Annotated in this window: 45 protein-coding genes and 2 tRNA genes (1 of these 47 cut by a window edge); 18 read left to right on the plus strand and 29 right to left on the minus strand. The window is 43.1% G+C overall.

The annotated features are described in order from the left end of the window. The 15 genes from ACQKCP_RS09105 to ACQKCP_RS09175 all read right to left on the minus strand — a co-directional run. Positions 1 to 2,075, minus strand: a 2,075-nt coding sequence (locus ACQKCP_RS09105) for an Ig-like domain-containing protein (protein WP_427612099.1), incomplete at its 3' end; no start/stop codon positions are given. 93 nt (positions 2,076 to 2,168) lie between these two features. Further along, positions 2,169 to 3,143 carry an OmpA family protein gene (locus ACQKCP_RS09110; protein ID WP_427612100.1) on the minus strand — a complete coding sequence of 325 codons (975 nt, stop codon included), beginning with the start codon at positions 3,141 to 3,143 and terminating at the stop codon, positions 2,169 to 2,171. A 539-nt stretch (positions 3,144 to 3,682) separates the two neighbouring features. Beyond that, entirely contained in the window at positions 3,683 to 4,096 is a 414-nt protein-coding gene (locus tag ACQKCP_RS09115; protein WP_427612101.1) for a PaaI family thioesterase, read from the minus strand. A gap of 140 nt (positions 4,097 to 4,236) precedes the next feature. Then, positions 4,237 to 4,779: a DUF3124 domain-containing protein gene (locus tag ACQKCP_RS09120; RefSeq protein ID WP_427612102.1), complete on the minus strand. Its 543-nt coding sequence runs from the start codon at positions 4,777 to 4,779 to the stop codon at positions 4,237 to 4,239. A gap of 44 nt (positions 4,780 to 4,823) precedes the next feature. Beyond that, entirely contained in the window at positions 4,824 to 5,525 is a 702-nt protein-coding gene (locus ACQKCP_RS09125; protein ID WP_057761091.1) for a potassium channel family protein, read from the minus strand. Between the two features lie 67 nt (positions 5,526 to 5,592). After that, positions 5,593 to 7,353: a TrkH family potassium uptake protein gene (locus ACQKCP_RS09130; protein ID WP_101206340.1), complete on the minus strand. Its 1,761-nt coding sequence runs from the start codon at positions 7,351 to 7,353 to the stop codon at positions 5,593 to 5,595. A gap of 221 nt (positions 7,354 to 7,574) precedes the next feature. Continuing rightward, positions 7,575 to 8,516 carry a DMT family transporter gene (locus tag ACQKCP_RS09135; protein WP_427612103.1) on the minus strand — a complete coding sequence of 314 codons (942 nt, stop codon included), beginning with the start codon at positions 8,514 to 8,516 and terminating at the stop codon, positions 7,575 to 7,577. A gap of 77 nt (positions 8,517 to 8,593) precedes the next feature. Further along, positions 8,594 to 9,748 (minus strand): flavin monoamine oxidase family protein, encoded by a 1,155-nt coding sequence (locus ACQKCP_RS09140; protein WP_427612104.1) that lies wholly within the window; start codon positions 9,746 to 9,748, stop codon positions 8,594 to 8,596. A 131-nt stretch (positions 9,749 to 9,879) separates the two neighbouring features. Next, on the minus strand, positions 9,880 to 10,302 hold the full coding sequence (locus tag ACQKCP_RS09145; RefSeq protein WP_427612105.1) for a tetratricopeptide repeat protein: 423 nt from the start codon (positions 10,300 to 10,302) through the stop codon (positions 9,880 to 9,882). 432 nt (positions 10,303 to 10,734) lie between these two features. Continuing rightward, a complete protein-coding gene (locus ACQKCP_RS09150) occupies positions 10,735 to 11,223 on the minus strand; it encodes a YgjP-like metallopeptidase domain-containing protein (protein WP_427612106.1) in 489 nt (162 codons plus the stop codon). Positions 11,224 to 11,440: 217 nt separating this feature from the next. Continuing rightward, a complete protein-coding gene (gene betT, locus ACQKCP_RS09155; RefSeq protein WP_427612107.1) occupies positions 11,441 to 13,486 on the minus strand; it encodes a choline BCCT transporter BetT in 2,046 nt (681 codons plus the stop codon). Between the two features lie 292 nt (positions 13,487 to 13,778). Next, positions 13,779 to 15,479, minus strand: a complete 1,701-nt coding sequence (gene betA, locus ACQKCP_RS09160) for a choline dehydrogenase (RefSeq protein ID WP_427612108.1) — start codon at positions 15,477 to 15,479, stop codon at positions 13,779 to 13,781. Positions 15,480 to 15,597: 118 nt separating this feature from the next. After that, positions 15,598 to 17,100: a betaine-aldehyde dehydrogenase gene (betB, locus tag ACQKCP_RS09165; protein WP_427612109.1), complete on the minus strand. Its 1,503-nt coding sequence runs from the start codon at positions 17,098 to 17,100 to the stop codon at positions 15,598 to 15,600. 149 nt (positions 17,101 to 17,249) lie between these two features. Then, the gene (locus tag ACQKCP_RS09170; RefSeq protein ID WP_227684820.1) at positions 17,250 to 17,819 is read right to left on the minus strand and encodes a TetR/AcrR family transcriptional regulator; all 570 of its coding nucleotides are present in this window, start codon (positions 17,817 to 17,819) and stop codon (positions 17,250 to 17,252) included. A 1-nt stretch (position 17,820) separates the two neighbouring features. Then, positions 17,821 to 18,165: a DMT family transporter gene (locus ACQKCP_RS09175; RefSeq protein ID WP_201578701.1), complete on the minus strand. Its 345-nt coding sequence runs from the start codon at positions 18,163 to 18,165 to the stop codon at positions 17,821 to 17,823. Between the two features lie 504 nt (positions 18,166 to 18,669). Here ACQKCP_RS09175 and ACQKCP_RS09180 point away from each other — a divergent pair. The 3 genes from ACQKCP_RS09180 to ACQKCP_RS09190 all read left to right on the plus strand — a co-directional run bounded on the left by ACQKCP_RS09180 (position 18,670) and on the right by ACQKCP_RS09190 (position 20,301). Continuing rightward, positions 18,670 to 18,745, plus strand: a tRNA-Asn gene (locus ACQKCP_RS09180). 190 nt (positions 18,746 to 18,935) lie between these two features. Continuing rightward, entirely contained in the window at positions 18,936 to 19,265 is a 330-nt protein-coding gene (locus ACQKCP_RS09185) for a hypothetical protein (protein ID WP_057761113.1), read from the plus strand. 304 nt (positions 19,266 to 19,569) lie between these two features. Next, entirely contained in the window at positions 19,570 to 20,301 is a 732-nt protein-coding gene (locus tag ACQKCP_RS09190) for a hypothetical protein (RefSeq protein ID WP_427612110.1), read from the plus strand. 111 nt (positions 20,302 to 20,412) lie between these two features. Here ACQKCP_RS09190 and ACQKCP_RS09195 read toward each other — a convergent pair. The 3 genes from ACQKCP_RS09195 to ACQKCP_RS09205 form a co-directional block, all read right to left on the minus strand. Then, positions 20,413 to 20,503: transfer RNA gene (locus tag ACQKCP_RS09195), tRNA-Ser, on the minus strand. A 92-nt stretch (positions 20,504 to 20,595) separates the two neighbouring features. Next, positions 20,596 to 21,744 (minus strand): type I glyceraldehyde-3-phosphate dehydrogenase, encoded by a 1,149-nt coding sequence (locus ACQKCP_RS09200; protein ID WP_427612351.1) that lies wholly within the window; start codon positions 21,742 to 21,744, stop codon positions 20,596 to 20,598. Positions 21,745 to 21,903: 159 nt separating this feature from the next. Continuing rightward, on the minus strand, positions 21,904 to 23,841 hold the full coding sequence (locus ACQKCP_RS09205; protein ID WP_427612111.1) for an AAA family ATPase: 1,938 nt from the start codon (positions 23,839 to 23,841) through the stop codon (positions 21,904 to 21,906). Between the two features lie 326 nt (positions 23,842 to 24,167). On the opposite strand from ACQKCP_RS09205, the gene exaC reads away from it, so the two are divergent. The 8 genes from exaC to ACQKCP_RS09245 all read left to right on the plus strand — a co-directional run bounded on the left by exaC (position 24,168) and on the right by ACQKCP_RS09245 (position 34,384). Next, on the plus strand, positions 24,168 to 25,694 hold the full coding sequence (gene exaC, locus ACQKCP_RS09210; RefSeq protein ID WP_397477582.1) for an acetaldehyde dehydrogenase ExaC: 1,527 nt from the start codon (positions 24,168 to 24,170) through the stop codon (positions 25,692 to 25,694). Positions 25,695 to 25,850: 156 nt separating this feature from the next. After that, complete coding sequence (locus ACQKCP_RS09215) at positions 25,851 to 26,177, plus strand: DUF779 domain-containing protein (RefSeq protein WP_201578704.1); 327 nt, start codon at positions 25,851 to 25,853, stop codon at positions 26,175 to 26,177. A gap of 190 nt (positions 26,178 to 26,367) precedes the next feature. Continuing rightward, positions 26,368 to 27,996: a GMC family oxidoreductase gene (locus tag ACQKCP_RS09220; RefSeq protein WP_427612112.1), complete on the plus strand. Its 1,629-nt coding sequence runs from the start codon at positions 26,368 to 26,370 to the stop codon at positions 27,994 to 27,996. Positions 27,997 to 28,455: 459 nt separating this feature from the next. Further along, on the plus strand, positions 28,456 to 30,096 hold the full coding sequence (locus ACQKCP_RS09225) for an ABC transporter substrate-binding protein (protein WP_427612113.1): 1,641 nt from the start codon (positions 28,456 to 28,458) through the stop codon (positions 30,094 to 30,096). A 186-nt stretch (positions 30,097 to 30,282) separates the two neighbouring features. Continuing rightward, entirely contained in the window at positions 30,283 to 31,299 is a 1,017-nt protein-coding gene (locus ACQKCP_RS09230; protein WP_057761126.1) for an ABC transporter permease, read from the plus strand. Between the two features lie 133 nt (positions 31,300 to 31,432). After that, positions 31,433 to 32,347 (plus strand): ABC transporter permease, encoded by a 915-nt coding sequence (locus ACQKCP_RS09235; protein WP_057761128.1) that lies wholly within the window; start codon positions 31,433 to 31,435, stop codon positions 32,345 to 32,347. Position 32,348: 1 nt separating this feature from the next. Beyond that, on the plus strand, positions 32,349 to 33,416 hold the full coding sequence (locus ACQKCP_RS09240; protein WP_427612114.1) for an ABC transporter ATP-binding protein: 1,068 nt from the start codon (positions 32,349 to 32,351) through the stop codon (positions 33,414 to 33,416). Continuing rightward, complete coding sequence (locus tag ACQKCP_RS09245) at positions 33,413 to 34,384, plus strand: peptide ABC transporter ATP-binding protein (RefSeq protein ID WP_427612115.1); 972 nt, start codon at positions 33,413 to 33,415, stop codon at positions 34,382 to 34,384. The genes ACQKCP_RS09240 and ACQKCP_RS09245 overlap by 4 nt, the downstream gene beginning before the upstream one ends. A gap of 42 nt (positions 34,385 to 34,426) precedes the next feature. Here the strand turns inward: ACQKCP_RS09245 and ACQKCP_RS09250 are convergent, their stop codons facing one another. The 4 genes from ACQKCP_RS09250 to serS all read right to left on the minus strand — a co-directional run bounded on the left by ACQKCP_RS09250 (position 34,427) and on the right by serS (position 39,926). Further along, positions 34,427 to 35,473 carry an NERD domain-containing protein gene (locus ACQKCP_RS09250; protein ID WP_427612116.1) on the minus strand — a complete coding sequence of 349 codons (1,047 nt, stop codon included), beginning with the start codon at positions 35,471 to 35,473 and terminating at the stop codon, positions 34,427 to 34,429. Between the two features lie 60 nt (positions 35,474 to 35,533). Beyond that, positions 35,534 to 36,076, minus strand: a complete 543-nt coding sequence (locus tag ACQKCP_RS09255) for a hypothetical protein (RefSeq protein WP_427612117.1) — start codon at positions 36,074 to 36,076, stop codon at positions 35,534 to 35,536. A 270-nt stretch (positions 36,077 to 36,346) separates the two neighbouring features. Beyond that, the gene (tkt, locus tag ACQKCP_RS09260) at positions 36,347 to 38,344 is read right to left on the minus strand and encodes a transketolase (RefSeq protein ID WP_427612118.1); all 1,998 of its coding nucleotides are present in this window, start codon (positions 38,342 to 38,344) and stop codon (positions 36,347 to 36,349) included. Positions 38,345 to 38,639: 295 nt separating this feature from the next. After that, positions 38,640 to 39,926, minus strand: coding sequence for a serine--tRNA ligase (gene serS / locus ACQKCP_RS09265; protein ID WP_427612119.1), 1,287 nt, complete (start codon positions 39,924 to 39,926; stop codon positions 38,640 to 38,642). 498 nt (positions 39,927 to 40,424) lie between these two features. Between serS and ACQKCP_RS09270 the strand changes: the two genes are divergently transcribed. Both ACQKCP_RS09270 and ACQKCP_RS09275 read left to right on the plus strand, forming a co-directional pair. Then, on the plus strand, positions 40,425 to 41,084 hold the full coding sequence (locus ACQKCP_RS09270; protein WP_101206317.1) for a YcxB family protein: 660 nt from the start codon (positions 40,425 to 40,427) through the stop codon (positions 41,082 to 41,084). A 266-nt stretch (positions 41,085 to 41,350) separates the two neighbouring features. Continuing rightward, positions 41,351 to 41,836 (plus strand): Dps family protein, encoded by a 486-nt coding sequence (locus ACQKCP_RS09275; protein WP_427612120.1) that lies wholly within the window; start codon positions 41,351 to 41,353, stop codon positions 41,834 to 41,836. 118 nt (positions 41,837 to 41,954) lie between these two features. Here the strand turns inward: ACQKCP_RS09275 and ACQKCP_RS09280 are convergent, their stop codons facing one another. From ACQKCP_RS09280 to ACQKCP_RS09290, 3 genes are all read right to left on the minus strand, one after another. After that, positions 41,955 to 42,659, minus strand: coding sequence for a DUF2057 family protein (locus tag ACQKCP_RS09280; RefSeq protein WP_427612121.1), 705 nt, complete (start codon positions 42,657 to 42,659; stop codon positions 41,955 to 41,957). Positions 42,660 to 42,731: 72 nt separating this feature from the next. Further along, complete coding sequence (hda, locus tag ACQKCP_RS09285; protein WP_102093670.1) at positions 42,732 to 43,535, minus strand: DnaA regulatory inactivator Hda; 804 nt, start codon at positions 43,533 to 43,535, stop codon at positions 42,732 to 42,734. Between the two features lie 328 nt (positions 43,536 to 43,863). After that, positions 43,864 to 44,970, minus strand: coding sequence for an AI-2E family transporter (locus ACQKCP_RS09290; RefSeq protein WP_160022555.1), 1,107 nt, complete (start codon positions 44,968 to 44,970; stop codon positions 43,864 to 43,866). A 521-nt stretch (positions 44,971 to 45,491) separates the two neighbouring features. Here ACQKCP_RS09290 and purM point away from each other — a divergent pair. Both purM and purN read left to right on the plus strand, forming a co-directional pair. Next, the gene (gene purM, locus ACQKCP_RS09295) at positions 45,492 to 46,553 is read left to right on the plus strand and encodes a phosphoribosylformylglycinamidine cyclo-ligase (protein ID WP_427612122.1); all 1,062 of its coding nucleotides are present in this window, start codon (positions 45,492 to 45,494) and stop codon (positions 46,551 to 46,553) included. Continuing rightward, entirely contained in the window at positions 46,553 to 47,245 is a 693-nt protein-coding gene (gene purN / locus ACQKCP_RS09300; RefSeq protein WP_427612123.1) for a phosphoribosylglycinamide formyltransferase, read from the plus strand. The genes purM and purN overlap by 1 nt, the downstream gene beginning before the upstream one ends. Before the next feature lie 171 nt (positions 47,246 to 47,416). Here the strand turns inward: purN and ACQKCP_RS09305 are convergent, their stop codons facing one another. Both ACQKCP_RS09305 and ACQKCP_RS09310 read right to left on the minus strand, forming a co-directional pair. Further along, positions 47,417 to 48,790 carry an NAD-dependent succinate-semialdehyde dehydrogenase gene (locus tag ACQKCP_RS09305; RefSeq protein ID WP_427612124.1) on the minus strand — a complete coding sequence of 458 codons (1,374 nt, stop codon included), beginning with the start codon at positions 48,788 to 48,790 and terminating at the stop codon, positions 47,417 to 47,419. A 403-nt stretch (positions 48,791 to 49,193) separates the two neighbouring features. Then, positions 49,194 to 50,183 carry a LysR family transcriptional regulator gene (locus ACQKCP_RS09310; RefSeq protein WP_057761159.1) on the minus strand — a complete coding sequence of 330 codons (990 nt, stop codon included), beginning with the start codon at positions 50,181 to 50,183 and terminating at the stop codon, positions 49,194 to 49,196. Positions 50,184 to 50,881: 698 nt separating this feature from the next. Between ACQKCP_RS09310 and ACQKCP_RS09315 the strand changes: the two genes are divergently transcribed. Together ACQKCP_RS09315 and ACQKCP_RS09320 are read left to right on the plus strand one after the other, a co-directional pair. Beyond that, positions 50,882 to 52,468, plus strand: a complete 1,587-nt coding sequence (locus tag ACQKCP_RS09315) for an isocitrate lyase (RefSeq protein ID WP_101206309.1) — start codon at positions 50,882 to 50,884, stop codon at positions 52,466 to 52,468. 153 nt (positions 52,469 to 52,621) lie between these two features. Continuing rightward, positions 52,622 to 54,232 carry a CYTH domain-containing protein gene (locus ACQKCP_RS09320; RefSeq protein ID WP_427612125.1) on the plus strand — a complete coding sequence of 537 codons (1,611 nt, stop codon included), beginning with the start codon at positions 52,622 to 52,624 and terminating at the stop codon, positions 54,230 to 54,232. Between the two features lie 146 nt (positions 54,233 to 54,378). Here ACQKCP_RS09320 and ACQKCP_RS09325 read toward each other — a convergent pair whose 3' ends face one another. Further along, a complete protein-coding gene (locus ACQKCP_RS09325; RefSeq protein WP_427612126.1) occupies positions 54,379 to 54,894 on the minus strand; it encodes a L,D-transpeptidase family protein in 516 nt (171 codons plus the stop codon). 140 nt (positions 54,895 to 55,034) lie between these two features. Here ACQKCP_RS09325 and ACQKCP_RS09330 point away from each other — a divergent pair, with 140 nt between their 5' ends. Beyond that, entirely contained in the window at positions 55,035 to 56,303 is a 1,269-nt protein-coding gene (locus tag ACQKCP_RS09330; RefSeq protein WP_427612127.1) for a hypothetical protein, read from the plus strand. Positions 56,304 to 56,447: 144 nt separating this feature from the next. Here the strand turns inward: ACQKCP_RS09330 and ACQKCP_RS09335 are convergent, their stop codons facing one another. Continuing rightward, positions 56,448 to 57,671, minus strand: partial view of an argininosuccinate synthase gene (locus ACQKCP_RS09335; protein ID WP_057761167.1) — the 3' portion only. Its footprint extends 15 nt past the window's final position; only the last 1,224 of its 1,239 coding nucleotides appear in the window; its start codon lies beyond the right edge, outside the window — the gene reads right to left on this strand; the stop codon is at positions 56,448 to 56,450.

Here is a 57,671-nt window from a genome sequence, read left to right on the forward strand (position 1 = left end):
ACGTTGTCTTGAGAGATGGTGAACGCTAAAGTGTTGTCGGCTGCGCCTTCGGTGGCTTCAGGTGTGGTGGCGACAATGCTGACCACTGGCTTGTCACCATCGGTGATGCTGCCGTCAGTTGTATCACCATTGTCTTCATCCGAAATCGTACCAGTGGCACTATTGACAGGTCCGACAGTGGCGTTGGTTGGATTGCTGATATTAAGTGTAAGGTCTTCTGATTGCTCGTAAATAGCATCATCAGCCACGTTAATAGTGATGACTGGGGCTGCAGTACTACCTGCTGGTATCTTGACACTAACGCCATTGTCTAAGAAGTCTTGAATGTCAGTTTGGCTGCTCAAAGTTATTTCAGTACCATCTATATCAGTATAAACGATGCTGCTGATATCAGCGGCTTCTATTTTACTGTTACCTGCGTTCAAGGTGACTTCGACAGTGGTATCAAAGTCGCTTAGGTTATTTTGAGAGACGGTGAATTCCAAGGTGTCGTTATCAGTCTCGCCTTCAACAGCTTCCGGTTTCGTTGCTACAATACCGACCACAGGCTTATCACCACCCACTATCGGGTTATTAGGATCAACAGGCGTCGTGCCGTCAGTAGTACCATCATCATAAATGGTAGTATTCACATTATTTGTTGGACCGATGGTCGCTGTACCTGAGGTCACAGCACTTACAGTTACATCGAAGTCTTCAGGTCCTTCAAAAATACTATCATCAACAATTGGAACTGAGAAGTCTACTGAGGTCTGGCCAGCTGGAATAGTTACTGTCTTAGTCACTGGAGCAGTATAGTCTTCGCTACCTTCGGTGCTACCCCCACCAATAGTAACTGTAACTACAGTGTCTTCACTGCTTGGTTTACTAAGGTTGATCGTATATATCGCTTCATTCGGACTACCATTAATAGCAGTTTCGTTCAAACTTTCTGTGCCCGTAATACTTACTATCAACGGGTAGTCAACAGTGATGCTTGCTTCGTCTGATTGTTCACCATTTTTGTCAGAGACCACGTAGTTCACAGGAGTAGGATCATTTATGAAACCATTTTCTGGCGTAAACGTAACTTTACCAGTAGTAGCATCAACGCTCCACTCACCTTCGCCATCAATCACTAAGTTGGTGACTTCGTCGCCTGTGACAGGGTCAATCAGTTTGACGCTGGTTGGATCTAAATCATTTTCAGAGTCGCTGTCATTTGCTACAACGTCAATGGTAACGGGTTGACCTGTTTCACCTTGGGCAGTATCATCTTCAGCAACTGGAGGATTTTGTGGGTAGTCAACAGTGATGCTTGCTTCGTTTGATTTTTCACCGCTTTGGTCAGAAACTATGTAGTTCACAGGAGTAGGATCAGCAGTAAAACCTGTTTCTGGTGTGAAGGTTACTTCACCAGTAGTAGCATCAACGCTCCACTCACCTTCGCCATCAATCACCAAATTGGTAACTTCGTCGCCTGTGACAGGGTCGATCAGCTTGACAGTGGTTGGATCTAAATCATTTTCAGAATCGCTGTCATTTGCTACGACATCAATGGTAACGGATTGACCTGTTTCACCTTGGGCAGTATCATCTTCAGCAACTGGAGGATTGTCCTCAGCAGCGTTACTACTGCTGCTACCTGCGATTAAACCAACTAGCCCAAGACCAGCAGCTGCAGGTATCCACCAAGGTATAGCCGCTGCTATATATTCAGTTCCACCTAATGCCTGACCTTCGACATCTCCTGTCTCTAGCTGCGTGACATAATCGTAAGTCTCGCCAGTATCTGGAACATAGTAATAGTACTCACCATCTTCAGCGATGCCTAGCAATGCGCTGTCTGCTTCGTCGTAGAAGCCTTCTATAATAAGATCACTCTCTTTGCCATCTTCTTCGAACGAGATGTGTAAATCATTTTTTAGACGTTTGGTAATAATATGATTGGGTGCACGACCGATTGCCGCATCATGAAACTCATAATTCACTTTATCCATAGCTTTAATAATGGTAGGTTTACCATCTTTGGTCACCACTTGTACTTGAGCTACAGTTTGAGTCGCATCGTTAGTTTTAACAATAATAGTATTCATATGCTTCTTTACCTTCGATTTTTTAATTCAAATAATATAGATTGATATATATTCATATTAGGCAGGTTTGGTTGCCGCAGAGTAATACCATTATTAGTTACGTACGCGCTCTTCAACCACAGCCACAACGCGGCGATTAAGTTGACGACCGTCTACGGTATCATTGCTTGCTCGTGGTTGCGACTCTCCATAGCCAATAGCACTTATACGATCAGAAGCAATACCAAACTCAGTAATCAGTACTTCTTTCACTGCATTAACTCGGCGCTGCGATAAATCTTGGTTATAGTTATCTTTGCCTCGACTGTCGGTGTGTCCTTCAATGGTCACCACTGTATTTGGGTACTGTCGCATAAACTCTACTAATTCAGTGGCTTTTGAATAGTATTCTGGACGTACTACAGCTTTATCTGTTTCAAATAGTATCTCTAGATCAATTGTCATTTTTTCAGCAACAGGTGTACTTGAGGTTTCCGTAACGATAGGCAGGTTTACCACAGGTGCAACTACAGGTAGCGGACAGTTAGGAACAACACGACTAATTTGGTGAGACTGATAGCGTTTTTTTGAGAGTAGCTGTGATGCACTATTAGCAGTTATCTGCTCTAAGGCACTTTGACCTTTTTCATTCATGTTTACGTGAAAAAAGTAAGTTTGACCACCTACTAAAGTATAATCTTTTGTATTTGCCAATAAATTATTGTCTTTGAAACCTGTTGCATGAGTACTCAACTTATTTATACCGACGCATGACTCAACCGCAGTATAATTACCTTCATGCAGGCTAACTTGGAATCTATTATTTACTGAAATGTTGGCACTTGTTTGTTCAGAGTAACTATCATTTCCTCTAATAAAAACTAAACGTGTTTTATCCGATGCTACCTTATTACTTAGTATGCTATTGATATCGGTATCAACTTGATTGTTCCATGCCACTTTACTGACATGACGACTATCTCCATCATTATCAATACTACTATTGCCAGTCATAGCACAAGCCGTCATTCCAAACAAGAATATCGGTAAGGTAATAGTGCTAATAGTTTTTTTAAGTACACTTTCCATAGTTAATTCCTAACTCATAGTTATCTAAATCATGTGACAATATTCACGTAAACTTTATGTTACCTATTTTTACGTATTTATACTAGGGAGAACAAACCATGTAATCGACCGTTCATCATATTATTTGATGTACATAAGTCAATTATTTATAAGATTAGTATTTGATTTTTAAGCTGGAACCGTGATACATATAGAAGAGTCACATTATTTAAATAAACAATAGTTTCTTACACATCATTAGAAATTCCGAACTAGTAGTACTCAAAAATTACAAAAATACATTTTATCTTATTATTATTTTTAATAAGTCTTATAAATTTTACTACTAGCATAAAGTTAAATGATTGACCAAAGCAAACGGTAGGTATTGGGTAGACTCACGCCAGCTTTTATCAATCTGATTGATTAAACCATTCTAATTAGATGTTAATATTTCGACATGACATACTCAGCCATCAAGCTTTTAAGATATGACATGCGCTATTTTAACGATGCCAAATGCTCGTTACTTAAGAGATAAAACACTATGATAGGAGATTTTAAGTACGCTTAGGCGGCACCGAATACGTGCCAACTACGTGAGCCACAATGTCATCAGAGCCTTCTGAATAAAGAGAGACCTCGCCTACTATCAACGTGCGTCCTACCTTCATCAAAGTACATTCGGCAATAATACGAGCACTTGCTGATGGCTTACGCAAGAAGTTGATGGTCAAACTCGTCGTCACCGTTAACGGGACAATACCGATTCTTCCGAGTATCGCCACATAGATAGCGACATCAGCAACGGCCATCATGACCGGTCCCGAGACTGTGCCACCGGGACGCAGCTCGTTTATGCCAATCTCGTGCGATAAGGTCGCGCCATTTTCATTGACCGCCTCGACGACACATTTGGTTTGTGGAAATTCCAATGCCATAAAGGCGCTGATTTCTTCTTTGGTTGCAGACATCACTCTTCCTTGAATTGAACTGTCCATGTTGATTCGCTTAATACATTTATACGATCATCGCTAGTTAGCAAAGTAGAAACTACTTCCGCCTATGCTACTGCGTGCCTTTAACATTTTAAACCACGTATCGACTATATATATCAATGTATCACGGGTGTGCCTTCTGTACTAAAGGCAAATCCTTTATTGCTAAAATTACCAATCATAACGGCTTCGATAACTGGTTTAACCGTTTCATCTATGCCTTCGACTTCGATAATAAAGTTGGCACCTGAGCCACCTTTGTTCTCTTCCTTTTCGACGATATAATTGAGCGTGGCCATCGCTGGTAGCTCGATGGGTTTGTCTAGATATGACTTTACCAGTGCCCCATCCGTATCGTAATAATCAATTTTATTGATATACAGTGACTTTTTGAGCGTGGTGTTACGTACACTCAGCGTGGCTGATAGCAGCACTTTGCGAGCGTCTCTATCGGTATAGATATCGGAATAAATCGGCACATAAAAGGTTTGCTTGTAACCAAACTGACTGTGATCCACGTCTGAGGTAATCGCCAACTCTTTAATCGGGTCTTTTTGATGTTCGGACAGAAGAACGTTCGGGTCTTGCGCGGACTGATCACAACTTGACAGTAGTGCCATTATGGCAATCAGTAGGACAGATATACTTCGCTTATTCATAATCACTTCCCTATACCTCCTGGTATCACTGCGATGGCAAGCTGCTATTTTATTTTCACACCCACACTACGTAAGAACTGATTGATGTGTTTGTTGGCACCGTAAATCACTAGTACATCGCGCTCTTGCAATACTTGCTCAGGCGTCGCCAAACCTTGAATGCTAGGCTTGCTCTGCGTACGACCAAAACTGTCTTCATAATACTCATAGCGCAACGTACTAAGCAATCGGATATTGAACTTTTGCTCTAACTGTAAGTCGTCAACAGTCTTACCGATCAACACATTTGGAATCTTAATCTCTACCATGCTGAAGTTATCGCTTAATTCAAACGAATCAACAAAATAACGTAGTGACAGACGCTTGGCCCAACGATTGGCCGCCTCTTTTTCAGGGTGAATCAAATCATCTACGCCGATAGCTTGTAGGACTTTTTCGTGTAGTGGATTGATACTACGGCTAATTAAGCGCTTGGCTTTTAACGTCTTAAATAGCGCTGTTGCCATAACATTGGCACCTTGATCTTCACCAATCGCTACAATGACAATATCAGTATCAACGATTGGTAATCCGCTAACCGTATACTCATCCGTGGCATCCATACACAGCGTATGAGAGATCACTTCTTTATACGCTTCAACCCGTTGCATACTACTATCAATAGCAATCACTTCATGCCCTTGACTGGTCAATGCTGACCCCAATGACGCCCCAAAATTCCCTAGCCCTACGATGATGTACTTCATAACTTAAACAACCTTTTTTAATATTTTTTGCTATTTATTAAGAACGACACAGTCTGTTTACGACGGATTAATTAATCGTTATTTCTTCCGTAGGATAGCGATAATTGCGTTGACGCATATTTTTTAGCAGTGCAATAAAAATTGTCAGCATACTGACGCGGCCAACGAACATAATGACCGAAACTACTATTTTACTAAAATCTGATAAGTCTGCTGTCAGGTTTAAACTTAGCCCCACCGTGCTATAAGCTGAGAAGCATTCAAACACTACTTTAATCAAATCAAGCTCTGGCTGATCATAACTGATGAGCGTCACGCCCGTACCGATGACCAGTAGCGACAGCCACATAATAGAAAATGCGCGGCGAACTGAAATCTCCGCAATCTCTCGTTTAAATACCTCTATCTTAGTCTGACCACGAGCTAGGCTTAATGTATTCAATAGCGCAATCGCAAAGGTACTGGTCTTGATACCACCACCTGTCGAGTTGGGTGACGCCCCAATCCACATCAGAAATATCGTCAGCATCACCGTTGGAAACGTCAGCTCACCCATATCAATGACATTAAACCCTGCCGTACGCGGGGTAGCCGCCGTAAAAAAACCTGTTACGAGCTTGCCAAGAAAACTGGTATGGTCAGCGAGCACATTATTGTATTCAAATATCATCACCCCAATCAGACCGACCAACAGTAATGCGCCTGTGGTAATCAAAGTAATGCGGCTATTAATATTCAGTAACCAAGGCTGATAGATATAGCGTTGGTCATGACGATTTATCAGCCGCTGAGCACGATAACGTAAATACCTAAGCACGTTGACCACGATGGTAAAACCCATACCACCGAAGATAAATGTCATCGCCAGAATCAGCTGTAGCGAATAATTAAAACGTAGCGAATCATCGTACAAGCCAGCACTAAAGGTAGAAAACCCAGCATTACAAAAAGCAGAAATCGCATGAAAGACTGAAAAAAACAGCTGCTCAGACCAATCCATATTGGGTATGTCATAAATACTGATATAAATCAGCGCAGCCGCTACCGCCTCGACAGCAAACGTGACATATAAGATAGACTTGAGTGTCGACACCACATCACCCATACCGCGCATATAAGACATCTCGCTGATGCTTGCTTGCGTCTCATAGCTGACACCGCCCTTAAAGAAATAACTAAAATAGGTCACAAAGGTCAAAATACCCAAACCGCCAATTTGTATCAGCCCCATAATAATGACTTGGCCAAAAGTCGTAAAATAGGTGGCAGTATCCACTACGATAAGCCCTGTCACACAAACTGCACTGGTCGCGGTAAAAAGCGCATCAACAAAAGACAGCGGCTGCGTCGTCGCATTGGGCATCATCAATAGCAATGCACCAACCAGCACCACGACTAAAAAGCTTAGAATAAAAAACTGCGCAGGGTGTAGAAAGGTACGATTGAGATTGAAATTATGATCGGAGAGTTCGCGGACGAAGGTGACAAACACCGCTATCTTTATCGCGACAAAGCCATCAACGGCAGCAGATAGGCCCGAACGTACTAAGTCCGTAAAATGCGCGGTCAATAAAATGATAATGGCAATGCTAGTCAGCGCGTCAAAGACGGCGACTTTATTAAGCGTTAATGGCTTTTTGGTATAGATGTAACGACCAGCGGTCACCATAAAACTAAGGAAGATGATGACCAAATAGAAAATATGGAATACTTGTTGGAGCCACGTTGGTAGTGTAAAACCACTATCTAACAAGGCAATCGCCACCCCGATGACACTAATGAGAATCGTAAAATTGTTTAATAATCGATAACGCGTGGCTGCATTCATAGCCTGAGTCCATGACAACGATAACCACGATACTTATACTCCTTTTTTGTCATATCCACAAAAAGTGATTTAAGTTAATCGTAACCAATTATTGAGTCATAGCAGCTATTGATAAGCTAGATACTGATAACCAGGCTGATAATCTGAGCGAGATAAGAAATGCCCATTAGGAAGTAACGGTTTTAATAACTCTATATTTTAATGCTATCGCCTATACACATTTATGAGACTTCTTCTTTTACTTTTGATATTTTTACACCGCCCCACGTCACTAGCACCACGCCAATAGCAATCAAAGTAGCGCCTAAAAATAAACCTTCTGGTGGACTCTCCCCTTGCAAAAAAATAGCGAAGGGTACGCCGACAATAGCCCCTACCGCACCTAACAAACTCAATAACACAGGACCACCTGTCTTCTGCAATAGAAATAACAGTAAAAACTGTCCAGCGAATACGCATGCTTGTATAGCTATCATGCTTAGCGGCAACCAGGTCTCTAAAGGTACAGCAATAGAGAAATCTGACATCATACTAAATAACCCTAGCAGCAGCGCTGCCGCCATCAACATACCTGGAGCGAGTGCGCCAGAAGACGCATTATCAGGCCAGCGTAACGTCCGATATATATTGCCAATGGCGAGTAGCACTGGACCACAAAGCGCGATTAAAATCCAAAACACACTAGAATCTGGCGCAGAGAGTTTATGCACGGCTAATGCCCCTGCTCCAATGAGTGCTGCGATGACTCCAAGCGCACGGACAATATAAAATTGCTCCATGCGTAGTACCAGCGCGCCAAGATACGTTAGCAGTGGCGGCAATGAGAGAATTAAGGCAACGAAACCTGCGCCCACATGAGGAATGGCAGAAAATAATAATAAGTTGGCGGCCGCGACACTGACAAGCGCCGCGACGAAATAATACTCTAAGCTACGCGCATTAAGAGGAGGAAGCTCTTTTCTGATGAGCGCTATCATAAATAAAATAACAGCAGCGCCAATAATCGACCAAAACAAAAACCCTAATGGGGTCAGACCGACATCGATAGCGTACTTTGCCACATTGGTCGAGATACCAGTGAGTGCCCCACCTGCCAGCAGACAAATGAAGGGCACTAGCCAAGTAGTTTTGTGAATACTGGTTTGTTTGAGCGAGTCATTCATCGACTATCCTATTGGATGATGAATTTTTGAGTCATGTTGGATGGCCTTTATAATAACTTACAACAGCACCCTAATAGCTACTGGTGCAAAATGGTAGTAGGTAAGCTTTGTACAGCGACGGTTGCTGCATCAATTGCTCCAGCAACATAGCCAGGGAACTGCGCCGACCACTCACTACCACAACCTGTTAGACAGTCTTGCCACACGCCTGTTTTTGGCTTGGTCGGCGGTGCTACTGCATGCTGACCGTTACCGCTAGCATCAGCAGGCATCGCTGTTAATGGATCTTGTGCCCAGTCTTTGAGATATTCAACTTTTGGAGTACTTGCCTGTGTACCAAATAGTCGCACTAACTGCGCACGGCAATGTTCTTTTAGCACCGTATCAGAAACGCTCTGACGTACTTGAGCGGGAACACCAAAGAAACCAAATAATGCCCCATCTCCCTCTAGCGTAGAGGCATCATGTATCTCAGTAAGCGGCCCTATCGCACTGCGCGCGGCACCCGAGAGACCAGCACCTCGCCAAAACGATGACTCATAAACAGCGACGTATTTGGCATGGGGAGCCATCCAAGTAGCTGTCTCGCGCCACTGTCCACTTAAGTCTTGCGGTAGCGTTGGCTGAAATGCTATCCGCCCTTCTACCAATCGAGGCGGTAACGCAAGTAGCACATGCTGCGCGCGGAACGTCGTCACATGCCCGGTTACATGTCCAGAAGTATCTTCGCTCTGTACTTCAATATGTTGAGACGTCCTGTTTAATTGCCTTACGGTTTGACCGGTCATGATACAACTAGCATCTAGGCGAGCATATAGCGTCTCAATCAAAGTGGCCATACCACCGACTAGCCGCACAGAAGGTGGTGCGCTTTTGTAACCTTGCATACGCACGGGTGGCTGATTGGCAGCGCGCTCAACCATCATATCGCCTTCTTCGAACTGCGAAAAATGTGATAAATTTAACGATTCAATCAGACTACTTAACTGTGTCTGATAATCAGGCCAAAACCAAGATGGTCCTAAATCAAACGCCGCGCTTGATTCTGCTTGATCGATATCAGTACTGTTATTAGTAGCTTGCACATCTGAATATTTAGCAACTGCAATGCGACCACCCAAGGTATCACGCGCCTCTAGCAGTCTATACGCTATACCCTTTTGCTCTAATAAGAAGGCGGCATATAATCCACTTAGCCCACCACCAACGATTACCACAGGTATGTCTTGCATATCGGATTACCCTATTTATAGTCGGTTCAATATAACTGGGATACAAGGAGGCCGAGCGAAAGTACTACAAGCAGCAGGCTGAGCCAGACTGACGCCGTCCCCAATTTATAGAGGATTGACTATAAACCAAACTACTCTGCCAATAGCTTCGTAAGCATCTCATCAATCTCAACCTTGAACTCTTTGTCTTCGATCTTATTGGCTGTGATTTTGGCATTTTGCAGACTTTGGATAGCAGCTTCTTTTTCACCTGTCTCAAGCTGTAGTACTGCCATAGAAAAAGCAATCGATGACATATGATCTTTTGAGTTAATGGCAGTAGCTTTGGCCAGTGCTTTGTCATAAATCACCAGTGCTGCGTCCAAATCTTCTGTGAAATCAGCGAGCGTTTCCCATTGTTCTGGATGGTCTTTGTCTGTGCCTTCATTATCGGTACAAACGGCATTTAATTCAGCATACAGCGAATCAAATTTTTCTTGATTGCCTCTGCGATCCGCTTCTAACAACTCTTCAGCTAAGGTGTAAATGGCTTTATATATTTTGGTATTAATCATTGTTTACAACCTTTTATGGACTATGTCGTGTGTGGTTAGGATTATAACGTAATTCTAGGGCGTGTCCTCATTTTAAAAATGGTGATAAAAATGAGATAAATTGCAGTCAAACAGGGAAAATAGCGCAGATAATATCGGGATATTAACCAGCTATTTAACGATGTTTGGCAAAATTTAGCCATTTTTAGCCCGTTTAGATATGATCAATTGAATTGAGGACACGCCCTAGCGGCTCAGATGATTAATACAGAGAAGAACACGATATTTATGTGGCTGTTATTAAGATTACTATGAACCTTGTTAAGGTTGTTATTCATACTATAGTTGATTCAATTTAAAAATAGTACAAGGCAACCGAGTGCAAGTTATACATTAGTATGCTTAGTAAGGATTACGATGTAGCGGATTTACATAGACTTGACTATATTAGGGTTACAACTCTCGCCAGTGTAACCAAAGCCGCGTATCTAGCTCAAACTGATGATATTCAGGCTCCATATGGCAGCATAATTGATAAAACGCTTTGTTATGCTCATGCTCTTTGAAATGGGCAAGCTCGTGCACCACTATCATGCGCAAAAACTCTGGCGGCGCATCCTTAAATAGACTGGCTACCGTGATGCTATTGTGCGATTTGAGCTTACTGCCCTGTACGCGCGATTGCGTCGTATGGATACCTAGGGCATGTTTTAAAACCTTGAGCTTACTGCTATAGCTGACATTTGATAGCTGACCAATCTTACGCATGTATCGGTTTTTTATCTCATTTATATACTGATAGAGCGCTTTGTCGCTTTGGATTTGATGCTGAGTTGGGTACTTTTTTTCCAGATACTCGCCTAACCTATCCTCAGTTATAAGCTGAGCAGCTTGAGTTTGAATCTGTTCTGAATAATGCGCTATATACTTTAATTTGCTCACAAGTGTATCCTTTGCTAATACGTTGCAGCGTATCAGTCGATCAATTTAATCTTAGGGAATTTTACCTTATATTTTCGATGCTTGTTTGCCACTTATTTTTTTGGGGGGGGGTAATCTCAATTCAAACGATAGTTATTTATAAATAGTTATCCATAAAAGAAACCCCATAAGCTGCGTGCAACTTATGGGGATAGTTTTACTTAAAAAGTGTGCCTGATTAACGCTCTAAATGCAGATACTGCAAGTGACGCTCATACTGATTTAAGATATCAACCAATACTTGCTCTTTTGAGTAGCCAACCAAGTCATATTCTTGCGAGCCTTCGCTTAAGAACACTTCCGCACGGTAGTAATACTCTGCGTGCTTGGTAGATGTGCTCAATGTAAAGTTAGGACGATGAGCTTTAATCAGATTGACTTCATAAATAAAGTCATCTTCATCGCCATGACCGACACGCAGTTTTAGACCATCTACCTGACCACTGTCTTGGTCCATGCCTGCATCGATACCTTCACCGATACTGGCAAGGTTTTTGGTATCTAACGAGGTTTTAAGACCACCTGCTTTAAACTCTTTTTCGACCTCAGACATCGCTGGCATCACGACATTATGCAAGAATTTTTCAACCTGTGCATGGCCTGGGAAGCTCACAATACGTTGCAAGCGCGCTTTCCAGCTCTTCCCGCTGTCCAACACATTTGCCGTGCCGATTGTACTGGCTTTACGCTTATTGCCTTCTTCTTTTAGCGACTTCCACATAGACATCATGTAGAGCACAAGAATAATAGAGAATGGTAAACCTGCAATGACAGAGACAGACTGTAGTGAAGAAAAACCACCTGCAAACAATAACCCTAAGGTAATAAGACCAGTCGCTGCTGCCCAAAACAGACGTAACCAAACAGGAGCATCGGTATCATTGGTCATACCTCTTGAGCTCAAGTTCGCTAATACTAATGCGCCTGAGTCAGCAGAAGTCACAAAGAAAATAAGACCAATAACCACACCAGCAAATGACAATACTTCACTGTAAGGGAAATACTCAAACAGCGCAAACATGCCCATTGCCGCATCATTGACCGCGATTTCGCCAAGCTCTGTTGCGCCATTGGCAACCAAATCTATCGCTGAATTACCAAAGATAGAGAACCATGCAAAGATAAAACCAAGCGGAATGAACATCACGCCAAATACAAACTCGCGCAACGTACGGCCACGGCTAATACGTGCGATAAATAGACCGACAAATGGTGCCCAAGCAACCCACCATGCCCAGAAAAATATCGTCCACCAAGATTTCCACTCGGCACCAGCAGCACCGTCATAAGCATAAACGTCAAAGGTTTTATAAATGATGGTTTGGAAATATTGACCGATATTTTGAGTAAAGGTATTTAATAGATACACCGTATTGCCCATTACCAATATGGCAAGCAACAACAGTATTGACGACAGCATGTTGAATTCAGATAGACGACGAACGCCTTTTTCGACACCTGTCATTGCAGAAATAGCGGCTGCAGCGACAACGCCTACGATGATGAGCGCCTGAACTGTTTTGCTAGATTCAATACCGAACACATGGGTCAAGCCAGCATTGGCCTGTAATACCCCAATACCCAAACTGGTCGCAATACCCATCAACGTACAGACGACGCCAAAGGTATCAATACCATCGCCTAGCCAGCCTTTGATTAAGCGTTCACCAAATATCGGAGTCAACGGCGAGCGTAGCGCGAGTGGCATATTTTTGCGATAAGCAAAATAAGCCAGCGCCATACCGATCAGCGCATAAATACCCCAACCGTGTAGACCCCAGTGCAAGAAAGTCTGAGCAAGTGCTTCACGCATGGCCTCAGCACTAGCAGGCTCTAGGCCTGTATGCGGGGTCAAATAATGCATCAAAGGCTCAGAGGCACCAAAGAACAACAGGTCAATACCAATACCCGCTGAGAACAGCATGGCCGCCCACGCTAAAAACGGAAATTGTGCTTTTTCGTGGTCTTGACCAAGCTTTATATCGCCGTACTTAGAAAAACCAACAAACAACGCGAAGATACTATAAGCGGCAACCACCAACATATAATACCAGCCAAACTTGTCTGATACCCAAGTCATGCTCGCGCTCAACAAGGCCTCACTATAATCTGGAAAAGCGATGGTCCAGATTATCAATAAAATAGAAATAATAGCTGAGCCCATAAACACCGTTTTGTTTAGGGTCAGAGGTTTCGTCACATCTTGTGATGGCGAACTGTACATAAAAGACCTCAATAGGTAAATTAAACAGGGTCCGATATTGCTTTGTCCGGCATCGTCTAATAGTAGACTGATGATCTATAACCGTATAACGTGGAACCAACCGCATGACGGACAAAGCAGTACCAATAAATAAAAAGCTAATAAAATTATAAACAAATTCAACCTGAACGGTATTCATTATTCTAATACGTTAGCGCTGATAGAAAAGGCCTCTACTTGGAAAGGCCTTTTGGTTAAAATTTTCTCATATCGTTATTTAGTCAGTATCCTGTATGCAGGCTTATATCGCAGCCTACACCGTCAAGAGATAATCACGCATTGGCTCTGAGCGCAGCGGTGCACCATTGGCTACATAATAATCTGCCGTTGAACGTGGCAGCTGTACGCCTCTCATCTTGTCGACGATTTTTTCGGCCAACATGATAGTTGTAGCATTGAGATTACCACTAATAATGTTTGGCATGATAGACGCATCGACGACTCGCAAGCCATCAATACCATGTACCAGACCTTCGCCGTTTACTACCGAATCGTTATCTTCACCCATCGCACAAGTACAAGATGGATGATAAGCCGTCTCACTATGATTGCGTACGTATTCATCTAATTGAGCATCGGTAACCAAATCATCGGTCGGTGCAATCGCGCGACCACGATAAGGATCCAGCGCTGGCTGATGCATGATCTCACGCGTGATACGCATTGCAGCACGGAACTCTTGCCAGTCTTGATCATGCGACATGTAGTTAAACAAGATACTTGGATGTGCTTTTGGATCACGTGATTTTAGTTTGACGCGGCCACGGCTTGGTGAGCGTAATGAACCGACGTGTGCTTGGAAGCTGTGTGATTTCACAGCACTGCGGCCATCGTAGCGTACAGCTAGTGGCAAGAAATGATATTGAATATTTGGGTGGGTAAACTTCTCATCCGTACGGATGAAGCCGCCACCTTCAAATTGGTTAGACGCACCAAGACCTGTGCCATTGAATAACCATTCTGCACCAATCGCAGGCTTATTCCACCATTTATTGGCAGGCGCGATTGACACTGGCAGTTTGCATTCATACTGCATATATAGCTCTAAATGGTCCTGTAAGTTATTACCGACACCTGGCAGATCCAATATTTCAGTCACGCCAGCGTCTTTTAACCACTGACCAGGGCCGATACCTGAACGCTGTAGCAGTTGCGGTGAGGCAATCGCACCAGATGAGACAATCACTTCGCGAGCGGCATGAAAGTTTTTGGTCTGGCCTTCGTGTTCGACTTTGACACCGACAGCGCGCTTGCCGTCGAATAAAATCACGTCAGTCAATGCACCTGTCAAAATCGTAATGTTGCTACGTGGTTTGGCACGGTCAAGATAGCCACGAGCCGTTGACGCACGGCGACCATTAGGTGTCACAAATCGATCCATCGGACCAAAACCTTCTTGCTGATAGCCGTTTAGATCTTCGGTACGTGGATAGCCCGCTTGTACGCCCGCTTCAATCATAGCTTGGAACAGTGGATTGACTCCTGGCTTTGAGGTAGTCATTTCAACAGGTCCGCCCACGCCATGATAGTCATTCTCGCCAGCGTCACAGTTTTCTAGCTTTTTAAAATAAGGCAGGCAATCAGAATACGTCCAGTCTGATAGGCCTTTTATTTTAGACCAATCATCAAAATCTAGCGCATTACCACGGATATAGCACATACCGTTAATCAGTGATGAGCCACCTAGCCCTTTGCCGCGGCCACAGTCCATGACACGGTTATTCATATATGGCTCAGGATCTGTCTTATAACCCCAGTTATAAGTCGTCCCTTGTAGCGGCATAGCAAGTGCAGCTGGCATTTGGGTACGGAAGTCAAAACGATAGTCTGGACGTCCTGCTTCTAACAGCAGTACCTTAATATTGGCATCTTCGGTCAGACGTGTGGCCAGCACATTTCCTGCTGAGCCTGCACCGACGATAATATAGTCATACTCAGGTGTGGTTGATGTCATAACATACTCCATAATATTGAAAAAACATAAATCGTTTAGGGTCAGTAAGGTGTCCTAAAAAGGCTAAATAAAAGCTGATAAGCAACCTTACTGGCTTCGTTTTTCTCAATAAGATTGATTAAAAGACAGATTCAAACGCACCCAACTCTACTTGGATAGATTTGGTCTGAGTATAGTGTTCGAGCGCTTCGATACCGTTTTCACGGCCGATACCAGAATGCTTGTAACCACCTACTGGCATTTGTGCTGCCGACTCGCCCCATGTATTCAACCAGCAGATACCAGCTTCGATCTGAGCGATAACTCGATGTGCGCGTTTTAGGTCTGCAGTCACAACCCCAGCTGCCAAGCCATAATCGGTATCATTAGCGCGGCGAATAACTTCTTCTTCGGTCTCGTAAGTCAATATCGACATCACTGGGCCAAAGATTTCTTCGCGTACGATAGTCATATCATCCGTGCAACCAGTGAATACTGTCGGTGCGACAAATGCACCGTTTGCAAGCTCGTTCGTTGTAACGCGCTCGCCACCTGTTAGCAGACGTGCACCGCCTTTTTTACCTTGCTCGATATAGCCAAGCACACGCTCCATATGCGGGAAGCTAACCAGTGGACCCATATTAATGTTCTCATCCATAGGGTCGCCCAGTCTAATACGCTCAACACGGGTTAAGATGGCTTGCTCAAACTTAGCTTGTAGCGCTTTCGGGACAAATACGCGCGTACCGTTGGTACATACCTGACCAGTACTGTAGAAGTTGGCCATCATAGCGATGTCAGCAGCGGTATCGATATCTGCATCATCAAATATGATCAATGGCGACTTACCACCAAGCTCTAAAGTTACGTCTTTTAGAGATGAGCTTGCCGCGCTCGACATGACTTTTTTACCAGTTGGTACGCCACCCGTGAACGATACTTTTGCGATATCTGGGTGTTCAGTTAGCGCCTGACCCACTTCATAGTTACCTTGTACGACGTTAAACACACCATCTGGCAATCCAGCTTCTGTCAATATTTCTGCCAGTTTTAGTGCTGTCAATGGTGTCACTTCTGATGGCTTAAAAATCATCGCATTACCAGCAGCCAGTGCAGGTGCCGCTTTCCACATCGCGATTTGAATCGGATAGTTCCATGCGCCAATACCTGCGACCACGCCTAACGGCTCTCTTCTAGTGTAGACAAAGCTAGTATCACGCAATGGAATCTGACGACCCTCAATCATAGGCGCAAGCCCTGCATAGTATTCAACGACGTCAGCACCCGTAACGATATCGACATACTTCGTCTCAGAGTAGGCTTTACCTGTGTCTTTGGTCTCAAGTAGTGCCAACACATCATTGCGATCGCGCAATATCTCAACAGCCTTCGATAAAATGCGACCACGCTCGACCGCTGTCATCGCCGCCCAAACTTTTTGACCTTTATGTGCGGCTTTTACGGCTTCATCAATCTGATCATTGCTGGTTTGCTGAATCGTTGCCAATACTTCACCAGTGGCTGGATTGATATCTTCAAAAGTCGTCAGCGATTCATCAACCGCTAGATAGCGACCGTTGATATAGGCTGTTTGTACTTGGTCTAAATCGATAATATCTGTCAAATTATTAATATCAGTCATAAATTCTCCTTAGGACGATTGGCAAAAGTAGCTATATAAAGGTACTCATACCGAATAGTGTCGTCGTTAGTTAAGTTTCGAAATTTAGTCTTTAAGAAATTTAGTCTTCAAATAGTGAAATAAAAATTATTTTATAAATCAGCATCGTTTTATAAATCAAAATCTCGTTGCGTCATTTTTATCAAGCGATCACGTAATGATTGTTTGTCTGCGATATCTATGCCTGAAAAGTCTGAGAGCCAAATGCCGTCAGCGACAAGGCGAACCATACATAATGTCTCGGTATTATCCGTTGCTGCATGTTTTTTGAGTTGCTCATTCGCCCACTTAGCCCACAACTCACGCAGCTCACTATCACCTAGCATCAGTACATATAGGGTCGCTTGATTATCGTACTCTTCCTGACCTTGCTCGCCAAGGCTGATAGTGGCATCTATATAAGCGCGGGTAAATGAACCGTACTTAACAGGGTCATCAGCCATTGCTGCGTTTACTTCTGCCTCAAACTTAGCCATTGCATCATTGAAGACTTCTAATACAAGTGCGTTTTTGGTAGAAAAATGATGCATCACGCCACCTTTCGTCACCCCAACCGCATCAGCGACTGCCTGAAACGTCACTTTAGATAAGCCTTGCTCCAATGTGATACGTGCTGCCTGATCTAACAACGCACGACGAATGACTTCTGGCTGTTTTTTACGCTTATAAGCATTTTCCATATCAATGCACCACAGAATTAGACAATAAGTTCATCACAACAACACCGCCGACGATCATCGCGATACCGACCACTGCTGCTGTATCAAGATTTTGCTTGAATAGCACCACACCAGCGAGTGAGGTAAGTACAATCCCAAGCCCGCCCCACAGCGCGTACGCAATGCCTAGCGGTATGGTCTTGAGCGTCTGAGCCAATAGATAAAATGAAACCGCATAGAGCGCGCCCATCATCAATGTTGGCAACAAACGGGTGAACTGTTCTGACTTTACCAAAAAAGTCGTCCCCACCACTTCGCATATAATGGCAATAGTCAGATAACCGTAAGCAATCGTAGTAGGACTCATCTTTAGAACACCCGCTTTTGTTCAACGCATGCTATGAAAAACATAGCAAAGAAACCACATGGTCGGTATTTTATAGAATACTACTGCCAATGTGAAGGGCTGTCTTGCAACTTTATTGTGTCAAACGGTATCGCACCACCTTTATATTCAAAAATACAAAGTATTAAATCCAGTTTTACTTTGCCGAATTGACGTCCAGTTCTATATTCTCATCGTTCATCCTATGTGCCCTATAAAATTTTCTGAAAATATTCTTTATTTCTAAAGCACATTTTATTTTTAAAACACATTTGTCGTCATTTCCTACTAAGTGCTGCCTTGAAATAGCCTATCTGATAAGGGATTGGCGTTAATTTTCAATAATTGCGATAATATTTATAATTAAACGCATAATAAGGTTGACAGCCTGTAGTGACTTGGCTAAAATGTGCCCCACATAACGCAAACAAGCTAATTAACTGCTTTAATATAAAGCGTCAATAACTTGCTGTTATGACCAGCTATTCTCCAATAGCTCAGTTGGTAGAGCAACGGACTGTTAATCCGTGTGTCCCTGGTTCGAGCCCAGGTTGGAGAGCCATATACTAAAAACCTTCATCATAATTTGATGGAGGTTTTTTTATTGCTGCGTCTTTTATATTTACTTCTAATAATATTAGCACGGCTGTGGTGTTCTTTTAGACATTTTTGTTGTATGGTAAGATTAGTTTTGATTGGGTTCGTTTTTGTTTGAGTGCTTCGCTCTTACTCACTAAAAGTAATGGTTTATTATGATACCTGTACGTATAAAAAATAAGTTTTCTGATCATCCGCAAAAGATCATGCGCCCGATTAGTATTCGTTTGTCTGAAGAAATGATTGGTCTATTAGAAACGACGTCATCAGACTTAGGCTTTAAGCGCATTCAAGGGCTTATTCGTCTTTATATTCGTCAGGGCTTGGATCGTGACCATCAGGATTATACGCTTGCCCATGATGAAGTATTCATCGAAACGCTACGCAAGCGCGGCGTTAGCCAACATATTATCGATGAAGCGATTGTAGTGACGCATAATAACAACATCACTCATCCGCTATCTGAGTTACAAGACAACGATTAAACAATTAATAGTATCGCTGCTAAATAGTATTAAAATAAAAAAGACCAAGTTTGCTAACGCGAGCTTGGTCTTTTTTGTGGCTGCTATAAAAGTTAAAGCATTACTGATTCTTCTCTAACTCTCTTCTTGTTATGTCCTTCTTGCACCTGATTCATAGTACATATGTTTTTAAGTACTCTGCGATATTTACGATTCTAGTTAGCCATAACTAAACACAACAGATATTTAAACAAGGTATATTAAGAATATAGTCGCGACTATTTATAAGGTTTCAACATAATAAAGATCTGCAAGGAGGGGTACGATGACGGGCTTACATCAGCGTTTCAACAAAACTTTGTTTTCAACCATGACGGTAGCAATGCTAGTGATTGCGACTGGCTGCTCATCGCCGCAGACTGATCCAAGTAAAACAACCATACCGACAGATTCAGACCAATGGCAAAAACAGTTAGGGCAAACTTTTGAGCAATTGTCTGAGGCCGATCAACAAGTACTCAGCCGATATATGCTACGTATGAAATTGAGCGATGCCTATGAATCAGGAGCCATGCCGCGCACCACTATCAAGCAGGCGCTAATACAACAGCGTGAATACGAGCGGCTGCATCCAAACAACCCAACGGGAAAGAAAAGCCCTATCGTCAAAGGTCAGGCGACTAATGCTACCGCACAGATGTATCCTGTCGCCCTACTACCTGTAAAAACCAGTGATAGCGATAGCTTAAATCAAGTCAAAATGCAGTTTATGTTATCCAATCATGGCAAAAGCGCGATAAAAAGTTTTAAAGGGACGCTAACCATGAAGGATGCCAACCTGAAAAAGGGCAAAAACTTTAATGTGCCTTTGACAACGTTTGATCCACCTATCGCACCAGAGCAGTCTGGCAAGATCATTATTGAAAGCAGCATTGAGGATATCAATGTCATGCGCGCTATCAAAAATGCTAGTGGCATCACTATCGAGGTTAATAAAGGCATGCTTACCTTAATAGATGATCAGACAATCGAATTTGAAAACTCACTGGTGAAGTAGCTGTATAACCTACTATTGAGGATTTTATAGAAGTAGAAGGTATTATTTAATAATTTTATCAATACCATAAAAAAAAGCCCCAATCATTGCTGATTGGGGCTTTTTCGAATTTGGCGGAGACGGAGAGATTCGAACTCTCGAAGGGCTATTAACCCTTGTCGGTTTTCAAGACCGGTGCATTCAACCGCTCTGCCACGTCTCCATTGGTGCATCATTATATAGATATCATTTTATAATGCAAGCCCCTAAACTAAAAAAATCCAATTAATTTTCGAATACTTGTAAATTGGTGCATTATTGCTTGCTTGAGGCCAGATGTAAGCACATATCAAGCAACCTATTGGCATAGCCCCATTCATTATCATACCATGCAAAAACCTTATACTGACCACCTACTTGCATAAGTTGCTGACCATCAATGATTAGCGACTCAGTCTGATGAATAAAGTCACTAGATACCAATGGCTCATCGGTATAAGCCATGATGTCATGCAAATGCGCCTGACTGGCAGATTTAAGTACCTCTCGTACTGTCTCGACATCGACATCTGGCGTATCAAACACAAAGGTGACATCAATCGCAGCCACGTCGATAGTGGGCACTCGTATCGAATGCCCATTTATCTTGCCGACCATGGCTGGTAGCACCCGCTCTGTGGCAGCGATACTACTGGATGTCGTTGGGATAATATTATAGCCAGAAGCGCGCGCCCGTCTTGGATCTCGATGTGCTTGATCAAGCACTGTTTGATCGGCAGTGACTGCATGAATCTCTGTCATCATGGCGGACTGCACACCAAACGCCTTGTCAAGCGTATCAATCAACGGCACCAAAGCCTGCGTGGTACAAGACACACTGGAGATAATCGGCAGCTCAAGCGTGAGCGCATCGGTATTCACGCCCATCACGATACAGGCATCCACATCGTCAAATGGCGCGGCACCGATGATTACTTGCTGCGCGCCAGCGTCAATATGTAGCGTCGCCTGCTCATACGAGCGAAAATGCCCAGTACATTCTAAAACCACATCGACACCCAGCGTCTGCCAAGGTAAATTTTTGGGATCAGGCTCTGATAGCATATTGATGCAGTAAGTCAGATTGTTTTTGGTCAGACAGAGCTCAGTCTTGCTCGTATCACCTGACTCACTTTCTACAATCTCAGCATTTACGCCTAATCGACTGAGGCGACCATGGGTGCTATCAAACTTGAGTAAATGTAACAAGATATCCGCTGGCGCTAAATCATTAATTGCCACTACATGAATCGCACGACCTAACACTTCAAAGCGCTCTAGCAAAGCACGAAGTACATTGCGCCCTATACGACCAAAGCCATTGATAGCGACTCTCAGTGGCTGTGTATGCTCACCAGTAGTACGGAACGTCGCCGCTGTCGGGTCAGAGGTCAATTGATAAGTAGCACTCGAAAAATCAGGCATAACATCGGACATAAAGGGTATCGCTATAAATGGGGGTAAAAACTGAGCGTTATCACGTTGAGTGCGCTAATGATTGCTAAATACTAAGAAATAGCAAAAATAAAGCCTATAAAACTAATGGTAACAAAGTTATAGGCAGTAAAATTATAAGCAGCAAAACTATGGGGTGATAAAAATCAATGCGAGGCGAATGGTATTGTAGTCAATGCTTTGCTTAAGATGATCATATATCGGACGCAGCTTGATGCTACCGTCATCATTGAAGTCATTTGGATTATTAGCGACTTTAATAGCGACATAGGCATTACCTACGGCTGTCATTACCTCATCATCTGGACGCAGATGATCGCAGGCAAGACTTGGATCTTGTGATTTTAGGTCAGCAATATGACGCATGATAGTCGACTGTGACAACTGACGCGCTTGTGATATCTCAGCAATGGTCAAACTCTCTTCTAACAACACTCTGGTCGCAAGTAGAGTACTGTCTGATTTGTCAGTGACCTGATTGCCTAATTTCTGTTTTTTATCGATTTTCGCTTGCTGTTGTTCACGGCGCTTCTTTTGTAGCGTGGCGTAAGCATCGATTACCGACTTGCTTAATGTCCCACCTGACTTCAGGACGAATTTTTCATGTGCCTGCTGCATGCTTTCTTCATCTAGCATCGCATAGTTGGCATCCGCTTCTTCAGACAGTACTAGAAACCGCTTGTCTGCGCCGCGAGCCAATGGATCAAGTTGCAAGCTCATGTCGTTCATACCCAGCAGCTGTAGACCTGATAGCGATTTGAGGCGTGATAATGCTACATAGCCTTGTCCCAACTCAAAAGTACGCGACAAATCGATTTCAGCCGCATCGAGGGTCATGCCCTGCGATTTATGAATGGTAATCGCCCATGCCAGACAGAGCGGCACTTGTAAGTAACTTGCTAGCACGTCACCCGTCTCATCTTCGATAATCCATTCTTCAGGCTCAGCGATGACTTCTCGTCCTGAATTAAGCCGCACGACAGGCATTTTTTGGGTCGTTGGTTTCTTCGACTTTGGTTTTTCTTTATCTTTTTTAGCAGCAGACTTCTTACCTTTTGTCGTTTTTTCGCTAGCAGCATCCTCATCAACGTCATCGCTGCTATCGTCTTCGATTAACGCGTCACTACTGTCTTTATCATCTATTTTGACAGCAGCAAAACCAATCAACTCGCCCATCGTCCCGTTAGAGACACCGAGCTCAGCATTGTTTTTGATAAACATGACCTTGGCGCCGACTTTGAGAATCAGCTCGTCTTGGGTACGTACGGTCTTTTTTAGCGTCTCAACCAGCTTACTATCGCCTGTCGCCGTCGCCTCAAAACGCATCATCTCGCCATCTAGAGACGCCAGTTCTTTGTCATTGATTTTATTAACGTTGAGGTTATGGGTATAGAGACGCGTACGCTTGATATCGACGCTTTGATCATACGTCGCTTCTAAAGCGGCAATCGCCTCAAAGGTTACTTCCTGACGGCGGATTTGGTTAAGAATATCGTCTAAATCGAGTCCGCCATTGGCTGCATCGCTGACTTGACGATGCTGCTCAGACAAGTAGCAAATATGGAATTTGGCGTCGAGCCAAGCCTCAGACATAAAGGCGAACTTTTCACGATTCGTCTCACCTTTACTGCCAATCGGTGGTAACTGAAAGAAATCTCCTGCAACTACGACCTGAATACCGCCAAACGCTTTGTCATTTTTGCGAATATGCTTGAGCACTTGGCTGACCAAGTTAAGCTGCTTGGCATGTAGCATCGAAATCTCATCGATGACCAAAACTGCAGTATCTTTCAATCTGTCTGCTAAAAACTGCTTGCGTGATAAGGTGGACAAATCTCGATCAGTCAGCTCATCTTTGATACCGATACCTGACCAGCTATGAATCGTCGTGCCGTTCATATGCGTTGCGGCAATACCCGTACTGGCGGTCACCGCAACAGGGACACGGCGGGCGCGTAGATAATCAATGTATTGATTGAGAGTATAAGTCTTACCTGAACCTGCTGAGCCGGTCAAAAAGACGTTTTGACCTGTTTTTAGGATATCAAGAGCAGAAGATTGACGCATAGATCCAAACCAACCAATATTATGAAGAAGAAATAGTACAAAAAGAAAGCCGCCATGATTAATCCAGTAACCATAGCAAGCCAAAATAGATGCTCACAATTATAACAGCTGCATACCGTTTGCGAACCATTTTAACCGACTCATATCACATAACTTAAAGTTATACGATACAAAATATATCATTATAAAAAGTCATTATCGTTCTGCTAAAAAGCTCAGTACGATAGGATGATAACTTGGTTAGGAAGACCAAGAATGTATTTTTAAATGGTCATACGTAAGTAACCATATTTTAAATAACCATAATACACAACAAGGAGTGGTTAATGTTATACGCTTATCCCAATACTGAAAACAGTCCCGTCCAATTCCGCGAAAAATACGATAACTTTATTAATGGTGAGTGGACCCCTCCTGTCGATGGCGAGTACTTTGACAACCCAAGCCCTATCGATGGTAAAACCATTTGCCAAGTCGCCCGTTCAAAAGAAGCAGATATCGAAAAAGCCCTAGATGCCGCGCATGCTGCTAAAGACGCTTGGGGCAAAACCAGCGTCGCTGAACGTGCCAATTTATTATTAAAAATCGCAGATAGCATGGAAGCCAATCTAGAAGCGATCGCTATTGCTGAATGCTACGAAAACGGCAAGCCTGTACGCGAAACCTTAATGGCAGATATTCCACTAGCCATCGATCAATTCCGTTATTTCGCCAGTGCCATCCGCGCACAAGAAGGCGGTATCAGTCAAATTGATGAAGACACCGTTGCTTATCATTTCCATGAGCCGCTAGGCGTTGTCGGGCAGATTATCCCATGGAACTTCCCTATTCTAATGGCAGTATGGAAAATCGCCCCTGCACTGGCTGCTGGTAACTGTATCGTTATGAAGCCTGCTGAGCAAACGCCTGCTTCGATACTATATATGTTAGAAGCGATCGGTATCGCTGATATCTTACCTAAAGGCGTGTTAAACATCGTCAATGGCTTTGGTGTCGAAGCTGGTAAACCACTTGCCTCAAACCCTCGTATCAACAAAGTTGCCTTCACTGGTGAGACCACAACGGGTCGCCTCATCATGCAGTACGCTAGCGAAAACATCATTCCAGTGACGCTAGAGCTTGGCGGCAAAAGCCCAAATATCTTCTTTGCTGATGTCATGGACGAAGACGATGACTTCTTGGACAAAGCGGTCGAAGGCCTAGTCATGTTTGCCTTAAACCAAGGTGAAGTCTGTACCTGCCCATCACGTGCACTCGTACATGAAAGCATCTATGACGAATTTATCAAACGCTGTATCGCTCGTGTTGAAGCCATCAAAATGGGCAATCCACTAGATACTGAGACTATGATTGGTGCGCAAGCCAGCTCAGATCAGTTAGAGAAGATTTTATCTTATCTTGATATCGGTAAAAAAGAAGGCGCAAAAGTCCTAGTTGGTGGCGATCAAGCCAAACACGATGGCGACCTAGCAGACGGCTATTATGTTAAGCCAACTATCTTTGAAGGCACCAACGACATGCGCGTGTTCCAAGAAGAAATCTTTGGACCTGTGCTCGCTGTCACTACCTTTAAAGACGACGACGAAGCCATGCAAATTGCCAACGATACCCTATATGGTCTAGGCGCTGGCGTTTGGACACGTAGTGTACATAAAGCCTATCGTTTCGGACGTGGTATCCAAGCGGGCCGCGTATGGACCAACTGCTATCACCTATATCCATCACACGCTGCATTCGGTGGCTATAAGCAATCAGGTATCGGCCGCGAAAACCATCTGATGATGCTCGATCATTATCAGCAAACCAAAAACATGCTGGTTTCGTACAGCCCTAAAAAAATGGGTTTCTTCTAATCTAACCTGTGAACGCATGACAGTACTTAGAAAACAAATGCAATCTGTCGCAAGATAGGTTGCATTTTCACTTTAAGAAGTCGTAAAAAGCCATGTTTTGAATAATAGCTTTTTAGAATAGTATGTTTTTCGACACTGATAGCATAGGAGTTGAGTATGAAAATTACAGCAACAGAGTCTTGTAAAGCGTTAATTGAGCTATTGAAATCCAAGCACGGTGAGCTGATGTTTCATCAATCAGGTGGCTGCTGCGATGGTAGCTCACCCATGTGCTATCCATTAGGAGAGTTCAAAGTGGGTGGTCAGGATGTGTTGGTTGGTGAGCTTGCTGGCTGTCCATTTTATATGGGTAAGGCACAGTACAATTTATGGCAGCATACCGATCTCACTATTGATGTCGTCAATGGTCGCGGTGCGAGCTTTTCGTTAGAAATCCCTGAAGGCAAACGCTTTATCGTACGCTCAGAAATCTGTGCGATATAAGGACGTTTGGTGCAAAACTAGGTAGCATTAATTTTAAATAATGTACCGAATATAACAGTCTTAGCTTGTCCTATTATATTGGCGCAAACAGATACCGCAGAGTCATTTTTATTTTATTATTTCAGCAAAATAATAGTTACTGTAAAGCGTACCCTATTTTAATTAGCATGGATGCTATAAGGAATATGAAATGGAATTTGACACAACATTTGACTATGTCATCGTCGGTGGTGGATCAGCAGGTTGCGTGCTTGCTAGCCGTCTCACTGAAAACCCAAATATCAGTGTCTGTTTATTAGAGTACGGCGGTGATGGCAAAGATCTAGCAGTACGTGTGCCTGCCGGACTGATTCTGATGGTTCCTGGCAAACCACTTAAATTAAATAACTGGTGCTTTCACACCACCCCGCAAGAGCACCTTAATAACCGTAAAGGTTTTCAGCCACGTGGACAATGTCTGGGCGGCTCATCAGCTATCAATGCCATGATCTATACGCGTGGTAGTAAGCTAGATTATGAGCGCTGGGTAGAGCAAGGCTGTACTGGCTGGGGGTTTGACGATGTACTTCCCTACTTTATCAAAGCTGAAAACAACGTTCGTGGTAGCGATGACCTACATGGTGATAGCGGGCCGCTGCATGTTAGCGACCTACTCAGTCCACGAGACATCTCCAAAGCATTCGTAGAAGCTGCGATTGCCAATGGCCTAGATCATAACACCGACTTTAATAGCGAAAAGCAAGACGGTACAGGATTGTATCAAGTCACTCATTTCCATGGCGAAAAACAAGGCCAACGCTGCTCTGCTGCGGCCGCCTATCTGCATCCTGTCCAAAACCGCTCCAACCTAACTGTCATCACTCATGCGCAGGCTAACCGCGTCATTATCGAAGACAATCAAGCGACAGGCGTCGTCTACGAAAAAGACGGTGTCGAACATACTGTCACGGCGCGTCATGAAGTCCTACTATCAGGTGGCGCGTTTGGTTCACCTAAAGTTCTGATGCTCTCAGGTATCGGCCCTGCAGAGCATTTGCAGTCTCATGGTATCGATGTGGTGGTAGATGCACCCGAAGTCGGTGGCAATTTACAGGATCATCTAGATGTTGTCTTTGATTACGAGGTCAATACGACTGATGTCATCGGTATTGGCATGGCATCGATTTCGGCATTGACCAAAAGTATTCGGCAGTGGAGAAAAGATGGTACAGGGCTGCTGTCTACCAACTATGCAGAAGCAGGTGCGTTCTTTAGCGTCGGTGATGACCCAAAAGAGTGGCCAAATACACAGCTGCACTTTGTCATCTCGCGCGTGATCGAGCATGGCCGCGATCTCAGACGCGGCTTCGCTGTCTCTTGTCACAGTTGCTATCTGCGTCCTGAAAGTCGAGGTACTGTCAGATTAGACTCAGCTGACCCCTCCGATGCTGTCTTGATCGATCCAAACTATCTGTCACACCCGAAAGACGTAGAGTATATGGTAGCCGGTGCCGAGCGTACTCGAGCCATCATGCAAGAGTCCGCACTCGCAAAGTACATCACTGAAGACTACCCTGCCCCTTACCTCGAAAAAGACGGCATGCTCGGCTATATCCGTAATAAGTCAGATACCATCTATCATCCAGTAGGCACTTGCCGCATGGGCTCAGATGACAGCTCTGTGGTGGATTTGGAATTGAAGGTACGAGGTGTGAGCGGATTACGAGTCATCGATGCTTCAGTGATGCCAACGCTTATTAGCGCCAATACCAATGCGCCAACTATTATGATTGCCGAAAAAATAGCCGATCTCATTAAGGCGAATCATGGCCCTATTTGATGCTGTATTGGGCAAACTGCTTATAGCTGATTACTTTAAAGAGACATAACTTTATTATTTCTAATTGTTTACACTTAGTAAAATTGTAACTGGTTAGCAATTTAAAAGTGTGTCTCTTTGCTACTTAGAGCGAATAAACATAAAGCCATAGAATTTAGTATTTAATATCTTATTGATGCTAAATACGGTAAAACCGTGCATTTTTTATCAAAATTAGTCTATTTATCGCTTGCATTACCACAGATTAAGAGAGTATATTCGAACGACTTATTTATATTTTTAGTTTCCATCTATATAATTTAAAGTTATGACAACCTTTAATATGTTTTATTTTGTATATATAAAATACTGCATAGATAGACACTTTAGAGGTCACTAAACGCTTTCTCATCGTATTCATGCTCGAGTACAAACATATGGATACATGAGTACCTACCTACCATTACATAGGATGTAATAATGCAAAAATCACTCTTCAAACTTACGATGTTGGCGACGTTTGTCTTAGGTATCAGCGCCTGTAGTGGAGACAACAAAACCACCGACGACTCTGCTGCTAGCTCAGATGCCAAAGCCGCCAAAACATTGCTCTATTGCTCAGAAGGTAGCCCTGCCGGATTTGATCCAGCGCAATATACTTCAGGTACGGATTTTGATGCGAGTGCCTTCCCTATTTACAATGGCTTAGTAGAATTCAAAAGAGCAGAAACTGAGATTCAACCAGGACTTGCTGAAAGCTGGGATATTAGCGAAGACGGCAAGACTTATACCTTTAATCTACGTAAAGGGGTTAAATTCGGTACAACCGACTACTTTACTCCAACTCGCGATTTCAACGCGGATGATATTGTCTTTACGCTAGAACGTATCACTGACCCAGACTTTGAATTTAACAAAGCTTATCCTGCTGAATTCCCATATTCGGTCGGTATGGGACTACCTGACATCATCTCTAATATCGAAAAGGTTGACGACTATACGGTAAAAATCACCCTTAGCGAAACCAATGCGCCGTTCCTACAGAACCTAGCAATGCCTTTTGCTTATATTGGTTCTGCTGAGTACGCAGATCAATTACTAGCCTCTGGTAATGCTGCTGATATCAATACTAAGCCCGTCGGTACTGGACCTTTCGTCTTTACCTCATATCAAAAAGACGCGCAAATTCGTTATACCAAAAACCCGGACTATTGGAATAAAGACGACATCTATATCGACAACCTAGTGTTTGTCATCACTAAAGACTCAGCTGTTCGTGCTCAAAAAGTGCAAGCTGGCGAATGTCACGTGTCCGCTTATCCAAAACCTGCCGAAATCGAATCTGTCAAAAAATCAGGTAAAGCCACCGTTCTGGATCAGCCTGGCTTCAACGTCGGCTATGTCGGTTACAACGTAGAAAAACCTCAACTGAGCGATCTTAAAGTGCGTCAAGCATTAGATATGGCGATCAACAAAGACGCTATTATTAACGCGGTTTATCAGAGCGAAGGCCTCAAAGCAACCAACCCAATGCCGCCAACGCAGTGGGGCTATGACGAGTCACTTAAAGATGCGCCTTACGATGTTGAAAAAGCAAAAGCACTGATCAAAGAAGCTGGCGCGGATAACCTTTCTATTAATCTATGGTATATGCCAGTTCAGCGTCCATACAACCCAAATGCCAAGCTAATGGCTGAAATGCTACAAGCAGATTGGGCGAAGATTGGCGTCGATACCAAGCTTGTGACTTATGAGTGGGGCGAGTACCTCAAGCGCGCTGCTAAAGGCGAGCCTGATGTCATTCTAGCAGGTTGGACTGGCGATAATGGTGATCCAGACAACTGGCTTGGTTCGTTATTGTCTTGTGACGCGGTCGGTGGTAACAACTACTCGCGCTGGTGTAATAAAGACTTCGATAATTTGGTGACCAATGCCCGTCAGATTAACAATCAAGATGAGCGTGTCAGTGAATATGAGCAAGCTCAGCAGATATTCAAAGAGCAGCTTCCTTGGACGACAATGGCACACTCGGTAGTGACCGTATTCACCGCACCAAACGTGGTCGATTATAAAATCAGCCCACTTGGCTCAATACGTTTCGATGGTGTAAAAATTGAATAACCTTGACTGATTAATTCCGTTACGACGTAAGCAATTTATTCATTTTATTCATTCATATAAGTGCGGCTGGGTCAGATACTCTGCTCCAGCCGCACTTATATGAACAATATGAATTAATCGCTTTGTCACGGATCTCTTGATCATCGCTAATACTCTAATCATTGAACCACAACTATTGAGCAGCCCATGCTACTTTATATTCTGCGTCGTATTGCCATTTTAATACCCGTCTATCTTGGCCTAACGCTATCGACTTTTACTCTGATTCGTCTCGTACCTGGAGATGCGGTTGAAATTATGATGGGTGAGCGTATGGTCGATCCAGAGCTACATGCTCGTGCCCTAGAAAGGCTAGGATTAGACAAACCACTCGTTGCCCAGTATTGGGATTATTTGACTGGCATCCTAACAGGTGATTTTGGTCAATCCTTTCGTACTCGTACGCCCGTATTACAAGACTTCTTTGCCCACTTTGTTCCTACTTTAGAGTTGGCGTTATGTGCCATTGTTATCGCTAGTGTCATTGGTGTTAGCTTAGGCATCTTTGCTGCCTTGCGCCGTGGTACATGGATTGATTACACCCTAATGTCAGGCGCGTTGGCAGGATATTCTATGCCTATCTACTTATTGGGACCTATCCTGACTGGTATATTCGCTCACTATCTTGGTCTGTTACCCGTCGCTGGGGTGATATCTGTTGCACAGTTTTTAGATGTGCAGCCACTGTATGGTTCATGGTTACTTGGCTCACTAAGCTCAGGAGAACCTGGCGCGTTTTGGAACGTGGTCAAACACTTTATCCTACCTTCTATTGCCTTATCGACCATTCCGTTAGCGATGATTGCGCGGATGACACGCTCTGCGATGCTAGAGGTGTTAGACGAGGATTACGTGCGTACAGCACGAGCCAAAGGCTTATCTCCGCGCCGAGTGATACTAGTCCACGTAATGCGTAATGCCTTGATTACTGTGGTTACAGTCGTTGGCCTACAGATGGCGACATTGCTCGCAGGTGCCATTATTACTGAGACTATCTTTAGTTGGCCAGGCGTTGGTAATTGGTTACTCGATGGGTTTTTCACACGCGACTACCCTATTGTACAAAATGGTATTTTATTGGTCGCCACCGCTCTGATTTTGGTTAGTTTATTTATTGATATTTTGTATGGTCTGATCAACCCACGTATTCGCCATACTTCTTAATCTAACATTGATAAATACTCACATTATAAATAGTGATGATTAGCGCTCAAGTGAAGTTTTAGCAATGCTTAGTACTTTTTTATGAATAAGATTCTAAAAAATGTCACTGCGCTAGCCACTATAGGAAATGCTCATGAAGCCTTCTGTTCTCCCCTCTGATGTCAACCTGATGGCAGCCACACCGCCGTCATCTTGGCAGCTATTTTTATCGACGTTCTGCCGAAACAAAGGCGCAGTAATTGGTTTTATTGTACTGGCATTAATGGTTCTAGTTGCCATACTTGCGCCTGCTATTGCCCCTCACGATCCTTATGAGTTGTTCACTGGTCAAGAGCAATTACCGCCTGCCTTTCTTGATGGCGGCAATGCGATGTTTTGGCTAGGTACTGATGATGCGGGCCGAGATACATTGTCTCGAGTGATGTATGGCGCACGTTATTCGTTGTTTATCGGTCTAAGCGCAACGACTTTGGCGATGTTGGTTGGTATCTCACTTGGGCTGAGTGCAGCGTTCTGGCCAAAGGTCTGGGGTAAAGCGGTCATGTTGGTCAATGATATCTTGATGTCATATCCGAGCTTGCTATTGGCGATTATCATTGCTGCTATCTTAGGGCCATCTATGACCAATACGATTATTACGATTGCACTGGTCTGTACACCGCCATTTATTCGGCTGACTCGTGCGACTGCGATGGTAGAGCTGCAACGTGAGTACTTTATTGCCTCACAAGTGATGGGTGCTGGCGTGCTCAGATTGTTGTTTATCACCATTTTGCCCAACTGTATGGCACCGCTTATCGTACAGGCAACGATGATTTTCTCGTCTGCTATTTTAGAAGCAGGTGCGATTGGTTTCTTAGGCTTTGGCGTACAGCCACCTGATGCCGAATGGGGCGCGATGCTAGGTACGGCGCGTCAATATATTCAAAGTAACGTTTGGCTAGCCATCTGGCCGGGTGTCGCTATTTTCTTGGCTGCACTATCGATCAACCTGACTGGTGATGGCTTACGCGATGCGCTAGATCCTAAATTAAAGCAGGTGACCTAAGATGACTGAACCATTAATTAATACGCCTATCACTCACACGTCTATGAATGGCGCATCAACAAAAGACTCACCATTGCTGCTAGATATTGAAAACCTGTCTGTCACTTTTGGACAAGGAGTGCGTGCCTTTCGCGCAGTCGATGATGTATCGTTGAAGATTACCCAAGGTGAGGTCATCGCTGTCGTGGGTGAATCTGGCTCAGGTAAATCAGTCACTATGATGGCGCTGATGGGGCTGTTGCCACCTTCTGCGACCGTTCGTGCACAGCGAGTGATATTTGATAATACAGATATGCTCAGTATGTCAGCCAAAGAGAGACGCGGCATCATTGGCAAAGACATCTCTATGATTTTTCAGAACGCCATGTCTTGCCTAAATCCAAGCTTTACGGTTGAGATGCAGCTAGGTGAAGTACTACGCAAACACCTTGGTTTACGAGGCGCAGCCGTACAAACACGTATCTTAGAGCTGTTAGAGTTGGTCGAAATGCCCGATGCCAAAAACAGACTCAAGGTCTATCCGCATCAACTATCAGGTGGTATGAGCCAACGGGTTATGATTGCGATGGCCATTGCTTGCGAGCCAAAACTCCTGATCGCAGATGAACCAACCACGGCTTTGGATGTCACCGTACAGGCGCAAATTATGGATTTGCTCAGCCGATTACAACGCGAAAAACAAATGGCCATGGTATTAATTACCCACGATTTGGGTCTGGTTGCACAAAACTCGCGTGATGTCGCGGTCATGTATGCTGGACAAGTGGTCGAAACCAGTACCGTGCCAGAGATTTTTCAAAAGCCTGCACATCCTTATACTGAAGCATTGCTACAAGCAATCCCTGAATTAGCCATCGGTCAAGATCGGTTAAACAGCTTACCAGGGGTTGTGCCAAGTCAATATGACCGGCCAGCTGGTTGCTTGTTGTCTCCACGTTGCCCGTATAAAGAACCTGCTTGCGAAGTTCCGCCACCTATTTTAGATACACCCAATGGCAAGGTGCGCTGTATTGATTCTGATATTACCTCTCGCCCCTCTCACGCTGCTACCTTGGAGTCACAAGTATGAGTAATAAAGTGGTCCTGAAAGCAGACAATCTACACAAACACTACCCAGTATCACAAGGTCTGGGCAAAGCAAAAGCCTACGTGAAAGCGCTCAATGGTGTCTCATTCGAGCTTGAAGCTGGCAAGACATTGGCCGTCGTTGGTGAGTCAGGCTGCGGTAAATCTACCCTTGCCCGCCAGTTGACACTGATCGAAGCGCCTACACATGGTGAACTATTTATCAACGATGAAGGCACCACTGGCTATAGTAGAAAAGCACTCAAAGAGTTGCGTACTGAAATTCAAATGGTCTTTCAAAACCCTTATGGTAGCTTAAATCCGCGTCATACCATTGGCTATCAATTGACAGAACCATTGGATATCCATACCAAACTGTCTAAAGAAGAAAAGCGCGACAAAATTAACGAGATGATGAGACATGTGGGTCTACGACCCGAACACGCTGGTCGTTATCCGCATATGTTTTCGGGTGGTCAGCGTCAACGTATTGCCCTCGCACGCGCCATGATGCTCAACCCTAAAATCGTCGTCGCTGATGAGCCAACTTCCGCACTCGATGTATCGATTCAGGCGCAAGTCTTAAATCTATTTATGGATTTGCAGGATGAGTATCGTACCGCTTACGTCTTTATCTCGCACAATTTATCCGTTGTGCGTCACGTCGCTGATGATGTAATGGTGATGTACTTGGGTCAGGCCGTCGAACACGGCCCCAAAGAAGCGATTTATAATGCACCAAAACATCCTTATACCATCGCGTTATTGGCTGCGGCACCAACGGTAAATGGCCATAAAAATGATTTGACCCTACAAGGTGAGTTACCAAGTCCGCTCAACCCGCCAAGTGGCTGCGCCCTACATAAACGCTGCCCCTATGCCAAACAGCAATGCAGCAAAGTAGAGCCACAACTGCGCGAATGGGACGGTCGATTGGTTGCTTGTTTACGTTTAGAAGAGATATATGGTTAAGGTGACTAAAGTTAGGATGGCTAAGGTTAAAATGGCTAACGACTAATCAATATTCACCACACCGCGACATTTAGGAAATTGGCTACAACCAAAAAAGGCCTGCCCTTGATTCAGGCCTTTTTTTGCCATTCGCTTGATCGTTTCACCGTTACATTTCGGGCAGGTTGGCGTTTGAATAAAATCAGCTGTATGGTTTATCACCTCAACTGTCGCAGAGGAACTCGCTGCTAATTCAGGCTCTATAACCTCAAACGGTGTAAGAAAAACCTTATCAGCAATATCGTGCGATGTAATTGTATACTGAGTGACTGCCTGCTGAGTGTCCATACTATCAATTGGTAACGTGGTAGATTCAATTTCAGTCTGACCAGACCATCGATGCACCTCTCTACTTTTTAGAATAGCGCGTTTAGCGGTCTCTTTTACTATCGGCTCTGGTATAGACTCATTAGCCACTTTAGCAACTGGTTTATCATTAGTATTATCGCTAGGCTGTTTATTTGTATTCTGGCTTGGATTACTATGCTTGTCTTTTAGATAGGCTTTATGCTCTCTGTTGGTGCGCCAAGACTTACTAAATCTATTGTTATTAATCTGCTCAACAATAGATGCAACCTCATCTTCAGTGAGTATCTTATCTTGTTTTTTCTTCACATAAGACACCATACCACCTGTCAATACGTGTTCAGGCAACTCATCACGGGTTTTCAACTCACATTCACCGATGAAAGCAATCATCGAATGAAAGTAGCTCAGCTCTAATCCTAATAAATCTGCGAGCGTCTTGATATGCAAATAATTTTGGCGCAGTGGGTTCTGGAATTTGAATGTACTTCCATTTTTGAAAGCTTGTGTCCACTGCTTTTGCTTCTCGCTACCATATATCCAGCCTTTATAGTTTTTGGTCTCAATCACAAAGATGCCGTATACAGAAACGATGATATGATCGATTTGGGTACTGCCGCCACTGGCTCTTGGCAAGGTAATACCGTTTAATCGATGATAAACATCTTTTTCAAGCTTAAGCCACATAGCAACATTGATGACGGTTTCACCTAGGAAACCTTTAAAGCTAGATTTTAGGGACATAATAGCGATCTTTAGAATGGTTATAGAATGTGCTAAGCGTAATACCAAAACTCTTTAAATTTAATTAATCAGCACTCTCTTACGATGTTTTAAAGGCTTGGCATAAGCAAAAGAACATGTTTTGATATGTTTATAAAAACTCTTATAAACCCGATCATACTCTTCATCAAGCTGTTTAAGTACATCTAAAGTACTATCGTTAGGATTAGTTTCATATTCATGCTGTGCATTTATCAGGTCTCCCCCTGCATTTAAAAACAACTCATATTTTTTCTCAAGCTCTGGAAAATATAAAGCTATTAATATTTCTATCTTGCCACCTTCTCTGTAAAATTCATCAACATCTAAAGCTTCATCATCATTGCTTGAAAAACTTTTAGATTGTACTTCATGAATAATGGCTGCAAAATCAACTAGTCTAAAAACCACTTCCTCAAACTTTATTCTCAAAAAGGCTTCATACTCCTTTTTGCGTTCAGCTCTCTGAGTAATGAGAATACCGCACAGTCCAAATATTCCGATTATGCAGGCTGCTATCAAGCCTTCACTTAGTTCAATCTGTTTTAGCCATGTAATAGCATTTGCCAGTTCGATACTATCCATCTAATTTTTCCAGTTCTATAGTCATATAATTTATTTTTATATGAGAGCTGCACAAGAAATAAAACTTAACTTTGTGAGCAATCAATCTATTCTAATTTACCACTAAATCATCATGTTGAGGCACAGAATTTAGTACTGATTGCAGCAGTTATTTTACCGATAGCCATATTGATGAAAGCAGACCAAAAGAAAAGCCAAAGATTAAGCCATAAAAAAAGCCACCAGATTTCTCTGATGGCTTTTCCTTCGATACTAACTCAGTTAGGTCTATTACACCAAACTATTTACCGCTTCGATCACAGCATCAGTCGTGATACCAAACTCTTTATATAGATCGCTAGCTGGAGCAGATTCACCATAAGTCGTCATACCGATGACTTTGCCATCTAAACCAACGAACTTATACCAATAATCTACATGTGCCGCTTCGACTGCGACGCGAGCACGGATATTGGCAGGCAATACCGCTTCACGATAGCTAGCATCTTGCTCAACGAAAATCTCTGCACATGGCATAGACACTACACGGACACCAACACCGTTTGCGCTCAACGCCTCATACGCTTCCATCGCAAGACCGACTTCTGAACCAGTAGCGATGATGATGGCTTGTAGCTCGCCTTGTTCTTTTGCCAGTACATAACCGCCTTTGGTAATGTTCGCTACTTGCTCGCTATCACGTGCTTGGTGTGGCAGACTCTGACGGCTAAAGATCAACGCTGATGGGTTGTTTTCAGACTTGATTGCTTCTACCCAAGCGCTTGCAGATTCAGTTGCATCACACGGACGCCATGTACGTAGGTTTGGCGTGGTACGTAGGCTAGTCAATTGTTCAACTGGCTGATGCGTTGGACCATCTTCACCCAAACCAATAGAGTCATGCGTATACACATGGATGACGCGCTGCTTCATCAATGCGCCCATGCGTACCGCGTTACGTGCGTATTCCATAAACATTAGGAACGTCGCTACGTAAGGGATAAAGCCGCCATGCAATGCGATACCATTGGCAATCGCGGTCATACCGAACTCACGTACACCATAATAGATATAGTTGCCGTCAGCGTCTTTTTCGATACCTTTAGCGCCTTTAAATAGCGTGAGGTTTGAACCAGCTAAATCTGCTGAACCGCCCAATAATTCTGGTAATAATGGCTGCAAGCTATTGATTGCATTTTGACTGGCTTTACGACTAGCGACATCGCCGCCCGCTTCTTGAGTTTGCTGAATATAGGCCTGTGCTTGGCTGTCAAAGTCAGCAGGCAACTCGCCATTGAGACGGCGTGACAATTCTGCTGCAAGCTCTGGATAGGCTTTTTTATACGCTGCAAAGTCTGCATCCCAGTTCTTTTGCTGGACGTCGCCTTTGGCTTTAGCATCCCACGCTTCATAGATTTCGTCATCTAATTCAAATGGGGCATGCTTCCAAGATAGCGCATCACGAGTCAAGGCAATCTCATCATCACCAAGTGGTGCACCATGACTGGCCGCTAGACCTTGCTTGTTCGGGCTACCAGCACCGATAGTCGTTTTACAAATAATTAGACTTGGCTTAGCAGTCTCTGCAATCGCTTGCTCAGTCGCTTGCGTAATTGCATCAGTATCATGACCGTCAACTTTGATCACTTGCCAGCCGTATGACTCAAAGCGCGCTTGCGTATCATCAGTGAACCAGCCTTCGACATTACCGTCAATTGAGATACCATTATCATCGTAGAAGAATACCAATTTGCCAAGCGCCAACGTGCCAGCTAGTGAGCAAACTTCATGACTGATACCTTCCATCAAGCAACCATCGCCTAAAAATGCATAGGTATGATGATCGACGATGTTATGACCGTCACGGTTGAACTGTGCAGCTAGGGTTTTTTCTGCGATTGCAAAACCAACGGCATTAGCAATGCCTTGTCCTAGCGGACCAGTCGTCGTTTCTACACCAGGCGTGTAACCAAGTTCAGGATGGCCTGGGGTTTTTGAGTGCAGCTGACGGAAGCCTTTTAGGTCATCAACGCTGACATCATAGCCCGATAAATGTAGCAATGAATAAATGAGCATCGAGCCATGACCGTTTGACAGTACAAAGCGATCACGGTTGTGCCAATTAGGATCTGCTGGATTGTGCTTCAAAAATTTGCGCCACAAAACTTCGGCAATATCAGCCATACCCATTGGCGCACCCGGATGTCCAGAGTTGGCTTTTTGAACCGCGTCAAACGACAGTACACGGATGGCATTGGCTAGTTTACGTTCGCTAATTGGAGCTGGCATAGAGTGTCCTAATATTCGAATGAGTCGTATAAAGATAAGAGGAGAGTTTACTCAGAGGATAATCCATCAAAAACGCGGCAGGCGTCCTCAATGGATAGGCTATAAAATAAAAATGCAATATTAACATATTTGCTATGAGCCTAGCCAAAAATGCGGTAACAAGACCGTTTATATTTAGCAATGACTCACATCAGCTTTGTTAAACTATGAGCAATGAAGGACTTTGATTTAAGTTATAAATAACAGGCTGCGAGTGACCTAAGTGACAGGCAGCTCATTACTTATAGTCAATTTATTAAACTGAAATAGTCTCAGCACCACCCATAAACGGACGTAATACTTCTGGAATCGTGATGCTACCATCAGCGTTTTGATGATTTTCCATCACTGCCAGTAGCGTACGACCCACGGCCAAACCTGAACCATTTAAAGTATGAGCTAAGCTGGTTTGCTTGCCATCTTTGACACGGGTACCCATACGGCGCGCTTGGAAATCACCACAGTTAGAGCAACTAGAGATTTCACGATAGGTATCTTGGCTTGGTAGCCATACTTCGATGTCATAAGTCTTTTGTGCAGCAAAACCCATATCGCCCGTACATAGCTGTACCGTGCGGTATGGCAAATTCAACTGCTGCAAGATATATTCAGCCTGCCCTGTCATTGCCTCAAGCAAGTCATCAGATTGCTCAGCGGTACCGACATTGACCATTTCAACTTTTTCAAACTGATGCTGACGAATCAAGCCGCGAGTATCACGCCCGTGTGAGCCAGCTTCACTACGGAAACATGGTGTATGCGCCGTGAATTTTAATGGAAGCTCTTTAATATCCAAACGCTCGCCGCGTACCAAATTGGTCATTGGCACTTCAGCGGTTGGAATCAGATAAAAATCCATCTCATCATTATTGGTGTGATTGCTCAATTTAAACAAATCATCTTCAAACTTAGGCAGCTGACCTGTGCCTTTTAGACTATCACTATTGACGATATAAGGCACATAGGTCTCAAGATAGCCGTATTTCATGGTATGAGTGTTGAGCATAAATTGAATCAGTGCACGGTGTAGCTGCGCCAATTGACCTTTTAGCACGTTAAAACGACTACCAGTCAACTTAGTCGCGGCTTCAAAGTCGAGCATACCAAGCGTCTCACCGATATGAGTATGATCTTGAATTTCAAAGTCAAACGTACGCGGCGTGCCCCATTTACGCACTTCTACGTTATCGTCTTCTGACGTACCGACTGGTACATCTGCCGCCGGAATATTTGGAATTTGCAAAGCTGCTTGAGTGATACGCTCTTGTAGGGTACGTAGCTCGTCTTCCGCAGCTTTAATCTCACCGCTAACGCTTTGCATCTCAGCCAATAGCTCACTGGCATCTTCGCCTGATTTTTTTAGGGCACCTACTTGCTTTGCACCAGCATTACGGCGCGATTGCAACTCTTCGGTTTTGACTTGTAGAGACTTACGCTCATTTTCAATCGTTTGCCAGAACTCCATATTAAGCTCATAACCACGGGTGGCTAGCTGCTGTTGTAGGTCGCTTAAATCGCCGCGTAAGAGTTTCGGATCAATCATAGTAGTTGCCTGTAACACTAAAGGTGAGTAAAAGGTTTAAAAGTATTATTAATAAGGTAATTGCCTAGCGTATCGCTATCACGGTCTTTGTGATAACCGGCTATGACGTTATGTTTTATATCAACGTATCTTGTAGACGCTATAATACCAAGACACGGCAGATTTGACCATGTTTTGGATATCTTTGACTGCTTTTCACTGTTTTTGACTGCTTCTTACTAGGTTTTGTTCATTATGCTAATCGCTTGTCACAAGTGATTCTGTTGTTAATTGCTCACTTTTACTTTCGTCTAGTCTTAGTAAGCTGAGTATAGAGCATGAACTACGTCATTAATATGACATCTATCCGTGAACAGTCTTGCTTATATGTTTCATTTAGGAGTACTTTTCGGTAAGATAAGCGCATACCTTTATTCACTTCTAGCCAAGTACAGCATTGCTGCTTCGCTTTGGCAGTTTTAATCCAACGCTTTTAATATAAGTATTTGAGAAACCTTTATGGCCCTGTACCCCTACACGCTCCAACCTGTCGCCTTAAACCTAACTGAGGCTGAATTTCACCAAGCACAGTATGAACTGTTTGCCAGTGCCAGTCCCTCTTTTGGTTTATCAAGCTTTAAGACCAAAGAGTGGATCATCATGGCCGTGGTTGTGGTACTCGCTATTGCAGGACTGATCTTTGTAACAGGCTATTCAACCATTATCTTTTGGTTAATGCTGGTTGGTGTGGTGATTTATTTATTGGCGCGTACCTTAGGTTTTAAATGGTACGTAAAAAGAGAGTTTGACAAACAAGTTGCCGATCAAGAGATGCCAGATGAAATGCGCCAGATGAAGTTAGGTGTGCAAAAGCATGGTCTAGTCATGGCGATGCCAAGCAACCAGCCTGATATGATGAAAAACTCGCAAATGCGTGGTATGCAAATGCGTGCAGGCGCGACTCAGCAAGCAGTTATTCCTTGGACCTCTATCAAGAGCTGGGATGAGACTGACGACTATATCTTTATGATGTTTGAGCTAAAAGGTCAACAAGGTAGCCAAATCGTACCGAAACGCTTGCAAGCACAGAAGTTTCCTATCGATACGATACGTCAACATTTACAAGAAGTGGTTCCTGTGAAAGGCTTAAATCCTGAAAACTTGCAGCCACCAGCGTAAATGTAATGAGGTCTCTCTATCGTTTAGAAAAACAATATAGAGACCTGATTTAAGTTTTATAAAACCAATCGTAAAATTGTATTTATTAAATTTAACTTATTAATAATAGTTTGCTATTATTATAAGCATCAAAGAAAGAGATAGAATCTATGTTAATAGTTACAGATGAAAACTAAAGTATTTTTCGCTGTATATTAATTTATTAGAGCCTTTATCCTTCTTTACTTATTATCGTATAACTACACTCACACTATAAGGACAATACTATGAGTAATTCTAATAATGCTACTAACCAGATCGGTCTAGAAAAAGCAGACATGAGCGAAGTCATCGCCAAATTAAACAATCTACTATCGACGTATCACGTGTTTTATTTAAACGTACGTGGTTATCATTGGAATGTAAAAGGTGAGCATTTCTTTACTTTGCATCCACAATTTGAAGAACTATATACGTCACTACAGGTCCAAATCGACGAAATCGCCGAGCGCATTTTAACGTTGGGTGGTACACCACTTCACGCTTACAGCGACTTTACGCAGCATACTAGCATCAGTGAAGACAAAAACGTTAAAGACGGCACAAGCTGCGTTAAAGGTGTGGTCACTGGCTTGCAAACGTTAATCGCAGAGCAGCGCCAAGTATCAGCCCTAGCAGAAGATAGCGAAGACCAAGGTTCAGCTGACCTAGTTGATGCTTACGTACAAGAGCAAGAAAAACTGGTATGGATGTATAATGCGTTTTTGGGTTAAGAGTTTTTAGTTTTTATTCGACTTAACCTTACCAACTCTAACAATTATCAAATTCTAAATAATAAAAAAGCACCTAATTAGGTGCTTTTTTATTGTCTATCTTTTATAGAAAACTGTTTTATTTTTGGATCCATTGACGCATTTTTTCACGTTCAGCAGGCGTGGCTTGTAGCCATACTTGCATAAACGTATCTAGCGTACTGGTAGAAGTATTTACGCTAGATGCTTGCTTAACAGTGGTCGTGCCAGTATTGATGTTGCTAGTAGTATTTACTACTGGTTGATCTAAAGAGGCGATAGCACGTTGGTTCTGTAACTCTGCATCACCTGCACCGCCGAACACGCCGCCTAGTGCTTTACCAATGCCTGAGAATATGCCGCCTTGATTACCGACCATACTTTGCTGACTAGCAATGACCGTATTGTTCTGTTGCACAGCGAGCGTTGGCTGCTTGGCATAGTCTTTAGCAGCTTCATATGCTTCTGGTTGATTAGGCATAGTCAAACGATATGTTTGATTGTCGGCTAATTGTGCTGTCACGCTGACGTTACCTGAACGCAAATAGTCGTGCTGATCACGAGGCAAGTTATATAGACGGTCATACTTAGCAGTAATAGCGTGTTGTCCAGGCTGTAACGTAAATGTTTTCTGCAGCGGCTGAAAAGCGCTCTGCTGAATTTCCTGCCCATTAATAGCAGTTACTTTGATATGGTCATCAACCTGTAGGGTCACTGCTGCCTGTGACAACATAGAGACCGAGGCAGCACCTACCAATAACGTACCTATCGTTAATTTTTTTAGCAAAGAAGCATTCGATTTCATAAGTTATTCCATTAATAGTAAAAGCGAGTTGGACAAAAGATTCGTATTCTAACGGTTATTCATTTTTTGCTGCTAAAAATCAAGTGGCATCGTATGTTGGTCTTGATCAGGCGTGTCATTATCCACTTGTGTCTCTTGAGCGATATCCGCCAGTTCCGCGGCAAGCGTCTGCTCATCGATGGTACGCAAAGCATCACTTATGACCGCTTTTGAGATATTACTGCGACCAAGGTTAGAGAACATTGGTTGAATATAATTAAGTACTTCCATCATCGCACCGATACGATGCGGTCCATCGGTCAATAAATGATCAATAATTCGATCGTCAAACTGCCATCCACGTCGACGCAAAATAGACTGTAATAATGCTTGTCTATCTGCTAAATCATGACCAGTAGGCACTTTAAAGGTCGGTGCTTGTGCCAAACGTGTCATTAAATCTCTTAACTGGAATGGTAAGTCGTCGGCTGGTTTATTAGCGGCAAACAATAACTGGCGTTGCCCTTCTCGGCTACGATTGATCAGGTGAAATAAAGCTTCTTGCCACTGACTGCTTTGCTCAAGCACTTCCAAATCATCGATAGCAATCAAATCAAAGTTTTCTAACGATGATAGTACGTGGACATCTGTATGAATCAGCTCGTTAAGGGACAAACAAATAGCCGATTTGTCCATCTCGATAAATGACTCGCAAATAGCAGACAGCAAATGGGACTTACCTGTAGCAGGGCTACCAAACAGATATAGTTGACCGATCAGGCCGACATGTAACTGCCGTACTGCATCAATAATCGACATCCAACCGGGACCGGCAAAGTCGCTGAGACTTGCATCATGCTTAATGTCCAGATTGAGACTTAGCTGTGCTTCTGCCATGAATCATCAACTCGTGTTGCGTAGTGCAATGGAAAAATATAATAGAAAAGATAGATTGTTTTGAGCTGTATTCATTACTGTCAATACTAGCCGATACAGCTGTAAGTAATGGCCCTATAGCCTTTGCAAAAATCGGTCAGTCACTTTGTTAAAAACAACGTTAGCAAAACTGGTACCAAAACGGTTGATACTATCAACACTGCGCCTATATATAACATATTTACAAAATGACTGACAAGTCTTTTACCCATTAAGCCTTATCAATCATTGTGTTCATATCCTAATATTGCATATCAATCTTTATCTAGTATGTTCAATAATAAGATAATTATCTTTTTTCAAACAATGCTAGTTGTTTACGGCCTTTATAAAAGTCAGTTGTTCGATAATAGCTGTATAAATGGCGGAACAAGACGTTTAAGACAGCGGACACTGGCAAGGCGATTAGCATACCAACAAAACCTAATAGACTGGCACCTGCCAATACGGCGAATATGACCCATAATGGCGATAGACCAATCTTATCACCTAACAGCAATGGTTGTAGGATATAACCTTCTGCAGCTTGTCCAATCAAGAACGCACCTACGACCAATGACAAATACGTCCAGTCCAATCCGAATTGAAATAGGCAGGCGATAATAGCCGCGATAAAACCAATACCAAACCCTAAGTACGGCACAAAACTGGCTATGCCTGCTACCATACCAATGATAAGCCCGAGCTCTAGCCCAATTAGCTGTAACTGTACAGCATAAATAGCGCCTAGCAACACCATCACCAATAATTGACCTTTGATAAACGCCATCAATGCCAGATCACACTCTTTAGCTATTTCAGTTACTTTTTGGCAGTAAGCACCTGGTATCGCCATCTTCCAGTTATGTAAACGCTGATCCCAATTAAATAGGAAGTAAAAGGTCAAAATAGGCACTAATACAATAAGACCTGCATTATTGATGAAGTTCATACTTGAGGTCAGTATTTGGCTCATCATAGTGCTAGCATCAGCGAACTTATAGTTCGTTTGCATATAATCGACGAGGGTATCGGAAAACTCTTTCGACTCTAATTGGGGCAGCTTGATACGAGTATTACTATTGAACCACTCTCGTACTACTTGGTTGTACCAATTAAATATCTTTGGCAAATAATCCCAAGCCGCTTGCAACTGATGCCACAACGTCGGTACCAACCACCACAATAATAACGCCATCCCCAAAGTAATCGTCGAGTAGACAATAATAATCGCGACCCAGCGCTTGATATATTTTGATAGGCGCTTGACTAGAGGATTAAATAGGTAAGCCAGCATAAAGGCAAAAACGAAGGGCACGATGACGGGCATCATTAAATACAAAAGAAACACAGCCACCACTAACGCCACGACAATAAATAAACGCCGAAAAAAAGGATCTATTGGTTGATTCATCATGGCAAGTAATCCTATAGTTGGACGAGGTTAAAAAATTGACAGGTTTGAAAAAGTGACAGGGAGTCAGTCAGTGATAGCGATTTCTAAATGGTATAACTATAGCTATCACAATGTATCACTAGGCTAATTTCTTTCTTTTCTCATTAGTTTTAGCTAGCTAGACTAAGACGTATCAACGTTCCTAAAAAATCTAATTCTTAATAAATTTATGTTTATTATTTTTTATTCTATCAATCACATTTGGACTTGTATTAAGGCCATTATTGACAATAAATTTAGCGTTCTATTATCGCAGAGTACAACAAAAAATCAGTCATTTTTTGTTTCTTAACGGCTTATTTGCCACTTAATGCAAATCTTAGTCAAATATTGGCAAGTTGCTTTGCGAGTAAGGTCTGTTTTTGGGTATAATGCGCGCACTGTCTTTAAACTTTGCTTTTGAACTTTATAACGCTGATTTTTGCGTGCTCAATTACTTTACCTTCTAATCCAAATTATCTATCCCCAACTGTGAGATGACTATGAGTGACAAGCCTTCTTTAAGCTACAAAGATGCCGGTGTTGATATCGATGCAGGCGATGCTTTGGTTCAGCGAATCAAGTCCGTTGCAAAAGCCACTACTCGTCCTGAAGTCGTGGGTGGACTTGGCGGTTTTGGTGCGTTATGCCGTATCCCAACAGGTTATACCTCACCATTATTGGTTTCTGGCACTGATGGCGTCGGCACCAAACTAAAATTGGCGCTACAGCTGAACCGTCATGACACGATTGGTATTGATCTGGTGGCGATGTGCGTCAATGATCTGTTGGTTTGCGGCGCAGAGCCATTATTCTTCTTAGACTACTATGCAACTGGTAAGCTAGATGTTGATGTTGCGGCGACTGTCGTAACTGGTATTGGTGATGGTTGTAAATTAGCTAACTGTGCGCTCATCGGTGGCGAAACTGCTGAAATGCCAGGCATGTATCAAGATGATGATTACGATCTAGCTGGATTTTGTGTAGGTGTGGTTGAAGAAGCAGAAGTCGTCACTGGTGAAAATGTCGCAGAAGGCGACGTACTGATTGCACTTGCCTCAAGTGGCGCACACTCAAACGGCTACTCATTGGTTCGTAAAGTCATCGAAGTTAGCGGTGTGGATGTTACGAGTAGTGACGAGCAACTAGACGGTCAGCCTATTCAAGATGCTCTAATGGCTCCTACCCGTATCTATGTAAAAGCAATCAAAGCATTACAAGATTCGCTTGGCAGCTCAGCTTTACATGCGATGTCACACATCACAGGTGGTGGTCTGACAGATAACTTACCACGTGTACTACCTGATAACTTAGCGGCTAGCATCGATACCAATAGCTGGCAGTTCTCAGAGCTATTCACTTGGCTACAGACTCAAGGTAATATCGCGCAGAGCGAGATGTACCGTACCTTTAACTGCGGCGTTGGTTTTGTCATCGTTATGCCAAAAGACAAAGCAGAAGCTGCTATCCAGACCTTGACTGATGCGGGCGAAACAGCTTGGCAAATAGGTGAAATGGTCAAACGCAGCACTGATGACCAAGCGGATGCAGTGGTGTACCGTTAATGTCAATTGATAACGCAAGTCAGCCTATCAAACCATTACGCATTGCTGTTCTAGTCTCAGGAAGTGGTAGCAACCTGCAAGTATTAATCAATGCCATGCAAGCAGGGGCGCTACCGATTGAAATCGTTGGTGTTATTAGTAACCGTGAAGATGCTTATGCATTGACACGTGCTAAAGATGCCAATATTCCAGTTGCGGTATTGTCACACGTTGCTAATGGCAAACGTATGGGCATCAAAACATTTGAAACCCATGCCAATGAGCAGCTAATAGCATGGCAACCCGACTTAATCGTCTTGGCCGGATTTATGCGTGTATTAAGTGGTTCATTTATCGATAATGTACCAGCGCCCATGATTAACCTTCACCCTTCTCTACTTCCAGTTTATAAGGGTTTAGATACTCACAAACGAGTCATACAAGCGGGTGAACGTCGTCACGGTTGTAGTATTCATAAAGTGACGGCGGAGCTTGATGCAGGTCAAGTATTGACTCAAGCTGTATTGAATGTCGATATTAACGACACAGTAGAGAGCTTACAGTCACGGATACAGAAACTTGAACATCAGTTGCTACCTTGGACGATTTTACTACTAGTAAAAAATGTATTATCACTTGAAGCAAATAATACATCATCGCAAACACAAACTTATTTACCTAAGTTGCCTTTGCAATTGCTTATAGACGGATAAAAATCTCAGCTTATTAAGTTGATTTTAATACTACTTCATATAGCTCAATAAAAAGCCCAGCTACTCATTACGAGCAACTGGGCTTTTTTATTTGATAACTATTTGTTATTCACAATTATTTAAAATCGTAAATAGTTATCTATTTAGCTAATTTGTCTAATTAGTTCATTTTTAGAATACATGAACCGCTTTGATGTTGACAAACTCTTTGATACCAAAACCGCCATGCTCACGGCCATAGCCTGAGTTTTTCACGCCACCAAATGGCAGTGCAGGATTGGCAAGACCATAACCATTGATATAGACCATACCTGTATCGAATTGCTCACGTGCTAAACGAACAGCTTTCTCTTCATCTTTCGAGAAAATCGCGCCACCTAAACCATAACGACTGTCGTTAGCGATGCGCATTGCGTCGTCTTCATCTTTTGCACGAATTAGTGAAGCGACAGGGCCAAATAGTTCGTCATCGTATGCAGGCTGACCTTTTTCAACGTTCTCTAAGATAGTTGCTGGATAGAAGCTACCTTTACCTTCAGGTACCTTACCGCCAACAGCAATCGTTGCACCCTTAGCAACACTCTGCTCTACTTGCTCATGTAGTTGCTCACGCAAATCTGCACGTGCTAATGGACCGATATCTGAGCTATCATCCATTGGATCACCCGCTTTGGTACCTTCAAATTTCTCAACAATACGCTTGCGGAATTCGTCATATACGCTATCGACTACGATAAAGCGTTTGGCCGCTACACAAGTTTCACCGTTATTGATTAGACGTGCTTGAGTACAGGTTTCTACTGCAGTTTCGATATCTGCATCTTCTAATACGATAAATGCATCGTTTGAACCTAGCTCTAATACCGCTTTCTTAATCGCTTTAGCTGCTTGCTGACCAACGATCACACCTGCTTTGTCACTACCTGTTAGTGTCACGCCACGTACTTTGTCATTGCCAATCAATGCTTCTGACTGGTCATGGTCGATGATAATCGTACGGAACAAATCACTTGATAATTCAGATTCATGAAGAATTTTTTCGATTAATAGACCAGAGCCTGTTACGTTAGATGCGTGTTTTAGCAGAACACTGTTACCTGCCATCAAGTTTGCGATGGTATAACGGAATACTTGATACGCTGGGAAGTTCCAAGGCTGCATGCCGTAGATAATACCAATAGGTTGATACGTCACTAGCCCTTTTTTCATGCTTTCGATATCACGTACATCATCAGCTAAAGAAGCGACGCCATTTTCAGCAGTGTAATCACAGATGGCTTTGCAAAGATCAATCTCTTGCATGCTTTGGCTGTGTAACTTGCCGCGCTCTTCAGTCATCAGTTTAGCCAGCTCTTCTTTATATTCCATCAGCTTATCACCGATAGATTTGATAACACGGCCACGTTCTTCGTGACTCACTGTACGCCATTCTAGAAATGCGTTATGTGAAGCATCGACAATCTTGTTGACTTCATCGTTGCTCATATAATTATAGTTACTGATTTCTTCGCCCGTGGTTGGGTTGATAGTAGTAATGTCTGACATAGTTACTGTCCTTATTATTCGAATTTATATTTGGGATTTATAATCGGGTTTACTGTCACTTGTAATTATTTTGCTGTGACAGTTTTAATTATTAAATTTACGTCGATAGCACAATCTGTTAGTAGCTCGTTTTCTATCTGCCGTTATCTTAACAAGCTATTTGATGAAGAGTTTTACAATATATTGTGAAGTGTGTTGAAGATGTTAATAGTGTGACTGACTTATTAAGTAAGGCTAAATTGAACGTGTTAACTATTAACCCTTAGGACATAAAAAAACCAGCCTAGTGGCTGGTCTAATAACTATATAGAGTGGGAGATAAAGAAAAATACTCTTACTAAAAATTCAGATAATCAAAAATATTTCGCTCTAATAAAAGATAGATTCAACTCACACAAACCAATCAAAACAAATGATTAATAACCGGTATCTCTTGTGGCGGATTTTCTTCTTCAGCAACGACTTGTCGTGCCACATGCATAATTAACTGACGTAACCAGCGATGGGCTGGATGATGCTGCAACAAAGGAGACCATGCCATCGTAAGCTCAAACTCAGGAATAAAAAACGGTGGATCTTCCATCATAATGCTGTCGTTATTTGCCTGCATTCTTGCCACACGCGTGGGCAGTGTTGCTATCAAATCTTTATTTGCTGCAAGCATAGCAGGCATTTGATAATGACGAGTAAAGACACTGATTTGGCGTTTTTGACCAAGACGCTGCAGGGCCTGATCGATAGATCCTAGTCCACCAGATTTTTCTGGATTGACCCCAAAGCCCACACCCATCCCTGTTTTAGATACCCAAACGTGCTGTGCTTTAAGGTAGTTTTTCAAATTAAAACGATTGGCATAAGGACTGTCAGAAGATAATAAGCAACTAAAAGTATCACGCCACACTAAAACCTGATGGAAGCTTTGAGGTATTTCGTTAAAACGGTTTATCGCTAAATCAACTCGTCCCTGCTCCATATCTCGGTAAGAGACGTCTGATGGAGTCAAAAAGTCCAAAATCACATTGGGTGCTTCAGAACGTAGTGCTTTTACCAGCTTAGGTACTAGGGTCGCTTCGGCATAATCCGATGTCATAATACGAAATACACGAGAGGTACTATAAGGGCGGAATTCAGTACGTGGCTCCAATACTTGAGTCAAGTCAGCGAGTATCTCGCGGATACGCGGCTGTAGCTCAAGCGCGCGTTCAGTCGGCGTCATACCCTCAGATGAGCGTACCAATAATGGATCATTAAACAGCTTACGCAAACGGCGCAAGATATTACTCATAGCAGGCTGAGTAATCCCAAGCTGCTCGGCTGCGCGAGTGACGTTTTTTTCTCGTAGCAACACATCTAGATGGACTAATAAATTTAAATCAACCCGCTGCAAATTCATATTTGGTTCTCTTGGCTTTTGAGTAAACGCCATATTAAGGCTGGCATTTGTAGTGCTGCTACAATGATTTGTGCGTTATAACAGCATAATTTCATTATTTTTTACTAATTTTGTTCTGGTTTTTTCTGATAGACACGCATTATAACTCATCCAACCTATCGTAAGACCCTGTTATATAAACATTATATCATACAGAAATACCAAAGATAACTATCATAAATTAGATAAATCTTGGTAAGGTGGTTATAGTGAGTTCTATAAAGGATTTGCAGCATAGAGGACGAACTTTAGGTTCACAAGCTGTTTTCATCCGATTAAATATTGTCGCTAAGTAATATATTAATGGTTTTTATCAGTCGTTAAATACGGTTAATTGACCTCATTATTGTAACATCTCTTGCTACCAATTATGACATCACTGGCTATTAAGTATTCAGATACCTTTTAGATATATAGTGAGAATCGATAAATATTTATAAACCAGCAATTATTTTCAACTGTTGAGTTCAGCAAATTTCTTGTAATAGCCTAGCGGTTTGTTTAGGGTAAATAGAGCTTCGACAGATAAATGATAGACCAAATTTTGAATATTACTTTTTAGTACAAAGGTTTTAGTAAAGCGGATTTTAGTAAAACGACATACCCATTATTTTAACAATTAACTTATTTGTTTTTACACCCCACCAAGGAGACTATAGATGTCAACTGCATATAAATCAGCGATCGACTTAGTACGTGAATTAAAGCAAAAGCACGGCAACTGGCAGAACATTAGCGAAGTTGATGCTGCACGTATGATGTCACAAAACCGTTTCAAAACGGGTTTGGATATCGCAAAATATACTGCAAAAATCATGCGTCAAGATATGGAAGATTATGACAATGATACGTCTCAGTACACGCAGTCTTTAGGTGCATGGCATGGTTTTGTTGCACAGCAAACTATGTACGCTAAGAAAAAATATTTCGGTACGACTTCTAAAACTTACATCTACCTTTCAGGTTGGATGGTAGCTGCCCTACGCTCTGAGTTTGGTCCACTACCTGACCAATCTATGCACGAAAAGACGTCAGTACCTAAGCTAATCGAAGAAATCTACACCTTCTTACGTCAAGCAGATGCTAAAGTGTTGAACGACTACTTCCGTGAGCTAAACGCTGCTGAAGAAGCTGGCCAAGACACTTCAGCTATCCTAGAAAAAATCGAAAACTTTGATTCACACGTTGTGCCAATCATCGCTGATATCGATGCAGGTTTCGGTAACGAAGAAGCTACTTACCTATTGACTAAGCAAATGATCGAAGCTGGTGCTTGTGCCATTCAGGTTGAAAACCAAGTATCTGATGCTAAGCAGTGTGGCCACCAGGCTGGTAAAGTAACTGTACCGCATGAAGACTTCATCTCTAAGCTAAACGCTATCCGTTATGCATTCCTAGAGCTTGGTGTTGAAGACGGCGTTATCGTTGCTCGTACTGACTCTGAAGGCGCATCACTAACGCAAAAAATTCCAGTATCAAATGAGCCAGGCGATCTTGCTTCTAAATACATTGATTTCATCGAAATGGAAGAAGTAACGCTAGAAAATGCTCAAGAAAACGACAGCTTACTTAAGCACAACGGCAAACTAGTACGCCCAGTTCGTCTACCTAACGGTCTATATCAGTTCCGTGAAGAGACTAACATTGACCGTGTTGTACTTGACTGTGTAACTGCTCTAGAAAACGGCGCTGACCTACTATGGATCGAAACACCGACTCCAGACGTAGAACACATCAAAATGATGGTTGACCGTATCAAAGAGCAACAGCCTAAAGCCAAGCTTGTATACAACAACAGCCCATCATTCAACTGGACGCTTAACTTCCGTAAGCAGGTTATCGCACAGTGGGAAGAAGAAGGCAAAGACATCTCTGCATACAATAAAGATGATTTGATGAGCGCTGATTACGATGGTACTGAACTTGATGCTGCAGCTGACGTAGCCGCTAAGAATTTCCAACGTGATGCGTCACGTGAAGCGGGTGTATTCCATCACTTAATCACGCTACCGACTTACCACACGACTGCTCTTAGCGTTCATGAACTTGCTAAAGGCTACTTCGGTGAAGAAGGCATGCTTGCTTATGCAGCTGGCGTACAGCGTAAAGAAATCCGCGAAGGCATCTCTTGTGTTAAGCACCAAGCAATGGCTGGTTCTGACCTTGGCGATGACCACAAAGAAATCTTCTCAGGCGATAACGCTCTGAAAGCTGGCGGCGGCAAGAACACGATGAACCAGTTCTAATAACCGACAGATTAGCAGTATTTATCAAAAAACCGCCCTACATCATGTAGGGCGGTTTTTTATTGCGGTTTAAATAATCAGAGAGTGGTAGACTAATAATGGTTTATCACAACCATCGATCAGAGCCATCAGTCAGAATTATTAGGAGCTAATATGCAAGAGATAGAGCTGAAGTTTTTGGTACCAGAGTCACGGCTAAAGGGTTTAATGCGTCAAACGCACGTTAAATCCTCACAAGTGACACAACTGGCTGCATACTATTACGATACGCCTGACCAACAGCTTGCACAGGCAGGTATCGGCCTGCGTATTCGCAAAGAAGGCGATACATGGGTCCAAACCATTAAAGCTGGTGGTGATGGTATCGCGGCACGCTTGGAACACAATGCCGTACTCGATAATGAGCAAGTACAAGCGATGCTCGATAATAATGAGTTGATGCCTGATTTGACAATATATGAGGACACTCCAATCGCTGCGGCATTGGCTGACTTTAAACTCAAAAAGCTAGCAAAGACGCTAACACGACTTTATGTGACTGACGTCGAGCGCACTACGCGGTTGCTAACAGAAAGTAATGAGGATGAAACCAATAACTGTATCGAAATGGCTTATGATCAAGGAGAGATTATTCATGGTACTGATGACTCGCTACGCAAAGCTATTCAAGAGATAGAGTTTGAACTGGTGTCAGGAGATTTAGATTTTCTATTTACGACTGCCAAAACATGGTGCAAGCGCTATAAGCTGTGTCTATCTACCGTTACCAAAGCTGAAAACGGTAGCTTACTTATTAACGGACAAAGTTACAGTCCAGCGGTCAACGCAAACCTAAGTCAATTGCAAATAGACAAAGACAGCAGCGCACCTGCCTTTATACGTGCGGTCGTACACAATTGCTTATTGCAGATATTACCAAACAGCAGTGCTATCGTCGCTGGCAGCATAGAGGACGATCATATTCTACAGTTACGGATTGGTATTGATCGCTTGCGTACTGCGTTGAAAGCATTTACCGACTTCTCTGATGAAATTAATCCTGAATGGCTACCGATACTAAAGCAAACTGCAACCTTGCTTAGCGATTACTATCAACTTGCTTATATCAATGCACAGATAGAACCTGAGCTACAAGCATGTGGCGCGCCTGCCGTTGACTGGACAACAGATATTGAAAATATCAAAATTACGCCTATCAATACGTTGCAAGCCAATGATTTTCAGATAACCTTGTTAGAGCTGACTGCCTTTACTATGAGCGACCCAAGCATTGAACCTCAGACTGATCAGCTTGCCCGCGATAAGCTAACGAAAGTCCTCTCTAAACAATATAAAAAATGCCTTAAAACCAATAAGAAATCTGACGAAGTAAGTGACGAAGTAAGTGTTGCTGAGCTTGTGAGCGATGACGTAGACGTAGATCTAGATGTAAGCACAGATACTCCTGATAATGACCAACCTGAAAGCGAGCTGCTCAATCAGTTAAGAGATTTACGTTACATCAGTGAATTTTCTACGCCTTTACTAAGTAAGAAAAAAGCTAAAAAGAAAACCAAACGTTGGCTAAAAAGGCTGATAAAAGCGCAAAAAGCGTTAGAACAACTGAACGATGATAATCAACAACAGCAGTTTTATGAATTGAAATCAAAAACAGATGCTAGTGCTTTATATGGTGCAGGTTGGTTTACGGCCATACTGACTGTTGACCAGAATCATATTGATGCACGTTTAGCAAAATTTGCGGACAGCTCAACGTTTTGGTAGAGGTAGGGATATTATGTTTATGACGGATACTGATTTCATAAAGTAAAACTGCTCCATAAAAAAGACAGCTGGTTATATAACCAGCTGTCTTTTTTATTGTGTTTAAATAGCTTCTGTCAGCGCCATGGCTAAATGTACAACATGTCCTAATTAGCCACAATCGTAACAGGCATACCCTCTTCTACTTGCTCAAATAACGCTACAATATCCTCATTACGCATACGGATACAGCCATGTGATAGCGGAATACTCATTGGTTCAGTATCTGGTGTACCGTGAATATAGATATAGCGCTCATAAGTATCGCAACCACCTTGGCTATTGCTACCTTTGTTTAACCCTTCTTCAAGACCGCTTAACCAAAGAATACGACTCAATATCCAGTCACGCTTGGGATGTAGCTCACCAAGATTTGCATCGTATATCTCACCTGTCGGCACACGCCCAACAAATACCGCATTCATAGGCTCGCTACCACCTATTTTTTGTTCAATGACATGCCTACCGAGCGGCGTGCAACCACTATCCTGCTGACTACCAATACCATTCTTTGCAGTGGAGACTACGTATCTCACAACCTCAGTTTGCTGCTGGTACAGCGTCAATGTTTGCTCAGCGATATTAATCACGAGTTGTTTATCAAGCGTCTTATTATTGGTCATAAATGCTTCCGACTATCAGTCATTCATCAGATTACTATTAAGGTTATTAGTAAAATGATTGAAAATTTCTATTATCAAGGGATTGTATCAAGACATTTGGCACCGTAATATAGGGGCACACTTTTTGATGCTAGCAGATTATGACGACTATTTCACCGACACGTGTGTCGATGTATGATTTTTTATATCATGATACCCAGCCTATGCTGTCACTTTTGGCCGATGCGGCACAGCTCTCTCTACCGCAAGCTCGCTTAGGGATGGATGCCAGTCTACAAGCCATCATAAGTGCGCTGCTCGCCTATCAGCAGCGTCATCAGGGACAAGCAGTTAGCAAAAAGCTGTTTGGTCGTAGTGCTGTCAAAGAGTTACGACAGTATAACTCAATGAACTTTGCAACTATTAGCGCCACACTCTACCATCGCCACGATGCAGCAGATGCTGTATTTAGTGATAACGCCCGTGTCATAAAGGCAAGCGAACATATCGCTGAGAAGATCGATGCAACGACGCAGCAGGCTCAAACTCTACTCACCTCATTGTGCGTGATTGTGCTGCGTGAATTGGCTATCCTGACAGAATACAGTCAACTAGACAGTGATGAGATCAATAAATGGTTTGCACTACAACCACAGTTTTTATCAGCGGCCCGATTTAGCCCAGAGCATACGCATACCTCATCTGCTGAGACAGAAAGCAATAGTGACCTGCTCGAAACAACTACTGAAGCTGTTGAAGCGATAGAGAACAACTCAGAGAATAATGCGGAGCGTACGTTACTAAATGCTGAGCAGTTATCAAGCAATCCACCTTCTTTTGATCCTTACTGGTATGAGCTGACCGGATTCAAACCTGAAAACTATGAACCTGTGCAAGACATGCAAATGGCAACAGGTAATTACTTAAAAGCCATTGGACGCTCACCTGACAATCTACAGCAAGGTCGTCACAACGATATGCTAGTATTTACGGAGATGCATGCCGTTGCCTTACCACATCAACGTTGGTTATTACAGTTGGCCAAAATCTCAGATATCTATCTCAGCCGAAATCGACTGCGCGTTAACTCTGAACCAGCCAATCCGCCTAAACCGCCTTTGGTAAGTTTGGGACTAATCGGCGGCAATAACGACAATACACCGACCACCACTAGTGAAAAGCCCATCGAATATGAGGCTTCTACACCGCTATGGAAAAATCCTGTCATTCTTATCATCATACTTGTCGTCGGTGTCCTTGGTGCACTCGCTACCTTAAAGTATCAGTCGCAAAAATCTGACGGTGCGATCTTGGCAACTGAAGAAGTATTAGAACAAGATGCTATTGACGAGCGCCAACAGCAAGATGTCGCCATTGTAATGGTAGACGAAGATGAATCTGACGTTGTAGAGACAGAAAAAGCTGAGTAAAGCCTTTTACTTTGGAATAGCTACCCTCAAAGCAAACGTTTTAGCAATCATTTATTAGCCATAAAAAAAGAGACCCTATCAATATAGAGTCTCTTTTTTGTTGTGCGATCTAAGTTACAAATTGACTATAAGTAGCCCAAAAACTTACTTAGATAAATCGCGACCACGGCTAGCTTCGATAGCTAAACGTAGGCCATTTAGACGGATAAAGCCTTCTGCGTCTTTTTGATCATAAGCGCCCGCATCATCTTCAAAAGTGGCGATTTTTTCATCAAATAATGAATCGTCAGATTTACGGCCGACGACGCTCACGCTACCCTTATAGAGTTTTACACGTACAGTACCGTTGACGTATTCTTGTGACTTGTCAATCAATGCTTGTAGCATCATACGCTCAGGGCTGAACCAGTAGCCATTGTAGATGATTTTTGCGTAGCGTGGCATTAGCTCATCTTTTAGATGGGCAGCTTCACGATCAAGCGTTAACGACTCAATACCGCGATGCGCTTTTAGCATAATAGTACCAGCTGGCGTTTCGTAGCAACCACGTGACTTCATACCGACGTAACGGTTTTCAACGATATCTAAACGGCCGATACCGTGTTTGCCGCCGATTTCGTTCAGCTTAATCATGACTTCATAAGGCTTAAGTGCTTCACCATCGATAGCAACGATGTCGCCTTTTTCGTATTCTAGTTCTAGATATTGCGCTTCATCAGGTGCTTCTTCTGGGCTGACAGACCAGCGCCACATGTCATCTTCTGCTTCAGTATACGGTTCTTCTAGAACACCACCTTCATAAGAGATGTGTAATAAGTTAGCATCCATTGAGTAAGGAGACTTTTTCTTATTGCCCGCATAATCAATGGCGATATCATGCTCTTCAGCATATTTCATCAAGCTTTCACGGCTTGATAGATCCCACTCGCGCCAAGGAGCAATAGTTACTACGTCTGGTGACAAAGCGACAGCACCTAGCTCAAAACGAACTTGGTCATTGCCTTTACCAGTCGCACCATGGCTGATAGCATCGGCGTTATGCTCTTTAGCAATCTCAACCAAGCGCTTGGCAATCAATGGACGAGCAATAGACGTACCTAATAAGTACTCACCTTCGTAAATGGCGTTAGCACGGAACATAGGGAATACATAATCACGAGCGAACTCTTCGCGCAAATCTTCGATATGGATATGCTTGATACCCATTGCTTGAGCTTTGGCTCGTGCTGGCTCAACTTCTTCGCCTTGACCGATATCAGCGGTAAAGGTGATTACTTCCGCATCATAAGTTTCTTGTAGCCATTTAGCGATGATTGAGGTATCAAGACCACCTGAATAAGCCAAGACGATTTTATTGATATTTTTTGG

It is taken from the genome of Psychrobacter sp. NPDC078631 (assembly GCF_050268165.1).
GTDB lineage: Bacteria > Pseudomonadota > Gammaproteobacteria > Pseudomonadales > Moraxellaceae > Psychrobacter.

Coding starts and splice junctions, on each gene's coding strand:
- ACQKCP_RS09250 (WP_427612116.1), bottom strand. CDS start 35,473: ATGTCCCTAAAATCTAGCTTTAAAGGTTTCCTAGGTGAAACCGTCATC.
- ACQKCP_RS09245 (WP_427612115.1), top strand. CDS start 33,413: ATGAGTAATAAAGTGGTCCTGAAAGCAGACAATCTACACAAACACTAC.
- ACQKCP_RS09170 (WP_227684820.1), bottom strand. CDS start 17,819: ATGGAAAATGCTTATAAGCGTAAAAAACAGCCAGAAGTCATTCGTCGT.
- ACQKCP_RS09230 (WP_057761126.1), top strand. CDS start 30,283: ATGCTACTTTATATTCTGCGTCGTATTGCCATTTTAATACCCGTCTAT.
- ACQKCP_RS09200 (WP_427612351.1), bottom strand. CDS start 21,744: ATGCCTGATTTTTCGAGTGCTACTTATCAATTGACCTCTGACCCGACA.
- ACQKCP_RS09325 (WP_427612126.1), bottom strand. CDS start 54,894: ATGACCAATAATAAGACGCTTGATAAACAACTCGTGATTAATATCGCT.
- betA (WP_427612108.1), bottom strand. CDS start 15,479: ATGACATCAACCACACCTGAGTATGACTATATTATCGTCGGTGCAGGC.
- serS (WP_427612119.1), bottom strand. CDS start 39,926: ATGATTGATCCGAAACTCTTACGCGGCGATTTAAGCGACCTACAACAG.
- ACQKCP_RS09330 (WP_427612127.1), top strand. CDS start 55,035: ATGACGACTATTTCACCGACACGTGTGTCGATGTATGATTTTTTATAT.
- ACQKCP_RS09130 (WP_101206340.1), bottom strand. CDS start 7,353: ATGAATGCAGCCACGCGTTATCGATTATTAAACAATTTTACGATTCTC.
- ACQKCP_RS09280 (WP_427612121.1), bottom strand. CDS start 42,659: ATGAAATCGAATGCTTCTTTGCTAAAAAAATTAACGATAGGTACGTTA.
- purM (WP_427612122.1), top strand. CDS start 45,492: ATGAGTGACAAGCCTTCTTTAAGCTACAAAGATGCCGGTGTTGATATC.
- ACQKCP_RS09125 (WP_057761091.1), bottom strand. CDS start 5,525: ATGAAGTACATCATCGTAGGGCTAGGGAATTTTGGGGCGTCATTGGGG.
- ACQKCP_RS09225 (WP_427612113.1), top strand. CDS start 28,456: ATGCAAAAATCACTCTTCAAACTTACGATGTTGGCGACGTTTGTCTTA.
- ACQKCP_RS09290 (WP_160022555.1), bottom strand. CDS start 44,970: ATGATGAATCAACCAATAGATCCTTTTTTTCGGCGTTTATTTATTGTC.
- ACQKCP_RS09235 (WP_057761128.1), top strand. CDS start 31,433: ATGAAGCCTTCTGTTCTCCCCTCTGATGTCAACCTGATGGCAGCCACA.
- ACQKCP_RS09115 (WP_427612101.1), bottom strand. CDS start 4,096: ATGTCTGCAACCAAAGAAGAAATCAGCGCCTTTATGGCATTGGAATTT.
- ACQKCP_RS09310 (WP_057761159.1), bottom strand. CDS start 50,183: ATGAATTTGCAGCGGGTTGATTTAAATTTATTAGTCCATCTAGATGTG.
- ACQKCP_RS09320 (WP_427612125.1), top strand. CDS start 52,622: ATGCAAGAGATAGAGCTGAAGTTTTTGGTACCAGAGTCACGGCTAAAG.
- ACQKCP_RS09175 (WP_201578701.1), bottom strand. CDS start 18,165: ATGAGTCCTACTACGATTGCTTACGGTTATCTGACTATTGCCATTATA.
- ACQKCP_RS09240 (WP_427612114.1), top strand. CDS start 32,349: ATGACTGAACCATTAATTAATACGCCTATCACTCACACGTCTATGAAT.
- exaC (WP_397477582.1), top strand. CDS start 24,168: ATGTTATACGCTTATCCCAATACTGAAAACAGTCCCGTCCAATTCCGC.
- ACQKCP_RS09110 (WP_427612100.1), bottom strand. CDS start 3,143: ATGGAAAGTGTACTTAAAAAAACTATTAGCACTATTACCTTACCGATA.
- ACQKCP_RS09270 (WP_101206317.1), top strand. CDS start 40,425: ATGGCCCTGTACCCCTACACGCTCCAACCTGTCGCCTTAAACCTAACT.
- ACQKCP_RS09315 (WP_101206309.1), top strand. CDS start 50,882: ATGTCAACTGCATATAAATCAGCGATCGACTTAGTACGTGAATTAAAG.
- betB (WP_427612109.1), bottom strand. CDS start 17,100: ATGACTGATATTAATAATTTGACAGATATTATCGATTTAGACCAAGTA.
- hda (WP_102093670.1), bottom strand. CDS start 43,535: ATGGCAGAAGCACAGCTAAGTCTCAATCTGGACATTAAGCATGATGCA.
- ACQKCP_RS09120 (WP_427612102.1), bottom strand. CDS start 4,779: ATGAATAAGCGAAGTATATCTGTCCTACTGATTGCCATAATGGCACTA.
- ACQKCP_RS09190 (WP_427612110.1), top strand. CDS start 19,570: ATGACGGGCTTACATCAGCGTTTCAACAAAACTTTGTTTTCAACCATG.
- ACQKCP_RS09135 (WP_427612103.1), bottom strand. CDS start 8,516: ATGAATGACTCGCTCAAACAAACCAGTATTCACAAAACTACTTGGCTA.
- tkt (WP_427612118.1), bottom strand. CDS start 38,344: ATGCCAGCTCCAATTAGCGAACGTAAACTAGCCAATGCCATCCGTGTA.
- purN (WP_427612123.1), top strand. CDS start 46,553: ATGTCAATTGATAACGCAAGTCAGCCTATCAAACCATTACGCATTGCT.
- ACQKCP_RS09185 (WP_057761113.1), top strand. CDS start 18,936: ATGATACCTGTACGTATAAAAAATAAGTTTTCTGATCATCCGCAAAAG.
- ACQKCP_RS09145 (WP_427612105.1), bottom strand. CDS start 10,302: ATGATTAATACCAAAATATATAAAGCCATTTACACCTTAGCTGAAGAG.
- ACQKCP_RS09305 (WP_427612124.1), bottom strand. CDS start 48,790: ATGTCAGACATTACTACTATCAACCCAACCACGGGCGAAGAAATCAGT.
- ACQKCP_RS09275 (WP_427612120.1), top strand. CDS start 41,351: ATGAGTAATTCTAATAATGCTACTAACCAGATCGGTCTAGAAAAAGCA.
- ACQKCP_RS09215 (WP_201578704.1), top strand. CDS start 25,851: ATGAAAATTACAGCAACAGAGTCTTGTAAAGCGTTAATTGAGCTATTG.
- ACQKCP_RS09220 (WP_427612112.1), top strand. CDS start 26,368: ATGGAATTTGACACAACATTTGACTATGTCATCGTCGGTGGTGGATCA.
- ACQKCP_RS09255 (WP_427612117.1), bottom strand. CDS start 36,076: ATGGATAGTATCGAACTGGCAAATGCTATTACATGGCTAAAACAGATT.
- ACQKCP_RS09205 (WP_427612111.1), bottom strand. CDS start 23,841: ATGCGTCAATCTTCTGCTCTTGATATCCTAAAAACAGGTCAAAACGTC.
- betT (WP_427612107.1), bottom strand. CDS start 13,486: ATGTACAGTTCGCCATCACAAGATGTGACGAAACCTCTGACCCTAAAC.
- ACQKCP_RS09140 (WP_427612104.1), bottom strand. CDS start 9,748: ATGCAAGACATACCTGTGGTAATCGTTGGTGGTGGGCTAAGTGGATTA.